46 protein-coding genes (2 of these 46 cut by a window edge) are annotated in these 57671 nt (G+C 65.1%); 15 read left to right on the top strand and 31 right to left on the bottom strand.

Going from position 1 to position 57671, the window contains the following annotated elements; translation table 11 throughout:
* A protein-coding gene (locus GCN75_RS14135; protein ID WP_152283085.1) for a GNAT family N-acetyltransferase crosses the window boundary here: on the bottom strand, positions 1-114 show its start. It extends 417 nt beyond the left edge of the window; 114 of the gene's 531 nt are visible here — the first part of the coding sequence; its start codon is at positions 112-114; its stop codon lies beyond the left edge, outside the window.
* A 400-nt stretch (positions 115-514) separates the two neighbouring features.
* On the opposite strand from GCN75_RS14135, the gene GCN75_RS14130 reads away from it, so the two are divergent.
* Positions 515-1471 carry a sulfate ABC transporter substrate-binding protein gene (locus GCN75_RS14130; protein ID WP_193317514.1) on the top strand — a complete coding sequence of 319 codons (957 nt, stop codon included), beginning with the start codon at positions 515-517 and terminating at the stop codon, positions 1469-1471.
* 57 nt (positions 1472-1528) lie between these two features.
* Here the strand turns inward: GCN75_RS14130 and GCN75_RS14125 are convergent, their stop codons facing one another.
* The gene (locus GCN75_RS14125; protein WP_152283083.1) at positions 1529-2020 is read right to left on the bottom strand and encodes a hypothetical protein; all 492 of its coding nucleotides are present in this window, start codon (positions 2018-2020) and stop codon (positions 1529-1531) included.
* A 174-nt stretch (positions 2021-2194) separates the two neighbouring features.
* Here GCN75_RS14125 and GCN75_RS14120 point away from each other — a divergent pair, with 174 nt between their 5' ends.
* Positions 2195-2413, top strand: a complete 219-nt coding sequence (locus GCN75_RS14120) for a TOBE domain-containing protein (protein WP_034757699.1) — start codon at positions 2195-2197, stop codon at positions 2411-2413.
* Positions 2414-2469: 56 nt separating this feature from the next.
* Here GCN75_RS14120 and GCN75_RS14115 read toward each other — a convergent pair whose 3' ends face one another.
* Genes GCN75_RS14115 through GCN75_RS14105 form a run of 3 tightly spaced genes read right to left on the bottom strand, consistent with a single transcriptional unit; the run spans position 2470 to position 4937 of the window.
* Positions 2470-2898 carry a DsrE family protein gene (locus GCN75_RS14115; protein WP_152283082.1) on the bottom strand — a complete coding sequence of 143 codons (429 nt, stop codon included), beginning with the start codon at positions 2896-2898 and terminating at the stop codon, positions 2470-2472.
* A 42-nt stretch (positions 2899-2940) separates the two neighbouring features.
* Positions 2941-3690, bottom strand: coding sequence for a LytR/AlgR family response regulator transcription factor (locus GCN75_RS14110; protein ID WP_152283081.1), 750 nt, complete (start codon positions 3688-3690; stop codon positions 2941-2943).
* The gene (locus GCN75_RS14105; RefSeq protein WP_152283080.1) at positions 3687-4937 is read right to left on the bottom strand and encodes a sensor histidine kinase; all 1251 of its coding nucleotides are present in this window, start codon (positions 4935-4937) and stop codon (positions 3687-3689) included. The genes GCN75_RS14110 and GCN75_RS14105 overlap by 4 nt, the downstream gene beginning before the upstream one ends.
* Positions 4938-5353: 416 nt before the next feature.
* On the opposite strand from GCN75_RS14105, the gene GCN75_RS14100 reads away from it, so the two are divergent.
* Complete coding sequence (locus tag GCN75_RS14100) at positions 5354-6232, top strand: serine hydrolase (RefSeq protein ID WP_152255233.1); 879 nt, start codon at positions 5354-5356, stop codon at positions 6230-6232.
* On the opposite strand, the gene GCN75_RS14095 is transcribed toward GCN75_RS14100, so the two are convergent.
* The gene (locus GCN75_RS14095; protein ID WP_152283079.1) at positions 6233-7165 is read right to left on the bottom strand and encodes a DMT family transporter; all 933 of its coding nucleotides are present in this window, start codon (positions 7163-7165) and stop codon (positions 6233-6235) included.
* Positions 7166-7285: 120 nt separating this feature from the next.
* Between GCN75_RS14095 and GCN75_RS14090 the strand changes: the two genes are divergently transcribed.
* Complete coding sequence (locus GCN75_RS14090; RefSeq protein ID WP_152255231.1) at positions 7286-8185, top strand: LysR family transcriptional regulator; 900 nt, start codon at positions 7286-7288, stop codon at positions 8183-8185.
* A gap of 7 nt (positions 8186-8192) precedes the next feature.
* Here the strand turns inward: GCN75_RS14090 and GCN75_RS14085 are convergent, their stop codons facing one another.
* On the bottom strand, positions 8193-10115 hold the full coding sequence (locus GCN75_RS14085) for a methyl-accepting chemotaxis protein (RefSeq protein ID WP_152283078.1): 1923 nt from the start codon (positions 10113-10115) through the stop codon (positions 8193-8195).
* Between the two features lie 252 nt (positions 10116-10367).
* Between GCN75_RS14085 and GCN75_RS14080 the strand changes: the two genes are divergently transcribed.
* Positions 10368-10763, top strand: a complete 396-nt coding sequence (locus GCN75_RS14080) for a DoxX family protein (RefSeq protein ID WP_226941386.1) — start codon at positions 10368-10370, stop codon at positions 10761-10763.
* Between the two features lie 4 nt (positions 10764-10767).
* Here the strand turns inward: GCN75_RS14080 and recD are convergent, their stop codons facing one another.
* The 5 genes from recD to GCN75_RS14055 form a co-directional block, all read right to left on the bottom strand.
* Positions 10768-12738: an exodeoxyribonuclease V subunit alpha gene (gene recD / locus GCN75_RS14075; RefSeq protein ID WP_152283076.1), complete on the bottom strand. Its 1971-nt coding sequence runs from the start codon at positions 12736-12738 to the stop codon at positions 10768-10770.
* On the bottom strand, positions 12728-16399 hold the full coding sequence (recB, locus tag GCN75_RS14070; protein WP_152283075.1) for an exodeoxyribonuclease V subunit beta: 3672 nt from the start codon (positions 16397-16399) through the stop codon (positions 12728-12730). Before recB ends, recD begins: the two co-directional genes overlap by 11 nt.
* Positions 16396-19818: an exodeoxyribonuclease V subunit gamma gene (gene recC / locus GCN75_RS14065; RefSeq protein ID WP_152283074.1), complete on the bottom strand. Its 3423-nt coding sequence runs from the start codon at positions 19816-19818 to the stop codon at positions 16396-16398. Before recC ends, recB begins: the two co-directional genes overlap by 4 nt.
* A 75-nt stretch (positions 19819-19893) precedes the next feature.
* Entirely contained in the window at positions 19894-22932 is a 3039-nt protein-coding gene (locus GCN75_RS14060; protein ID WP_152283073.1) for a CHASE domain-containing protein, read from the bottom strand.
* 141 nt (positions 22933-23073) lie between these two features.
* Complete coding sequence (locus GCN75_RS14055; RefSeq protein ID WP_152283072.1) at positions 23074-23964, bottom strand: LysR family transcriptional regulator; 891 nt, start codon at positions 23962-23964, stop codon at positions 23074-23076.
* Between the two features lie 108 nt (positions 23965-24072).
* On the opposite strand from GCN75_RS14055, the gene GCN75_RS14050 reads away from it, so the two are divergent.
* The gene (locus GCN75_RS14050; protein ID WP_152283071.1) at positions 24073-25068 is read left to right on the top strand and encodes a cyclase family protein; all 996 of its coding nucleotides are present in this window, start codon (positions 24073-24075) and stop codon (positions 25066-25068) included.
* A 2-nt stretch (positions 25069-25070) separates the two neighbouring features.
* On the opposite strand, the gene cobA is transcribed toward GCN75_RS14050, so the two are convergent.
* The 11 genes from cobA to GCN75_RS13995 all read right to left on the bottom strand — a co-directional run bounded on the left by cobA (position 25071) and on the right by GCN75_RS13995 (position 38101).
* The gene (gene cobA / locus GCN75_RS14045) at positions 25071-25841 is read right to left on the bottom strand and encodes a uroporphyrinogen-III C-methyltransferase (protein ID WP_152283070.1); all 771 of its coding nucleotides are present in this window, start codon (positions 25839-25841) and stop codon (positions 25071-25073) included.
* A 14-nt stretch (positions 25842-25855) separates the two neighbouring features.
* Positions 25856-27046, bottom strand: coding sequence for a CmpA/NrtA family ABC transporter substrate-binding protein (locus GCN75_RS14040; protein WP_152283069.1), 1191 nt, complete (start codon positions 27044-27046; stop codon positions 25856-25858).
* 157 nt (positions 27047-27203) lie between these two features.
* Complete coding sequence (locus GCN75_RS14035; RefSeq protein WP_152255220.1) at positions 27204-27857, bottom strand: ANTAR domain-containing response regulator; 654 nt, start codon at positions 27855-27857, stop codon at positions 27204-27206.
* A gap of 77 nt (positions 27858-27934) precedes the next feature.
* Complete coding sequence (locus GCN75_RS14030) at positions 27935-29434, bottom strand: CoA-acylating methylmalonate-semialdehyde dehydrogenase (protein WP_152283068.1); 1500 nt, start codon at positions 29432-29434, stop codon at positions 27935-27937.
* A gap of 14 nt (positions 29435-29448) precedes the next feature.
* The gene (gene iolB, locus GCN75_RS14025) at positions 29449-30243 is read right to left on the bottom strand and encodes a 5-deoxy-glucuronate isomerase (RefSeq protein ID WP_152283067.1); all 795 of its coding nucleotides are present in this window, start codon (positions 30241-30243) and stop codon (positions 29449-29451) included.
* On the bottom strand, positions 30240-31154 hold the full coding sequence (iolE, locus tag GCN75_RS14020) for a myo-inosose-2 dehydratase (RefSeq protein ID WP_152283066.1): 915 nt from the start codon (positions 31152-31154) through the stop codon (positions 30240-30242). Before iolE ends, iolB begins: the two co-directional genes overlap by 4 nt.
* Positions 31151-32995, bottom strand: a complete 1845-nt coding sequence (gene iolD / locus GCN75_RS14015) for a 3D-(3,5/4)-trihydroxycyclohexane-1,2-dione acylhydrolase (decyclizing) (RefSeq protein WP_152283065.1) — start codon at positions 32993-32995, stop codon at positions 31151-31153. The genes iolE and iolD overlap by 4 nt, the downstream gene beginning before the upstream one ends.
* Positions 32992-34938 (bottom strand): bifunctional 5-dehydro-2-deoxygluconokinase/5-dehydro-2-deoxyphosphogluconate aldolase, encoded by a 1947-nt coding sequence (locus GCN75_RS14010; RefSeq protein ID WP_152283064.1) that lies wholly within the window; start codon positions 34936-34938, stop codon positions 32992-32994. Before GCN75_RS14010 ends, iolD begins: the two co-directional genes overlap by 4 nt.
* An 8-nt stretch (positions 34939-34946) precedes the next feature.
* Positions 34947-35732 (bottom strand): ATP-binding cassette domain-containing protein, encoded by a 786-nt coding sequence (locus GCN75_RS14005; RefSeq protein ID WP_152255214.1) that lies wholly within the window; start codon positions 35730-35732, stop codon positions 34947-34949.
* Between the two features lie 3 nt (positions 35733-35735).
* Positions 35736-36866: an ABC transporter permease gene (locus GCN75_RS14000; RefSeq protein ID WP_193317513.1), complete on the bottom strand. Its 1131-nt coding sequence runs from the start codon at positions 36864-36866 to the stop codon at positions 35736-35738.
* A gap of 185 nt (positions 36867-37051) precedes the next feature.
* The gene (locus tag GCN75_RS13995; protein ID WP_152283062.1) at positions 37052-38101 is read right to left on the bottom strand and encodes a sugar ABC transporter substrate-binding protein; all 1050 of its coding nucleotides are present in this window, start codon (positions 38099-38101) and stop codon (positions 37052-37054) included.
* A gap of 247 nt (positions 38102-38348) precedes the next feature.
* Between GCN75_RS13995 and GCN75_RS13990 the strand changes: the two genes are divergently transcribed.
* Genes GCN75_RS13990 through GCN75_RS13980 form a run of 3 tightly spaced genes read left to right on the top strand, consistent with a single transcriptional unit; the run spans position 38349 to position 41245 of the window.
* Positions 38349-39215 (top strand): MurR/RpiR family transcriptional regulator, encoded by an 867-nt coding sequence (locus GCN75_RS13990; protein ID WP_152283061.1) that lies wholly within the window; start codon positions 38349-38351, stop codon positions 39213-39215.
* Positions 39208-40194 carry an inositol 2-dehydrogenase gene (gene iolG, locus GCN75_RS13985; protein WP_152283104.1) on the top strand — a complete coding sequence of 329 codons (987 nt, stop codon included), beginning with the start codon at positions 39208-39210 and terminating at the stop codon, positions 40192-40194. The genes GCN75_RS13990 and iolG overlap by 8 nt, the downstream gene beginning before the upstream one ends.
* Before the next feature lie 28 nt (positions 40195-40222).
* Entirely contained in the window at positions 40223-41245 is a 1023-nt protein-coding gene (locus GCN75_RS13980) for a Gfo/Idh/MocA family oxidoreductase (protein WP_152283060.1), read from the top strand.
* A gap of 13 nt (positions 41246-41258) precedes the next feature.
* On the opposite strand, the gene GCN75_RS13975 is transcribed toward GCN75_RS13980, so the two are convergent.
* Positions 41259-41606 (bottom strand): helix-turn-helix domain-containing transcriptional regulator, encoded by a 348-nt coding sequence (locus GCN75_RS13975; RefSeq protein WP_152283059.1) that lies wholly within the window; start codon positions 41604-41606, stop codon positions 41259-41261.
* Between the two features lie 325 nt (positions 41607-41931).
* On the opposite strand from GCN75_RS13975, the gene GCN75_RS13970 reads away from it, so the two are divergent.
* On the top strand, positions 41932-43167 hold the full coding sequence (locus GCN75_RS13970) for a hypothetical protein (RefSeq protein ID WP_193317511.1): 1236 nt from the start codon (positions 41932-41934) through the stop codon (positions 43165-43167).
* A gap of 3 nt (positions 43168-43170) precedes the next feature.
* Here GCN75_RS13970 and GCN75_RS13965 read toward each other — a convergent pair whose 3' ends face one another.
* Positions 43171-44547 carry an MFS transporter gene (locus tag GCN75_RS13965; protein WP_152283058.1) on the bottom strand — a complete coding sequence of 459 codons (1377 nt, stop codon included), beginning with the start codon at positions 44545-44547 and terminating at the stop codon, positions 43171-43173.
* Between the two features lie 123 nt (positions 44548-44670).
* Between GCN75_RS13965 and GCN75_RS13960 the strand changes: the two genes are divergently transcribed.
* From GCN75_RS13960 to GCN75_RS13950, 3 genes are all read left to right on the top strand, one after another.
* Positions 44671-45315 (top strand): TetR/AcrR family transcriptional regulator, encoded by a 645-nt coding sequence (locus GCN75_RS13960; RefSeq protein WP_152283057.1) that lies wholly within the window; start codon positions 44671-44673, stop codon positions 45313-45315.
* A gap of 88 nt (positions 45316-45403) precedes the next feature.
* Positions 45404-46444 carry a ParB/Srx family N-terminal domain-containing protein gene (locus tag GCN75_RS13955; protein WP_152283056.1) on the top strand — a complete coding sequence of 347 codons (1041 nt, stop codon included), beginning with the start codon at positions 45404-45406 and terminating at the stop codon, positions 46442-46444.
* A 56-nt stretch (positions 46445-46500) separates the two neighbouring features.
* On the top strand, positions 46501-48180 hold the full coding sequence (locus GCN75_RS13950; protein ID WP_193317510.1) for a ParB-like protein: 1680 nt from the start codon (positions 46501-46503) through the stop codon (positions 48178-48180).
* Positions 48181-48248: 68 nt separating this feature from the next.
* Here the strand turns inward: GCN75_RS13950 and GCN75_RS13945 are convergent, their stop codons facing one another.
* From GCN75_RS13945 to GCN75_RS13925, 5 genes are all read right to left on the bottom strand, one after another.
* Positions 48249-49358: an ABC transporter ATP-binding protein gene (locus GCN75_RS13945; protein WP_152255204.1), complete on the bottom strand. Its 1110-nt coding sequence runs from the start codon at positions 49356-49358 to the stop codon at positions 48249-48251.
* Positions 49359-49367: 9 nt separating this feature from the next.
* Positions 49368-50237, bottom strand: coding sequence for a carbohydrate ABC transporter permease (locus tag GCN75_RS13940; RefSeq protein ID WP_034777933.1), 870 nt, complete (start codon positions 50235-50237; stop codon positions 49368-49370).
* Positions 50234-51118, bottom strand: coding sequence for a carbohydrate ABC transporter permease (locus GCN75_RS13935; protein ID WP_010397323.1), 885 nt, complete (start codon positions 51116-51118; stop codon positions 50234-50236). Before GCN75_RS13935 ends, GCN75_RS13940 begins: the two co-directional genes overlap by 4 nt.
* A 115-nt stretch (positions 51119-51233) precedes the next feature.
* The gene (locus GCN75_RS13930; RefSeq protein WP_086143001.1) at positions 51234-52487 is read right to left on the bottom strand and encodes an ABC transporter substrate-binding protein; all 1254 of its coding nucleotides are present in this window, start codon (positions 52485-52487) and stop codon (positions 51234-51236) included.
* A gap of 355 nt (positions 52488-52842) precedes the next feature.
* Complete coding sequence (locus GCN75_RS13925; protein ID WP_152283054.1) at positions 52843-54129, bottom strand: maltoporin; 1287 nt, start codon at positions 54127-54129, stop codon at positions 52843-52845.
* Positions 54130-54475: 346 nt separating this feature from the next.
* Between GCN75_RS13925 and GCN75_RS13920 the strand changes: the two genes are divergently transcribed.
* Together GCN75_RS13920 and GCN75_RS13915 are read left to right on the top strand one after the other, a co-directional pair.
* A complete protein-coding gene (locus tag GCN75_RS13920; RefSeq protein WP_152255201.1) occupies positions 54476-56389 on the top strand; it encodes a glucokinase in 1914 nt (637 codons plus the stop codon).
* Entirely contained in the window at positions 56373-57437 is a 1065-nt protein-coding gene (locus tag GCN75_RS13915; protein ID WP_152283053.1) for a LacI family DNA-binding transcriptional regulator, read from the top strand. The genes GCN75_RS13920 and GCN75_RS13915 overlap by 17 nt, the downstream gene beginning before the upstream one ends.
* 39 nt (positions 57438-57476) lie before the next feature.
* Here the strand turns inward: GCN75_RS13915 and GCN75_RS13910 are convergent, their stop codons facing one another.
* Positions 57477-57671: the end of a carbohydrate kinase family protein gene (locus tag GCN75_RS13910; RefSeq protein WP_152283052.1), read on the bottom strand. Its footprint extends 732 nt past the window's final position; only the last 195 of its 927 coding nucleotides appear in the window; its start codon lies off the right edge, out of view — the gene reads right to left on this strand; it ends in the stop codon at positions 57477-57479.

Genomic DNA, 57671 nt, shown 5'->3' with positions numbered 1-57671 from the left:
GATGGCCGGATCGTCCCGATGATCGAGGCTGCAGCATTCGACGATGGAGCGTCGTAATACGTTGCACGCCTCGAAAGCGTCGGTCGATGTTGCAATACGAATTTCAAGACTCATGTACGCTCACAAAATATTCCAGTTGCCGATGCAGGCGGTTCTACCCCTGTATCGTGCGATTCGACTATACACCAAGCGGCGCAATCCGGTTTTTTGCCGCGCGCCACGGGCTCGTTTTGCCTATGACGCAATGCTTGCAGACTAAGTGCTGATGCACACCTTGCCCACGAATGTTTCCAAAAATCGATATATGTTTTTTAGCGCAAACGGGAATCGGATCTAAGCATATTACGAAAAATTCGTTTCTTTTCCGGCCGGAATTTTAGACTATGTCTATCTATTCTCACAACAAGAGTTCAACATGACCAATTCCAACGCCGTATCGACTACCGCAACGACGCTCGCCCAACGCTCGCGCCGCTGGTTCCTGGCCAGCGCCCTGGCCGCTTCCGCTGCCGCCATGAGCCTGCCCATGAGCGTGTCCGCCGCCGAACCCGTGGTCTTGCTGAACGCCTCGTACGACGTGATGCGCGAATTGTTCAAGGATGTGAATCCCGCTTTTATTGCTGACTGGAAAGCCAAAACTGGCGAAACCATCACCATCAAGCAATCGCACGGCGGCTCGAGCAAGCAGGCGCGCTCCGTGGCCGATGGCCTGGAAGCGTCCGTTGTGACCATGAACCAGGCCAACGACATCGATATCCTCGTCGACCGCGGCCTCGTGGTGGCCGACTGGGCCAAGAAATTCCCGAACAATGCGGCGCCGTTCTATTCCACCATGGTATATCTGGTGCGCAAAGGCAACCCGAAACAGATCAAGGATTGGGACGATCTGGCCAAGCCCGGCATCAAGGTCATCGTGCCGAACCCGAAAACTTCGGGCAATGGCCGCTACACCTACCTGGCAGCCTGGGGCTATGCCGTGAAAAAAGGCGGCAGCGAAGCGCAGGCGCGCGAGCTGGTGACCAAGCTGTTCAAGAACGTACCCGTGCTGGACGGCGGCGGCCGCGGCGCCACCACCACCTTCACGCAGCGTGAAATCGGCGACGTGCTGGTGACGTTTGAAAACGAAGTGCAACTGGTGCGCGCCGAATTCGGCGACAACTTTGAAGTGGTGTACCCAAGCATCTCCATCCTGGCCGAGTCGCCCGTGGCCGTCGTCGACAAGGTGGTCGACCGCCGCGGCATCCGCAAGGAAGCCACGGCCTACCTGCAATACCTGTACTCGGAACCGGGCCAGGAACTGGTCGCCAAGCACTACCTGCGTCCCCGTTCGGCCGCGGTCGCCAAGAAATACGCTGCCAGCTTCAAGCCGATCACCCTGTTCACGATCGACGACGTGTTTGGCGGCTGGAAACAGGCGCAAAAGAAACACTTTGACGATGGCGGCGAGTTCGACAAGATTTATCAGAAGTAAGCACGCCACGCTTGAAAAAAACCGGGACATGTCCCGGTTTTTTTATGGCCTCGCACGTCACTGCTTCTTCAGCAACAGCTTGAATTGCGGCAGCCAGCGCTCGCCAGACTGGATTTCGCTGTGCGCCTCGTAGGCGCCGTCCGATGGCGTCCAGCGCACGCGGTAGGTCAGCGCCTTGCCGCTGGCGCCCACGTACTGCGTGGCGGGAAAGTCGAGGCCACCGTCCGCCGGACGCATCGTGCCGCGGCTGTAGCCGCCGCTGTTTTCCACATACAGGAAGGCGACCGTGCCGGCGGCGGCGTCGTGGTAGTACGTGGTTTCGCCCACGTAATCGGGCTTGCCGGGGCTGCGCACCGTGTGCACGTCGCGCAGCATCTGGCCGCCATACAGCCACTGGAAACAGTGCTCATCCGTTTGTGTTCCGCCCGGAAACTCGCCCTTCCAGCAATGCCCGGCCAGGAAAGCCATCGGCTGCAGGGCAGCGACCGGTTGCGCCAGCGCGGCAGAGGTGGGCGACAACAGCAGGAACGACAGCAGACATGGACGCATGGCAAACCTCCCGTGGATGTACAGACGAGTATAGGCGAATAATATGCTTGCGGCAGCATCCGCGCGCCATTTCCGCATATCGATATGCGCATCGATTCGTGGTCAAAACCGCGCGCGCGCCGTACTCTGGCCATATCGCGCCGCACGGCGTATCACGGGCATAAAGGAAACATCATGGCTATCTCGGAAGTGAATGTACGCAACCAGTTTCGCGGCAAGATCAAGGAAATCATCTTTGGCCCCGTGGTGTCGGAAGTGGACGTGGAAACGCCGCACGGCATCGTCACCTCGGTGATCACGTCGCGCTCGATCAAGGACCTGGACCTGAAAGTGGGCAGCGAAGTCATCGCGCTGGTCAAGTCGACGGAAGTGTCGATCGCCAAGATCCAGTAGGCAGCGCCTGCCCATGCGCCGCGCCCTTGCCATCTGGCAACGGCGCGGCGTTTGCATCAGGGCTTGATGTACACATAGCCTTCCTGCGCCTGCAGGCGGCTCAGTTCGGCCACGCCCGACGGCACGATGACGGCTTCGGGCAGCACGCGCTGGCGGTCGATATTGCGGCCTTGCAAGGTGTTATTGCAGACGCGAAAGCTCACGCCCCGCTTGACCAGTTCGCGCACCACCACGTCATACGGATAGCCCTGCTTGTCGATGGCGCCGTCGAGCAGGAAGTCGATGCCGGGGCCGTGGGCGACCAGCACGATGGTGGCCTGCGGGCTGGCATCGAGGTGGTTGCGGATATTCCGCAGCGCAGCCGTGGCATTGCTGGCGTCATTGACGTGATACACGACCTTTTCCTCCTTTTGCGCCCCGTGGGCGGCAGTGCAGGAGAGCAAGGAAAGAAGGATGGCGGCAAACCAGCGGCGTAGAATTGTCATGAGAAGTCCATAAGGTGGCAGATTAAAAACATTGCCATCATATCAATCCCTGAACAAATGGGTAAACGTGCGGCTGACGGGCAGCTTTTCCGTGCTGCCCCGCAGCAGCACCTGCATGCGCTCGGCGTCGATGCGCTCGGCCGCCTCGATGGCTTTCACGTTGACCATCGTGCCCCGGTGGATTTGCCAGAACTGTGCGGGATCTAGCCCGCCCAGCAAATCCTTCAGCGGCGTGCGCACCAGCGCTTCCGAGCCGGCCAGCACCACGCGCGTGTACTTGGTGTCGGCCTGGAAAAACAGCACTTCATTGACATCGATCAAACGAATTTGCTTGCCCACGCTGGCCTTGATCCATTTTAGTTTTTCACGCGGGGGCTCCGGCAGCGCCGCGCGCAGCGACTGCAGCAAGTGGGCCATGTCGGCCGGCTGCGCGCCCAGCTTGTCGCGCAGGCGGACCAGCGCCCGCTGCAGGCGCTCGGCCTGCACGGGTTTCAACAGGTAGTCGACGGCGCCCGCGTCGAATGCATCGACGGCATACTGGTCGTAGGCCGTGACGAACACCACGTGGGCGCGCTTGCCGATGCGCTCGGCCACTTCCAGGCCCGACAGGCCAGGCATGCGGATGTCGAGAAACACCACATCCGGTTCATGCTCGAGGAAACCGTCCCAGGCATCGTTGCCGTTTTCCGCCACCAGCACGATGCGCGCCTCGGGCCAGGCCAGCGCCAGCATCGTCTGCAGGCGCTCGCGCATCAGCGGTTCGTCTTCCGCGATCAGGATGGTGGTGTTCATGCGGCAGGTTCTTTCAGGCTGGATGCAATTTTAATGGGAAGCAATATCTCGGCGATCACACCGCCCTCTTCGCCGTCGCGCACGCTCAGGCTGGCGGACGGATCGGACAGCAACAGCCGGCTGCGCACGTTTTCCAGGCCCAGGCCGCCGCCCTGCCCGCTGCCCGTGCCGCCTTCCGGCAAGCCCATGCCCGTATCCTGCACGCGCAGGCACAGCATGCCGTCCATCCGCAGCGCCGACACGCTGATCTGGCCGCCACGCAGGGACGGTTCGATACCGTGCTTGATGGCATTTTCCGCCAGGGTCAGCAAGATCATGCTGGGTATCATCGCGTGCGCACACCCGGCCGGCAAGTCGATACCAAAGGACAGGCGCGCGCCCATGCGCGCCTGCATCACGCGCAAATACGCGGCCACCATGTCGAACTCGCTTTGCAACGGCACTTGTTCGCTGCGCATCTCGGCCAGGCTGGCGCGCAGGAAGGCGATCAGGTCGGACGTCAGCGCCGCGGCCCTGGGCGCTCCCTGCTCGGCCAGCTGCTGCACGGCGCCCAGGGTATTGAACAGGAAATGCGGCTCGATCTGCGCGCGCAGCAGGCGCAGCTGCGATTCGCTCAGTTCGCGCGCCAGGCGGTCGCGCTCGGCATCCTGCTGCAGCTGCAAAGTCAGCGCTTCGTACTGCCGGTTGCGCCAGGCAGTCACGATCGCCAGCGGCACCAGGTAAAACAAGCCCGCCACCAGCAAGGCAACGCCGCCCACGCGCAGCAGGCGCTCGAAGGCCATGCCCATGGAACCGGTATCGCTCAGACCGGCCAGCAGCACGCCGGCCGAGACTCCTGCCGCGCAGGTCGACACGATCAGCAAGAGTTTCTTGAACTTGTAGCGCACGGAACTGCGGTAATTGAACCAGACGCCCACCAGGCCCCACGCCAGCGCAAAACCCAGGCCGTTGCTGAAGATTATGGCCTTGAGCAATTCGAACCTGGCCGGCAGCAGCAGGTGCAGGACGGCGCCGATAGCGCTGAACAACAGCATCAGCTTGAATGCGGCGATATAGAAACCGGCGCCCCGATACTTGAGCAGGAAATCGTGCAGCTGCTGGCGCTCGATCGGCGTCAGCCTGGCCAGCTTCATGGCGACGTAGCGGCGGCCCCGTCCCTGGACTTGCTCTGCCATCTCGGGATGTTTCAATACGCGCAGCGATTCGTCGTCGATGCTGCGGTACCAGTCCGTACATTTTTTTAACACGATGCGTTCTCCGTGGTCTGTGATTCAGGCATGAACGCAGTCTACGGCGCCCCTGTTGCGGGGCATAGCGCGGGGCGACGAAGCACGAAGCGGCAGGCATCAACGACGACGCGCGCGCTGTCTGCCAGACCATGGCTGCCAATATTGCTGAAATAATACGAAGTTTCCATAACGAAATCAATAATTGCGGAACAATTTTCACTACGGCAAGAATAGCCCCGTTTATTTGCCAAATTGGCCGCTACACAGCCTGTGGCGCCCTTATCCCGTAGACATCGCTTGATCTTTAATGGTATTGTTTAAGCTTGGCAAATATTGCCTCCGAGACACACGCCGCGTCCCCGCGCAGGCCTGTCCCGATTTTGCGCGCAGCGCCCTCGATGGCGCCCCAAAACTGCTTTCCCACATACAATCCCATGCTCAAAAAAATGTTCGCCGCAGTGCTGATGACGCTTTCCACAGCGGCCATCGCCGTGCCCTTCGGTTCCCAGTCGATACTGGTGGTCGAAGATGGCACAGGCAAAGTCTTGCTTGAAAAAAATTCCAACGTGGTGGTGCCCATCGCCTCGCTGACCAAACTCATGACGGCCATGGTCGTGCTCGACTCCAAGGCGAATATGCAGGAAGAGATCAGCATCGACCGCGAAGACGTCGACACCCTGAAGCACAGCACCTCGCGCGTGCCCGTGGGCGCCACCCTGAGCCGCCACGACGTGCTGCAACTGGCGCTGATGTCGTCCGACAACCGCGCCGCCGCCTCGCTGGCGCGCACCTTCCCCGGCGGCCCCACCGCCTTTGCCGTGGCCGTCAACGCCAAGATCAAGGCCCTGGGCATGCACCAGACCGTGATCGAGGAACCGACGGGCTTGTCGCCGAACAACCAGTCGACGGCAGCGGACCTCGTCAAGATGGCCGTGGCCGCCTCGCGCTACCCGGAAATCAGCCGCATCACCACCGATTCGAAGGACGTGATCCAGATCAAGGGCCGCGATGTGGAATACCACAACACGAACCGCCTGGTGGGCGCCAAGGGCTGGGATATCGGCCTGTCGAAGACGGGCTACACGAATGAAGCGGGCCGCTGCCTGATCATGCGCATCAAGTCGGCCGGCAAGTTCGCCACCATGATTCTGCTCAACGCGCGCGCCAATTCCGTGCGCGCCATGGATGCCGTCAACATCCGCCGCATGCTGGCGGCCGAAAACGGCATCGAAGAGCCGAAGGTGATGCGCGCTTCCGTCAGCCGGCACAAGAAGGCGCCGGCGAAGCCATCGAAGCGTCGCCGCGCCAAATAATTATTTCGCTTGCCGGTTGGTCATCACCACGCCGGCAATCGTCACCGCGCCGCCCACCAGCATCGAGACGAGCACGGGCTCGCCCAGCAGCGCCGCCGCCAGCACGATGCCGAACACGGGCACGAGGTTGTTGAACACGGCCGTGCGCGACGGCCCCAGCGCTTTCACGCCTTCGTAATACCAGACAAAGCCGATCACCGTGCCGAATACGCCCAGGTAGCCGATGGCGGCCCACACTTGCCAGCCGAAGCTGTGCCACGGCACTGTGGGAAATTCCACGGCCGCCCCAACCAGCAGGAAAGCCAGGCCCCACATAGCCGCATACGTGGTGGCCGCTATCGGCGACAAGCCCTTCAGCGCGACCCGGCCGATCAGGGTATAGGCGGCCCAGCTGGAAATACCGCAGAACATGAAGATCTCGCCGGCGCCGATGCCGCCGCCCGTGCCGTGCAGCACGCCGGCGATATCGCCGCGCGTGATGACGATGGCCGTGCCGCAAAACGCCAGCATGATGCCCAGCCACTTGAAGGAACCGAGCCGTTCGCGGAACAGCATGGCCGACGCCATCGCCGTGACGATGGGGTTCAGGGCCACGAACAGGGCCGTGCGCCCGGCCGGCATGCGCGACAGGGCCGCCAGGAAGCACAGGTTATATAAGAAGATGCCCGTCAGGCCCAAGGCCGCCGTCGTCGCCAGCTGCTTGCGGTCCAGGCGGGGCAAGCCCCCTTCCAGTTTCCAGGCCAGCACGACGAGCAGCAGCACGGCCACGCCGAAGCGTCCGCTGGCGGCCGTCATGGGCGGCATCTGCTGCGCCAGCACGCGTCCGGCAATAAAAGTGCCGCCCCAGAACAGGGCGACGAAAATCAGTTTGATGTAGACGAGCGGCGACTGCACGGCGAGCAGCGGGGCCTGGGGTACGGCGGAAGAAGACATGGGATATCCTAGGGTGCATCCTGAAGGCCGCTTGTGTGGCGGGTGATATGCATATATATTAATACTAATATCAACTCATGAAATAATGAGTAAATACTCATAACTCAACAAAACCACACCATGACCTTCACGCAACTGGAAATTTTTACCCTGGTGGCCGAACTGCACGGCTTTTCCGCCGCCGCCGCGCAGCTGGGCATCAGCCAGTCGGCCGTCTCGCATGCATTGAAGGCACTGGAAAAGGAGATGGGCGTGGACCTCATCGTGCGCCACCAGGCCTCGGCCGAGCTGACGGACGTGGGCCGCCAGCTGCTCGTGCGCGCGCGCGAAATCCTCGGCCTGTCGGAAGCCATGCGCCAGGAAGCGGCCGACGTGCTGGGCCAGCGCCAGGGCACCCTGCGCATCGGCTCCTTCGGTCCCACGTCGTCGCTGAACCTGCTGCCGGCCATCACGGCGCAATTTCGCCTGCGCTATCCGGGCATCGACCTGCGCATCGACGAAGGGGCCGACCATGAAGTGGTGCAATGGATACGCGAGCGCAGGGTCGATGTCGGCTTCGTCGTGCTGCCCGACGAGCGTTTCGACACGGCGCCGCTGGTGGAAGACCAGATGATGGCGCTGGTGCCGCGCAGCCACCCGCTGGCGCAGCTCAAGACCATCACCCTGGCGCAGCTGTGCGAGGGGCCGTTCATCATGTCCGAGGCGGGCTGCGCCTGCCTGATCGAACCGCTGTTCGCCAATGCGGGCTTGCAGCCGCACGTGCCCTACCGCATCAGCCAGGTGATCACCATCCTCGACATGGTCAGCCGCGGCGACGGCCTGTCCATCGTGGCCGAACTGGCCTTGCCGCAGCGCCTGCGCGAGCAGTATCCGGAGCTGGTCGCCCTGCCCTTGAACCCGCCCGTCAGCCGCAAGGTGGGCCTGGCCGTGCGCGACCGGCGCCAGAACACGCCGGCCACCAACGCCTTCTTCGACGTGGCGAAGCAGATGGCGCCGACCCTGGCGCCCCGGCGCGCCTGAGCGCTGCCTAGAAAGTCTCCCACTCCTCCGACGGTTCCGTCTTGCGGGCCGCCGCTTGGGCGGCAGGACGGCTGGCGATGCGCTGCACGACTGCCGGGCGCGCCGCCGGTTTGAGCGGCGCCGGCGCCTGTCCGTCATCGAGCTTGAACACGCCCACCACCTGCGACAAGGTGCTGGCCTGGTCCTGCAGGCTTTCCGCCGCGGCGGCCGCCTCTTCCACCAGGGCCGCATTCTGCTGCGTCACCTGGTCCATTTGCGCGATCGCCTGGTTCACCTGTTCGATGCCCGAGCTTTGCTCGGCGCTGGCGGCCGTAATCTCGCCCATGATGTCGGTAACGCGGCGCACGCTGTCGACGATTTCCTGCATCGTCGCGCCGGCCTCGTCGACCAGGCGGGCGCCCGAATCGACCTTGCCCACCGAATCGTCGATCAGCAGCTTGATTTCCTTGGCCGCCTGGCTCGACCTCTGCGCCAGGCTGCGCACTTCCGTGGCCACCACGGCAAAGCCCCGTCCCTGCTCGCCCGCGCGCGCCGCTTCCACGGCCGCATTGAGCGCGAGGATGTTCGTCTGGAAGGCGATGCCGTCGATGACGCTGATGATGTCGACGATCTTCTTCGACGAGTCGTTGATCGACGCCATGGTATCGACCACCTGCGCCACCACTTGCCCGCCCTTGCTGGCCACGCCGGACGCCGACTGCGCCATCTGGTTGGCCTGGCGCGCATTGTCCGCGTTCTGTTTCACCGTGCTGGTCAGCTCCTCCATCGAGGCGGCCGTTTCCTCCAGCGAGCTGGCTTGCTGTTCCGTGCGCGACGACAGGTCCTGGTTGCCGGCGGCGATTTCCGTCGACGACACCTTCACCGATTCGCTGGCCGTGCGGATTTTTACCAGCACGGCGGCGATCTTGTCGATGAACCGGTTGAAGGCGCCCGCGATCTGCGCCAGTTCATCCACGCCGGAAGCGTCGAGGCGGCGCGTCAGGTCGCCTTCGCCCGAGGCGATATCGTCAAGCGCATCGCGCACCAGTTCCAGGCGCTTGAGCATTTTGAAGACCAGCAGCGACAGCAGCAGCGCCGCCAAGCCGGTCAGCATCGCCGCCGTGATGGTGGCCGTCGTCAGCATCGTCTGCAAGGCCTGCATGGCTTCCTGCTGGTCCAGCACCACGGCCAGCAGCCAGTCGGTACCGGCCACGCGCGTGACGTACAGCATGCCGTCGCGCTCGTTCAAGCGCACGGCCTCGCTCGTGCGCGTGCTTTCCAGGCGGTTGACCTGCGCGGCCGACAGCGCGGCATCGAGCTTCGTCACCGGCTGCAGGCTCAGGTCCTTGTTGGCATGGGCGATGATGGTGCCGCTCTGGTCGACCAGGAAGGCAAAGCTGTGCGGCGTCGGCTTGATCGCCACCACGTTGGCGATCACCGTATCGAGCAGCACGTCCGCGCCCGCCACGCCGCTCGGCGCCTCCTTCGGCCCGACGGGCGCCGTGAACGACACCACCAGCTTGTGGCTGGCCGCGTCCACATACGGCGGCGTCAGCATCGGCACGCCCGCCTTGACGGTATCCGTGTACCAGGCGCGCGCGGTGGGATCGAAATCGGCCGGGCGGCCCGGATGGGTAAACACGGAGCGCTTGTCCGCGTAGCCGATGAACACTTCCGCAAAATCGCCGGCCTTTTCCGCGATCTGGAAGGCGCGCAGCGGATCGGGCGTCTCGGCCGACATGACGACGGACGCCATGACCTTTTTCTTGCCATCGACCCATTGCGCCAGCACGGCCGACTGGCTTTGCAGCAGTTGCTGCATCTGCTGGTCCGAGGACGCCAGCATGCTGCTGCGCGTGGTGACGTAATTAGCGACCGACAAGGCCAGCATGGACAGCACGACGATGGCGACACAGATGAGGACCAAGCGCGTGCGAAGGGAAGACAACATGATGGACTCCTGGTTTCGATGTTGATGGTATCGACACGCGGCGCTTGCGCCGGCAAGCGGGAGCTGCCGAAAATTGCTACGTGTCAATATTTTACATTTCGCAGTTTTACACAAAAATCGGAACAGGAGGATGAAATATTTGGAATATTCAATGAAGAAACCACAGGGGAAGCGCCGCGATGCGCATTGACAACACGCGATAATTGCTAGATATTTAACTTTTAAATGAACAGCGAGCGATTGCGCCCCCACATGCCCACCCCGCACCGGCAGCACCGATTGCCCCTGTCTCGCTGTGCGCTGGCACTCTTTTTCAGCGTGGCCGGCCTGCTGCATTTCATGTTCCCCGCCGCCTACGCGGGCATCATGCCGCCGTGGCTGCCTGCGCCGCTGCTGCTCGTGTATGTCAGCGGCGCCTGCGAGCTGGCCGGCGGCATGGGCCTGCTGCCCGTGCGCACGCGGCGTCTGGCCGGCATCGGCCTGATCGCACTGTCGCTGGCCGTGCTGCCGGCGAACGTACAGATGTTGCTGAATGCGCGCGCGGCGGGCGATCCCGCCTGGCAGCAAGCCTTGCTGCTGGCGCGCCTGCCCCTGCAGGCGGCGCTGATCTGGTGGATCTGGACGGTCAGCCGGCAAGCGGGCCGCTAGCCGGTCAGGCCCCGATCAGCCCTCGCAAGCCGCTGGCCCGCTGCGTGCGGCGCAGGATCGCGTCGAACAGCACGGCCTGCGTGGGCGAGACGAGGGTGAAGAAATCGCGCGCCCGCGTGATGCCCGTGTAGACCAGTTCGCGCGCCAGCATGGCGCCGCCTTCCTGCGGCAGCACCAGCACCGTGTGGCGGAATTCCGAGCCCTGCGATTTATGCACCGTCATGGCGAACGCCGTCTCCACGTGGCGCAAGCGCGTGGCCAGCACGCTGCGCACGTTTTCGCCTTCCAAAAAGTACACGCGCAGGGAACCGGGCCGCGCAGGGTCGCGCAAGGTCAAGCCGATGTCGCCATTGAACACGCCCGTGCCGTAGTCGTTGCGCGTGATCATCACGGGGCGGCCCACATACCACTCGCTGCGGCGTATCAGGCCTTCCTTTTCCAGCCGCAGTTCGATGGCCGTGTTCACGCCCGCCACGCCCCACTCGCCTTCGCGCACGGCGCACAGGATGCGGAACGACTCGAACGCGTGCAGCACGGCGCGCACCCAGTCGTCGTGCTGCGCATGGCCCTCCCCGCCCGCATTCACCAGCGCCAGGTAGGGCTGGTAGCCGCCCGGTGCATCTGCGCGGCCGCGCAAGGCCAGGCGCAGCACGTCTTCCTGCTGCGCCGGCACGCTCCACGCCAGCTGGCCGCCGCTGTCGCCGGCGAAGCACGCCTTGGCCAGGTCGGGCCTGCCGCCATTCACGGCCAGCGCCAGTTCGCCAATGGGGCCGCTGAAACGGTGGCTGTGACGCAGCATCACCGTCTGCTGCGCGAGCGCGCCGGCCGCTCCCGCAAAGCCGGGGGGAATGGCCACGCCGCTGGCCGCCTGCGCATACGCGATGGTGTCGTCCGTGTAGCCGCCCGCCTGCGCATCGTGGCACAAGTCGCCCAGCACGGCGCCCGCTTCCACGGACGCCAATTGATCCTTGTCGCCCAGGAGGATCAGGACCGCCGTGGACGGCAAGGCGTCGAGCACCGACGCCATCATCTCCAGGTGCACCATCGACGCTTCATCGACGATCAGCACGTCGACCTCGAGCGGATTGCCCGCGTGGTGGGCAAAGGCGCGCGTATCGGGCCGCGCACCCAGCAAACTATGCAGGGTGCGCGCCGCGCCCATGCGCCGCGCCAGTTCCAGCAGGGGCAAGCCTTGATCGCCGCGCGCCGCCTTGGCCGCCAGCCCTTCGAGCGCCTTGTCGATCGATTGCTTCAGCCGCGCGGCCGCCTTGCCCGTGGGCGCGGCCAGCGCGATGCGCAGCTGCTCCGGCTGCGGCGAGACGGCAAACAGCAGGGTCAACAGGCTGGCCACCGTGTACGTCTTACCCGTTCCAGGTCCGCCCGTGATGATGACCACCTTGCCCCGCAGCGCGATGGCGCACGCCACCTTTTGCCAGTCCGGGCCGCCGTCCCGGGTTGGCTGGTCGAACAGGATGTCGAGCCATTGCCGCACCTGCGCCAGCGGCGGCGTGCCCAGATCCTGCGCGCGGGCGGCGATTTTTCCGCCCACCAGGCGCTCGTCGCGCCAGTAGCGGCGCAAATACAGGCGCGCCCCATCGAGCACCAGCGGCTGGCGCACGTCCGGCGCATCCACTTGCCACACTTGCGGCGCGCGGGCCAGCAGCGCGCGCCAGCCATCCACGCTGTCGGGCAGCGGGCCGGAAACGGCCAGCACGCCATGCCACAGTTCCTCGCTCCAGCCCAGCAGCTGCGACGGTTCGCTGGCCAGGTCCGCCAGCATCAAACAGCTGTGGCCACGCCCTTCCAGCTCGGACAGCACCACGCATGCGACGGCCACGGCGGGCGCATCCGGCGCCTGCTCGTCCAGGCTGGCGATGAAGCGGGCAAAGGCGGCGCTCAGGCGGCGCAGATGGCCATCCTCGGCGACGCCGTCAACATGGGCAAACAAGGCGTTCATCTGTGCGTCATGCTGCATGGTGTTCCGTTTCTTCTAACAGTTGATCGAGGCCGTCCAGCAGTTCCAGCTGGGGCGCCAGCCAGTAGCAGCCATGCGTGTCCCCATTCGCTATGCCGCGCAGGAACAGGAAGATGGCGCCGCCCAGGTGTTCCGCCGGGTCATACGCGTCGCCGAGGCGGCTTTTCAGCAGCCGGTGCAGGGCCAGCATGTAGATGGCGCCCTGGATATCGTAGCGGTGCTGCGCCATGCCCGCCGCCAGTGCGGCCGTGTGGTAGGCGGCGTCGTTGGCGCCCAGCGCATTCGACTTGTAGTCGAGCACCCAATAGCGGCCATCCTGTTCGATCACCAGGTCGGCAAAGCCTTTCAGCATGCCGTGCAGCTGGCGCCGCGGCAGCACGGGACGGGGCGCGCCGTCGAGCAGCAGGCGCGTGCACAGCTGGTCAAGCGCGCCCGTGGACAGGTGCTCGCTGGGGAACCAGAACTCCATCTCGGACAGGGTGCTGTCCAGCTGCGACAGCGACGCATCGAGCAGCGGCAGCGGCGTGACGGCGACTTCCCTGAGCCAGGCGATGGCGTCTTCCTGGCGGTGGCCCCAGCCCGCCCGCTCGCAGCGCGCGGCCAGGCGCGCGTCGAAGTGCGCTTCGTGGACGCTGTCAAAGCCTTCGCTCCCCATCCATTCGAGCTGCTCGTGCAGGAAATTGCCGGGCACGGAGCCGCGCGGGAAGCGGTGCCAGGGCGCGTCGCCCGTCTGCAGCGGCGAGGCAGCTGGCACGCCCGTGCCGTCTTCCAGCAGGGTTTCTTCCAGCGCCCGCTGCGGCACGTGCGGGGCCGCCACGGCGCCGATCTGGCGCGTCAGCGACGTAAAGCTGCCCACCGACCAGTCGCGCTCGAATTCGCCCGCGAACACGGGCGCGGGGCGCAGCCCGGGGCGCCGCTCGATCCGGTCCAGCACCGTGCAGGCGTCGGGCTGCGCCAGGGAAGCCACGTAGATGGCGTCGCAGCTGCCCGCCACCTGCTGCCAGCGCAGCAGCAATTGCTCCGCCGGCAGCTTGTCGCCGCCCGTCAGCAGGTAGCCGAGCGCCGATTCGTGCAAGGTATTCTCGCCCGCCTTGCGCGCCGCCTGGGCGGCCACGCCCAGCCACAGGAAGTGGCGCGCGCGCGTCAGGGCCACGTACAGCAGGCGCAGGTCTTCCTCGATGCGCGCTTCCTCGACCGCCGCCATCGCCTCGTCGGACAGCGACAGGTCGAGGCGGCGCTCGCCATCCTCGCCCGCATAGTCGAAGAAGCTGCGGTTGCGCTTGTCCACCTTGCGCGCCGTGACGGCAAACGGCAGATACACGAGCGGGTATTCGAGGCCCTTGGATTTGTGCACGGTGATGACTTTCACCAGCTCCGCATCGCTTTCCAGGCGCAGCACGCGCTCGTCGCCGCCCTCGCCTTCGCCCGCGATCTGCTCGGCCAGCCAGCGTATCAGCGCCTGTTCGCCATCGAGCTGGCGGCTGGCCGATTGCAGCAGTTCGGCCAAGTGCAGCAGATTCGTCAGCCGCCGCTCGCCGCCCGTCTGCTGCAGCAGCATGGCCGGCAGCTGCAGTTCGTGGATGAAGCGGCGCAGCATGGCCAGCACGCCCTGGCGCTGCCAGATCAGGTGCAGGGCCTTCAGTTGCTCGACCCGGCGCTCCCATTCCAGCTCGTCGCTGGACAGGCGCGCCAGCTCGCCCAGCGACAGGCCGATGGTGCGCGTGGCAAACGCGGCGCGCGCCAGTCCCCCGTCGAGGGGATTGGCCAGCGCCGCCAGCCAGCGCAGCACGTCGGCCGCCTCTTCGCTGTCGACGACGGAATCCTTGTCGGACAGGTACACGCTGGCGACCCGGCGGCGTGCCAGCGCGCGGCGGATGGCCGCCGCTTCCTTGCGGTCGCGCACCAGCACGGCCACGTCGGCCGGCTGCAGCCGCACGAAGCCGTCCGGGCCATCGAAGCCCGCCTGCGGATCGCCCAGCATGGCGACGATGTGTTCCGCGCAGTGCTGCGCGAAATACTCGCGGTAGCTGTCGCCGCGCAATCCTTCATCGCTGGCGCAGGCGGCCAGCAGCGCCGGCATGGCGCCATCCTTCGTGACCAGGTATTCGGCGCGGCCCTTGGCATCGACGGCTTCGAACGGCAGCGGATTGTCATCGCCCTTGCGGTAGCGGAAGGCGCCGGCCGGCACTTCGGCGCGCTCCGCATGCAGGAACAACTGGTTGACGGCCGCCACCAGGGGCGCTGTGGAACGGTAGTTGGTGCCCAGCTGGTAGTGGCGCCCTGCCGTGGCGCGCCGCGCCGCCAGGTAGCTCTGGATGTCCGCGCCGCGAAAGCCGTAGATCGACTGTTTCGGGTCGCCGATCAGGAACAGTCCCAGCGCCGGGTCGTTGTCGGCAATGCGGTACAGCAGGTTGAAGATCTGGTACTGGGCCGGCGCCGTATCCTGGAATTCGTCGACCATGGCCAGCGGATACTGGTCGATGATGCGCTGGCGCAGGGCCGCGCCATTCTCGCCGGCCAGCGCGTCGTGCAGCCGCTGCAGCATGTCGGCAAAGCCGAACTGGCGCGACTGGCGCTTCAACTGGTCCATGCGCCGCGCGATGGCCGCCGCCGCATGCAGGTGCAGCTTGTGCGGCAGCGGCGTGATGGCGGCCAGCGCCCGTCCCAGTTCTTCCGTATGGTCGAAGCACTCGGGTACTTGCGCCGTAAAACTCTTGGCAAACGCATCTTCGATGCCGAACGGCGTCAGACGCTCCCACGCCTTGGCCGTGATGGCCGGCTGCAGCAACAGCGGATCTTGCGCCCAGCGGCGCAAGCCGTCGAACCACTTCGCCAGGTTCTCCGGCTTCATCTTGACGCCGTTAAAACACTTGGGATTGACGGCGCGGTGGTCGTTGATCCACGCGGCCATGCCGTCCACGCGCTCGACCCAGCCCGCCTTCAGGCTGGCCAGCTGCGCGGCCAGCGCCCGCTGTTCGCGCGCGATCAGCGCGGACAACGGTTCGTCCTGGGCCATGGCCATGATGTCCGCGCGGCGCGCCAGCTCGCGCGCGCCTTTCTTCAGCGCGCCCACATCGGGCCAGCAGGCCAGCAGTACGTCCAGCGCCTGCGGCGGCAACGGGTACACCTGCTGGCGCCAGTAATCGTGGGCCGCATCCTCGAACAGGGCTTGCTCGTCGCTGACCAGCTCTTCGTCGAACAGGCTGCCGCTGTCGAACGCGTGCTCGCGCAGCATGCGCTGGCACCAGGCGTCGATGGTGAAAATGGCCGCTTCATCCATCGTCTCGGCGGCCAGCATCAGCCGGTGCGCGGCCTTCTGCCGCTCGCTCTCGTCCGGATACGCCACCAGCAAGGCGTCGAGGAAGGGGTCGCTGCCGCCCGATTCCATGCCAACTTCGCGGCGAAAATAGGCGGCCGCCTCGATCAGGCGCTCGCGCACGCGGTTCGACAGTTCGCGCGTGGCGGCGCGGGTAAACGTCATCACCAGGATATCGGCCGGCAGCAGCGGCCGCGCGTAGCGGCTGTCGTCGTCGCCGTGGCCCAGCACGAGGCGCACGTACAGCGCGGCGATGGTCCAGGTCTTGCCCGTGCCGGCCGAGGCTTCGATCAGGCGCGAGCCGTGCAGCGGGAACGCCAGGGGGTTGAGCAGATGGCTCGTCATTGTTCTTCTCCGGCGCCGTCATCGGGCGCGCTGATCGGGTCGATGGTGATGTATTGCTGCAGCCAGTCGGCCAGCGGGCCATACAGCTCGCGCGTGCAGTCCTGCCACGCTTCCTCGGCGGCCAGCGCGGAAAACTCGGGCCACAGGCGCGCCAGGCACAGCTCATCGCGCTCGCCGGAAACTTCAAAGCCCCCATCGTAGACGGCGCGCGGGTCGCCCTGCTGCACCAGCGCCAGGCCCGTCTTGCACGCCGTGGGCAGCGGATGGTTCATGCCTTCGCGCCACAGCGCCAGCAAGGTTGCCAGCGCGGCGCGCGAAGCGGCCGGGTCGAGCGGCGCCATGCAGACGATGGCGTCGCGCGCCACCAGGTAGCCGGTGACGGGGAAGTCCAGCGCGGCGGCGGCCAGCTGGCGCAGCCACATCAGCATCAGCTTGTCGCCGCGCGCCTGGCCCGCCTTGTCCGTCACCTTCGAGGAAATCTGCATCAGCCAGGCCGTGTCGCGCCCGTTGCTGCACAATCTGTCGAGCCAGTCGTCGATCTGCAGCTCGCCAAACGGCAGGTTGATGGCCCGCTTGTCGGCCGCGTACGGAAACGAGGCGCGCAGGGACAGCCACGCGCTGCGCACGGGCACCAGCGCCTCGACCAGCTGCGCCTGCACCTGCTGGCCGATCAGGCCGATGGGCAGCACGCCTTCGCGCGCCAGCTTCGCTGCGCGCGCTTCCAGGCTGGCGCGCACGTCGTCAATGTCTTCCACGGCGCCGCCGTCGTCCAGCATCGTGTCTTCCAGCAGAAAGCGCTCGAGCGCATTGAGACCGAACGGTTCTTCATCCTCGCCCAGCATGGCCGCATCGGCAAAATACACGCTGAGGCGGCGGCGGAAAAAGTATTTGACGGGCTGGCGCAGAAAGCTGGCCAGCTCGCCCAGCTTCAAGCGCGTGCCGGGATCGAGTTCGTAAGGCCCCAGCGCCAGCGCCTCCGCATGGGCCGCATCGGCATCGGCATGCGCCACGCGCCATTCGCGCGCGTAGGTCAGCAAGCCACCGGCCTCGAAATAGCGGCGGCTGAACGGCTGCAGCGCATGTTCGGTGGTGAGCGATGCCAGATGCCGGTCCAGCGACCAGCCGGCGGCCAGGTAATCGCGCAGCTGCGACACCAGCACGGACGGCGGCTGCTCGGAATTGTCGCGCACATTGCGCCCCACCCAGCTCACGTACAGTTTGTCGCGCGCGGCCAGCAAGGCTTCGAGCATCAGGTAGCGGTCGTCGTCGCGGCGCGAGCGGTCGCCCGGACGCGCCATGCCGGGCAGCGCCAGCAAGTCGAAATCGGCCTTCTGCGCGCGGCGGGGAAAATCGCCATCGTTCATGCCCAGCAGGCAGACCACGCGGAACGGCACGGCGCGCATCGGCATCAGCGTGCAGAACGTGACGCCGCCGGAGACAAACTGGTGGTTCAGGGTGGGCTCGTCCAGCGCGCCCAGCCACGCCACGCGCAGCACGGACAGCGGCACCTGCTCGACGAAGCCCGCATGCTCGCAGGTTTCCAGCCAGCCCTGCAAGGCGCCTTCCAGCTGCGCCAGGGTCAGGCGGTCGCCCTCGTCGTCGGCGTCGAAAAAAGCGGCCAGCAGCGCGCGCGCCTGCTCGCCCCACTCGGCTGGCGTGCGCGCGCCGGCCAGCACCGTGCGCCAGTGCAGCAGCGCCTCGACCAGTTGCGCCAGCGAGCCCGCCAGCGCCGCATCGAGGCCGCCCACCTCCCCATACGGCTCGATGCCGCCAAAGCTGGCGCCACTGCCGCTGGCATAGCCGAGCAGCATGCGCCGCACGCCGAAGATCCACGCATTCTGCTCGCCCGCCGCGCCCAAACCCAGGCCGGCGCGGTGCGCCTGGTCCAGGCCCCAGCGCACGCCCGCCCCTTCGATCCAGGCGCCCAGGGTGGCCAGGTCGTCCGGCTGCAGGCCAAAGCGGGCCGCCAGCGCGGGCACGTCGAGCAGGTCGCGCACTTCGCTCTGGCGGCAGCGCTGCTGCGGCAGCTGCAGCAGCCACTCGAGCGCGACGAGCAGCGGGTTGACGCTGCGGTCCTTCACGTCGCCGATCTCGAACGGAATGAAACGCTCGTCGTTGCGCCGGTACTGGCCGAAGACGGCGTGGATGGCGGCCGTGAAGGTGTCGATGTCGGGCACCATCACCACCACGTCGCGCGGACGCAAGCCCGTCACACTGCTGTGCGCAAACATGGCCAGCAGCTGGTCGTGCAGCACTTCCACTTCGCGCTGCACGCTGTGCGCGACGTGGAATTCGATCGAGCGGTCAGCCGCGTCGGGCGGCGTCTGTTCGTGTTCGGCCAGCGGGCGCAGTTCGCGGATGGCCACCTGCACCTGCTGCAGCAGGGTCTCGCCCGTTTCCTCGCCAAACAGGTCGATGCGCAGGCTGTCGTCGCGCCCTTCGGCTTGCGCGTGTTCGTCGAACTCGTCGAGCATGCGGATGAAATCGCGCCCCTGCCTGCCCCAGCTGGCCAGCAGCGGATGGCTGTGCGCGTGCAGCGCTTCGAGGGGAATCTGCGCCAGGTCGGTGCCGTTGCGCTGGCGCTGGCGCTTGTTTTGCGCGCGCAGCAAGTCGCGCCCGTCGATGATGTCGCCCCAGTAGAACTGGCAGGGATTGGGCACGGCCAGCACCACCTGCGTGTGGCGCGCCAGTGCGGCCAGCGCCTGCAAGGTCTGGTACGGCAGGGCCGACACGCCGAACAGCACCACGCGGCGCGGCAGCTTGCCGGCCGGCGCCTCGCCGGCGGCAATCGCCGCCAGGAAGGCGTCGTGGATGTCGGCGCGGCCCGTATCGCGCTCGAATTCGTCGACGTCGGCCGCCACGGTGCGCCACAACTGCGCCTGCCAGCGCTGGTCTTGCTTCAGTGCGATGGCTTCGTTGCGGGCCGTGCGCAGCTGATCGCGCCCCGCGGCCCAATCGGCCAGCCAGTCGGCGCGGTAGACCTGGTACTGGTCGAACAAGTCGGCCAGGCGCTCGGCCAGCTGCAGCCGGCGTTCGCTATCGCCGTCGGCAAGGAAGTAGCGCAGCGGCGCAAACACGGGGTCGGCCAGCAGCGACGGCAGCAATCGCATCAGACACCACGTCAGCGGGGATTTGTCGAACGGCGACACGCGCGGCACGCGCTCGCGCCCCAGCATGCCACGGTAGCTTTCCCACAGCAGGCGCGCCGGCAGCGCGATGCGCGTGGCGGCGCACACCCCCATCTCCTCGGCCAGGGCGATCTTCAGCCATTCGGCCACGCCGTTCGACTGCACCAGGAAGATATCCGTTTCCAGGGGTGCCAGCGGATGCTGGCGCAGCCACTGGAAGACGGCGGCGCGCAGCTGTTCCAGCTGGTTGCCATGCAGGATGAGGAGGCCGGGCGTGACGGGAGTATGCATGCTGATCCGATGAGTTGCCGCGCCTCCGGCCCGGTGGCCGGAGGCGTTAAACGCGTATTATCGCCGCTGCCTGCGTCAGGGGGCGTCGCTGGCGGCAAATTCCAGCGAAATTTGTTCTGCCACCTGCGCCAGCGCGGGGGCCAGCGCCGCCAGCAGGACGCGCGCCTGCTGCAGGTCGCCGCCCCGGCGCAAGCCCTCGATCGACGTGCACAGGCCCGCAAACGCATGCGCGCCCACGGCCAGCGCCGACGATTTGCTGCGGTGTCCCAGGTCCGCCAGGCGTCCCAGGTCTTCCAGCGCCATGGCCTGCTCCATTTCGGCGATGCCGTCGCGCGCCGTGTCCAGGAACAGCTGGGTATATTTGCGCATCTTCACGGTGTCGTTGCTGAACGTGAGCGCCAGGGTGGCCAGGTCGAGGATGGCCGTGTCGCGCAACTCCAGCGCGGCATCCGACGGCGCCGCTTTTGGCGCCGCCACCAGCCTGTCGCCCGGGCGCGCGCGGCCCACGCTGCCGATGCCGCCCCGCAGGCGGAACCATTTCGCCAGCAGGTGGAACAGCAGATTGGGCGCGATCGGCTTGGTCAGGAATTCATCCATGCCTGCCGCCAGGCAGCGGGCACGGTCTTCGCTGCCCGCATTGGCCGTCATGGCGATCACCAGCAGGCCGCTGAGCTGCGGGTCGGCGCGGATGCGGCGCGTCGCCTCGAAGCCGTCCATCTCCGGCATCTGCACGTCCATCAGCACGCAGTCGTAGCGCTGGTGGGCCAGCAATTCCAGCGCCTCGCGGCCATTGCAGGCCACGCAGACGGTGGCGCCCGCGTCTTCCAGCAATTCGCAGCCCACCTGCTGGCTGAAGACGTTATCTTCCACCAGCAGGATGGAGGCGCCGCGGATCACGCCCAGCACTTCCGGTTCCACTTCGGCGATGCGCTCGTCGCCCGCCTGCGCGCTTTTCTCCAGGCGCGCCGTGAACCAGAAGGTGCTGCCCAGGCCCGGCTGGCTGTACACGCCCACCTTGCCGCCCATGAGTTCAACCAGCTGCTTGCTGATCACCAGCCCCAGGCCGCTGCCGCCATACTTGCGCGTGGTCGACGGGTCGGCCTGGTGGAAGGAGCGGAACAGCTGCGCCACCTCTTCCTGCTTCATGCCGATGCCCCGGTCCTGCACCTCGAAGCGCAGCATGCCGTGGCTGCCGCGCTCCTCGGACTGGCGCACGCGCACGAAGATGCTGCCGTTGTCGGAAAACTTGATGGCGTTGCTGGCCAGGTTCAGCAGGACCTGCTCCAGGCGCAGCGGGTCGCCGCGCCAGCGCTGCGACAGCTCGGGCGCGATATCGAACTGCAGCGCCAGTCCCTTGACGGCGGCCGCATCCCCGAGCTGGCTGGCGATGTTCGCCAGCAAGGTGTCGAGCCGGAAGTCCAGCACTTCCAGTTCCAGCTTGCCCGCCTCGATCTTGGAAAAATCGAGGATGTCGTTGATCAGGCCCAGCAGATGCTGGCCCGAATGGAAGATTTTTTGCAGATAATCGCGCTGGCGCGCATCGGCCACCGATTTCAGCGCCAGGTGCGCCATGCCGATGATGCTGTTCATCGGCGTGCGGATTTCATGGCTCATGTTCGACAGGAAGTCGCTCTTGGCCTGGCTGGCCGCGTCGGCCTGCTCTTTCAGACGGTGCAGTTCCGTCACATCGGTGGACAGGCCGATGAGCCCCGTGACGGGACCGGGCAAGCCCAGCGGCACCTTCACGCTCCACAGGTGGTGCACCTGGCCCTGCGCATCGACGAAGCGCTCTTCGCCAACGAACTTGCTGCCGCTGTCGAAGACCTGGCGTTCCGTCAGCTGCACCGAAGCCGCCGCATCGCCGAGCATCAACTCGCCATCCTGGCGGCCGATCAGCTGCTCCGCCGAGCGGCCCAGGATCTTCGCCGTGCGCGCATTCACGTAGCGGTAGCGCAGGTCGGCATCCTTCATGTAGACGTAGGCGTCGACGCTGTCGAGCACCGTATCGAGCAGGGTGCGCTGCGCCACCGCATTGCGGCGCGAACGGTACAGGGTAAAGATATAGCCATAACCGAGCAGGGTGCCGGCCACGCCGACGGCCAGCGCCAGCCACGGGAAATAGCGGTCGAAACCGCTATACAGCTCTGTCTTGCGCACGCGGAAATGGGCTTTCCAGACGCCGCCCTGGTAAGCCACGGGCAGTACCTGGTCGAAATAGGCGGCATCGCTGCCCGGCTGCGGCGGCACCGCCGCCAGGTCGCCATCATCGTTGAACAGCAGGCGGTCGCGCGGCGTGATGGACAGGACCCCGCTGGCCGGCAAGGGGTCGGCCGCGCTGTACAGGGTCAGGTGCAGCGGTTCCAGGGCGCTGCGTTCGAGCGCGCTGTGCACGAGCTGCGCCACGCCGAAGCCGATGCCCACGGACCCCTGATAGGCGGCCCGGCGCTCGTCCACGCTGCCTTGCGGCATGCCATTGCGGTACACGGGCAGGCGCATGCCCAGGCCCACATGCGCGGGCGGCCCCTTGATCATGATGACCTGTCCCGACGCGCTGACTTCGCCGCTGTCGCGCGCCTGCGCCAGGGCCTGCGCCACCAGCGGGCTGGCGCCGATGTCGACGCCCATGCGTTCGGCCAGCAGGGAATCGGGCTCCAGGTAGGTGAGCACCGCGTATTCCGGCCGTTCGCCGGGCGGGCGGATGGTGAAATCGGGATAGCCGCGCGGCGCCAGGCTGGTGTCCTTGCGCACGGCCTCGATGAAGGCGGCGCGCTGCGCCGACGGGACGGCCACCGCGTAGTTGACCGATTCGATGGCAGGGAACTGGCGCGCGATGTCGAGGCCGGCCACGTAGTCGTGGAACTGGCGGCGCGTCAGCTGGTCGCTGGTGCGGAACAGAGCTTCGAGCCCGCGCAGCAGGTCGGAATAGCTTTTTACGCGCGTGACCAGGCTATGCTGGGCGCCATGCGTGAGATTGTCGAAACGCTGTTCGGCATCGTCGTTGACCGTGCGCGCTGCGCCCGCATACAGGGCGCCGCCCACCGCCAATGCCAGCAGCAGCCCGCCCGCCCAGATCCTGCTACCCGCTGCCGTCCCGCCCTTGCTCAAAGTGTGCATTGTCGATCGCTTATTCCGGTTCCTCAAATGTGCGGCGCCCCGCCGCCCAGCAAGTACGAGGATACTATCAAAGCCCCTGCGCGACGCATCCGTGCATGAAAAAAAGCACGCGCGATGGTTGCCCTGGAAAACACCTGGCGCCTATGCGGGCTGCAGCGCCCCCGCCAGGAAGTCGCAGAAGGCGCGCACTTTTTCCTGCACATGGCGCCCATCGGGCGTCAAGGCATACACGCCGCGCCTGGCCATGCCGTGCGATGGCAGCACGCGCACCAGGGCGCCGCTGGCCAGCAGGGGCGCGGCGACGAAGGACGGCAGCGCGCCCACGCCGATGCCCGCCACCAGCATATCGGCCAGCAGCAGGCTGCTGTCGGCGGAAAAACGCACGGGCAGGACGATGCTGCTCGCCCCTTCCGGGCCGTCCAGCTGCCAGACGCCGGGACTGTCGGCCAGGCGGTAGGCCAGGCAATCGTGGCCGTGCAGGTCCTGCGCCAGCCGGGGCGTGCCGCGCCGCGCCAGGTAGGCGGGCGCCGCGCAGATCATCTGTTCGACGTCGCCCAGGCGGCGCGCCACCAGGGTCGAATCGGCCAGCGCGGCGCGGATGCGCAGCGACACGTCATACCCCTCGCCCACCACGTCGCGCAGGCGGTCGTCCAGGGTCATCTCGATCCTGACGTCCGGGTAGCGGGCCATGAAGACGGGCAGCAGCGGCGACAGCACTTTCAGGCCGAACGACAGCGGCGCATTCACGCGCAGCCGCCCCGCCACCTTGCCCGCGCAGCCGCGCGTGGCCAGTTCCAGCGCATCGACCTCGTCGAGCAGGCGGCAGCATTCAAGATAGTAGGCACGGCCGCCATCCGACAGGCTCATGCGCCGCGTGGTGCGCACCAGCAGCACGGTGCCCAGGCGTTCCTCGAGCTGGCGCACCTGCTTGCTGATGGCGGCCGCCGACTGGTTCAGGTCCTGCGCCGCCTTGCTGAAGCTGTCGCGCTCGACCACCTTGCGAAACACGCGCATATGCGCCAGGACATCCATGATTCTTTCCTTGCAGTTGAATATCTTATTATTTTATCGCTGATTATCATGCAAATGAAAAATAATATGATGGCGGCTTCTTTCCTCACCTGACACAAGGAGCACCCCATGTTCACACCAACGACCGCCCTGAGCGCCCTGCTGCTGGCCCTGCTGGCAAGTACGGCGCACGCCGCAGCGCCCGCTGCCGCCCTGCCCGAAGTGGGTATCAGCCCCTGGGGCCCGCAAGATGAAATCGGCCGCCTGAACCTGATGACGCCAGCCTCGCGCGCCGCCATCCTGGCCCGCATCGACGGCGGCAAGAGCTATGACCTGGCCGTCGATTTCTATATCGGCATGCCCAGCTGGCAGGCGGCAGGCGATCCGCCCTACCAGATGTGGATGACGCACACGCCCAAGGGCAATGTGGTGGCCGATTCCATGCACGTGGGCGAAGCCATGAACCGCCACGTCAGCTACACGGGCTCGGCCGTGTCCATGTATGCGCACATGGGCACGCATATCGATGCGCTCAACCACTTCGGCCTGAACGGCAAGATCTGGAACGGCTTTACGGAAGAGCGCTACCTGGGCGACCGGGGCTGGACGGTGACAGGCGCGGAAAAGCTGCCGCCCATCGTGGCGCGCGGCGTGCTGATCGACGTGGCCGTGGCCAAGGGTTTATCGCAACTGCCCGACAATTACCGGGTCACGCGGCAGGATTTGCGCGCCGCGCTGGCGCACCAGCAGATCACGCTGGAAAAGGGCGACGTGGTGCTGATACGCACGGGCCGCATGCAGCACTATGAGCAGGCGCAAGCGTACATGGCGAATCCGCCCGGCCTGTCGCTCGATGCGGCGAAATTCCTCGTGGAAGACGGCGGCGCCATGGTGGTGGGCGCGGACAACCTCAGTTTCGAAGCGTTTCCATCCGAAGTGGCGGGCAACTACCTGCCCGTGCACACCTATCTGCTGGCGCAGCAGGGCACGCCCATCCTGGAACTGGTCGACCTCGAAGCGCTGTCGCGCGACAAGGTCTACCAGTTTGCCTTCATCGGCGCCTCGCTGAAATTCCGCGGCGGCGACGCGGCACCCATCCGTCCCGTGGCCCTGCCGATCCGCTGAGTTCAAGCGGAAACGGACCGCTGCGCCCCCGCGCCATGGTCATCCCAGGCGTCGGCGCAGCGCACCACGTCGCCCACGACGATGATGCTGGGACTGCCCAGGCCGCTGGCCAGCAAGTCGGCGGGCAAAGCCTGCAAAGTGCTCAGCAACTGTCGCTGCGCCGACAAGCTGGCCGACTGCACCACGGCCACGGGCGTGCCGGGCGCCATGCCGCCAGCCAGCAAGCCCGCCTGGATGGCTGCCACCCGGGCCACGCCCATGTAGATGACGAGGGTGAGCTTGCTTTGCGCCAATGCCGCCCAGTTCGGTTCGGAGGCGCTGTCCTTGCCGTGGCCCGTGACGAAGATGGCGCCCTGGCTCCAGGCCCGGTGCGTGAGCGGCACGCCGATGCCAGCCGGCGCGGCCAGGCCGCTGCTGATGCCGGGTATCACTTCGACGGCCACGCCGTGGCTGCGCAGATAGGCGCGCTCCTCGCCGCCCCGTCCGAACAGATAGGGGTCGCCGCCTTTCAGCCGCACCACATGCAAGCCGGCGCGGGCTTCGGCCAGCATCAGGCGTTCGATGAAGGCTTGCGGCGTGGAAGCGCAGCCGCCCCGCTTGCCCACTTCGACCACGCGCACGCCGGGCGCCGCATGGGCCAGCATGGCCGGGTTGACGAGGTCGTCGATCAGCACCACGTCGGCCCGCGCGATGGCGTTTACAGCCTTTATTGTGAGCAGGTCCGGGTCGCCGGGACCGGCGCCCACCAGCGTCACGCTTCCAAGTTGCGCCATGATGAACTCTCCCATTAAAAAAAGTGGCCGATGGCAAACGATGCCGCATACGCTTCCGGCGCGCTGCCGTCCCACACCACGCCGTCGCACAGGGTCGACCTGCGCATCGGCGACGCGGGCAAGGGCGTGCCCGTCATTTCCGCCGCCTGGCGGTACAGGTCGATGCGGCTGACTTGCCGGGCCACGGCCAGATAATCGGGTTCGTCGCGCAGCAAGCCCCAGCGCCGGTGCTGGGTCATGAACCACATGCCGTCGGACAGATATGGAAAATTCACGGCGCCGCCCTGGTAGAACTGCAGGCGCTGCGCCTCGTCCCAGGTCCTGCCCAGACCATCCTGGTAGTGGCCGAGCATGCGCGGCGCCAGCATTTCCTGCGGCGTATTCAGATAGGCCGGCGCGGCCACGGTGGCCGCCATGGCCAGCCGGTTGGCGTCGCTGGCGTCGATCCAGCGCCCCGCCTCGAGCACGGCGGCAATCAGGGCGCGGCAGCTGTTCGGATGCTGGCGCGCAAACGCGGCGCTGGTGCCCAGCACCTTGCCCGGATGGTCGGGCCAGATGGCGCCGCTGGTGGTGGCCGTCACGCCCACGCCATCGACGATGGCCTTGTAGCCCCACGGTTCGCCCGCGCAAAAGCCATCCATCTGGCCCGCGCGCAAGGCCGCCACCATCTGCGACGGCGGCACCGTCATCACGCGCGCGTCGCGCAGCGGATCGATGCCATGCGCGGCCAGCCAGTATTGCAGCAGCATCGCATGGTTGCCGGTCGGAAAAGTATGTGCAAACGCAAACGGCCGCGCCGCGGCGCGCATGTGCCGCGCCAGGGTGGGACCATCGTGGGCGCCCTCGCGCGCCAGCGCCGCCGACACGGTGACGGCCTGGCCGCTGCGGTTGAGGTTCATCAGTACGGCCATGTCGTGCTGTTGCCCGCCGACGCCCATCTGCACGCCATACACGAGACCGTACAGCACGTGGGCCGCATCGAGTTCGCCATTGTGCAATTTGTCGCGCACGCCGGCCCACGACATCTCCCGGCTCAGTTCGATCTTGATGCCGTGCCGTTCATCGAAACCCAGTTCCGCGGCCATGATCAGCGAGGCGCAATCGCTGAGCGGCAGGTAGCCGATGCGTATCGTCTGTTTTTCCGGCTGCAGGGTGCGCATCGCCTGGGCGCCATATTCTTCCTGCTTGTCCGCTTGCTCTGTCATACCATTCCTTGCTGATAAATACTGTTTTTCCGCGCCGCCATGGGCACGGTTCTCCCCGTCCAGCAGCAAGGACCGTGCCTGTGCTCACCTTGTGCCGGACGGCTGGAAATGCACCGCGATGGTGCACTGCACCAGCATGTGTCAGGAAATGAACGCTTCATCCCAGCAAGTCCTCCACGTCGAGGATGCGCTGGGCGATCTCGGCCAGTTTCAATTTCTTGTTCATGGCCATGCTGCGCAGGCGCTGGTAAGCCTGGTCTTCCGTCAAGCCGTGATGCGTCATCAGCAAGCCCTTGGCCCGCTCGATCACCTTGCGTTCAAGCAATTTGTGCCGCGTGTCGAGCAATTCGGCGCGCAACTTTTCTTCCTGGCGAAAGCGCGCCAGCGCCACGTTCAGCACGGGTTGAATGCGTTCGGCTTGCAAGCCGGCCACGATATAGGCGGACACGCCGGCCGCCATGGCCGCGTCGATGCTGGCCATGGCGCCGTCTTCCGTAAACAGCACGATGGGGCGGCGCTCGTCGCGCGTGGCGATGACGATGTGCTCGAGCACGTCGCGCGCGTCCGATTCGGCGTCGATGATGATGAGGTCAGGCTGGAGTTGCGCGATGCGCTCGGGAAGATAGAGGTCGGCTGGCAGCGAGGCGACGATGTCGAAGCCCGATTCCAGCAAGCCGATGCGCAAGGCATTGCCGCGCTGCACTTGGGCAGCCAGCGCCGCATCCGCGTGCACGCCGTGCTCGACGATGGTATTGACGACGACAATGCGCAGGGGGCGGTCTGGCGCTGGCTGGGTACGGCTGGACGTCATGGGAGCGATCTGCAATGGCTAAACAATTAGCCATTGCAGTAAGCAAGAAGCGAACCAGCCGGTTTTACGGCGGAGTATTACTTCAGGGTCGGCATGGCAAACTCGGCGCCCGCCGCCGTGGAAGCGGGCCAGCGCTGCGTGACGGCCTTCTGCTTCGTATAGAAGCGCACCGATTCCGGGCCATGCGCATGGTGGTCGCCGAACAGGCTGCGCTTCCAGCCGCCGAAGCTGTGGAACGCCATCGGCACGGGGATCGGCACGTTGACGCCCACCATCCCCACCTGCACGCGGTGCGTGTATTCGCGCGCCGTGTTGCCGTCGCGCGTATAGATCGCCGTGCCATTGCCGTATTCATGCGCATTGACGAGGTCCAGCGCCGTGGCAAAGTCGGGCACGCGCACGATGCACAGCACGGGGCCGAAGATTTCCTCTTTATAGATCGTCATCTCCGGCGTCACATGGTCGAACAGGCTGCCGCCAAGGAAAAAGCCCTGTTCGTGGCCGGGCAAGACGAAGCCGCGCCCGTCACTGACCAGCTTGGCGCCTTCCTTGACGCCCGTGGCGATGTAGCCCGCGATCTTGTCCTTGTGCACTTGCGTGACGACAGGCCCCATCTCGGCCGACAGGTCCATGCCCTGCGTGATCTTCAGGGCCGCAATGCGGGGCACCAGCGCCTCGACCAGCTGATCGCCCACATTGCCCACCGCCACCACCACGGAAATGGCCATGCAGCGCTCGCCCGCCGAACCGAAGGCGGCGCCCATCAGCGCATCGACCGTCTGCGCAATATCCGCGTCCGGCATGACCACCATATGGTTCTTGGCGCCGCCCAAGGCTTGCACGCGCTTGCCCTGGGCGCAGCCCGTGGCGTAGATGTATTCGGCAATCGGCGTGGAACCGACAAAGCTGACGGCGCGCACGTCCGGATGGTGCAACAGCCCGTCCACGGCTTCCTTGTCGCCCTGCACCACGTTGAAGACGCCGTCGGGCAAGCCCGCATCCGTCAGCAGCTGCGCCAGCAGCAGGCTGGCCGACGGGTCGCGCTCCGACGGTTTGAGCACGAAGGTATTGCCACAGGCGATCGCCATCGGGAACATCCACATGGGCACCATCACGGGAAAGTTGAACGGCGTGATGCCCACGCAGACGCCCAATGCCTGGCGGATCGACCAGGCGTCGATGCCGCCGGCCACTTGCTCCGAATACTCGCCCTTCATCATTTGCGGGATGCCGCAGGCAAACTCCACCACTTCGATGCCGCGCGTCACTTCCCCCTTGGCATCCGTGAACACCTTGCCGTGCTCGGCCGTGATCAGGGCGGCCAACTGGTCCGAGTGCTCTTCCAGCAATTCCTTGAACTTGAACATCACCCGCGCGCGGCGCAAGGGCGACGTTTGCGACCAGGCGGGAAACGCCGCATGGGCGGCGGCCACGGCCGCGTTCAGTTCGCTCGGCGTGGCCAGCGACACCTTGGCCGTCACGGCACCCGTGGCGGGATTGAACACGTCGCTCGTGCGCTCGGAACGCGAGGCCATGGGGTTGCCACCAATAAAGTGGCCGATCTGTTGCGTTGTCATCTTCTTGTCCTCGTTTATTTCGTCATCAGCCACTCGTGGGCCGGGTCGTTTTTAAAATGCCATACGCGTTTCGGGCCGGCCATCACGTTCAGGTAATAGCCGTCATAGCCATACGGCACGGTGACGGGGTGGTAGCCGCGCGGCACCATCACCACGTCGTGGTTTTCCACGGCCATCGCTTCATCGATGGAACGGTCATCCGTATAGACGCGTTGGTACGCAAAGCCCTGCTCCGGGTTCAGGCGGTGGTAATACGTTTCTTCCAGCGAGCTTTCGGTGGGAATATTGTCGTCGTCATGCTTGTGCGGCGGATAGCTGGACGAATGGCCGGACGGCGTCACCACCTCCACCACCAGCAAACCATCGGCCTCGGCCGTTTGCGGCAGGATGTCGCACACATAGCGCGTGTTCGCGCCCTTGCCGCGCACGGAGCGCGTCATCGACTGCGGGTCGATCAGGCGCGCCGGACGGCGGGTCGTGGCGGGCGCGCTGCACAGCGCCACTTCCGCGCCGCTCACGGCTGTGATGCACACTGCGGTTTCCAGCGGCACGTACACGGCATACGGCGAGCGCTCCTCGAAAACGCTGGCGCGCCCGCCGATGGCTTCCCAGGTCTGCCCGCCCGCCTGCACGGTGACCGTGCCCGTCAGCACGACGATGCACAGTTCGCGGCTGCCCGTGTCCAGGTTCAACTGTTCGCCGGCCGCCAGCCGGTGCGCGGCAAAGCCCACGTGCGTCCAGCCGGCCGATGCCGGCGTCACCTCGACGATGGCAGAACCAGGCCGGGCCTTGACCAGCAGCGGGCTCATGCCGCCTCCCGGCCCAGGCGGGGAATGGCGTCGACCAGCCGGGCCAGGTAATCGTGGCCCATCTTCGCATATTCATAGCTGGGCGCGACGGCCGGGTCTTGCTCCGCCTCCACCACCAGCCAGCCTTCGTAGCCGTGCAGATACAAGCGCGTGAGGATGGCGGGGAAATCGATGCTGCCGTCGCCGGGCACGCTGAACGCGCCATTGATGACGGCCTGCAAAAAACTCCAGTGGCCGTTGCGGGCCAGCTTCACCACGTTGGGACGCACATCCTTGCAATGCACATGGCAAATCCGGTCGATGTGCTTGTTCAGCACGGCCAGCGCATCGCCGCCGGCAAACGTGATGTGGCCCGTGTCGAACAGCAAGCCCACTTCCGGCCCCGTCAAGGCCATCAACTGGTCCACGTCGGCCGGGGTTTCCACGTAGGCGCCCATGTGGTGGTGGTAGGCCAGGCGCACGCCGTGGTCCAGCAAGTGTTGCGCAAACGCCGTCAGCTTGTCCGCATACTCCTGCCATTGCTGCTGCGTCTGGAAGCGGGGGCGCTTATATAAAGGGCGCGGCTCGCCCTGGATGGCATCGGCCACTTCGCCGTACACCATGACCGTGGCGCCGCTGCCGGCCAGCAGCCGCAGATGAGGCCCCACGGCAGCGATTTCCTCTTCCACGGACCGGTGCGCCAAGCGCCCCGAATACCAGCCGGAGACACACGCCAGGCCATACTTGCCCAGCACGGCGTTCAGGGCGGGGGCATCCTTGGGAAACTTGTTACCCAGTTCAAAGCCCACGTAGCCGATCTCGGCGCCCTCTTTCAAGGCCGTCTCCAGCGGCGTCTCGCCGCCCAGGCTGGGCAAATCGTCGTTCATCCACGAGATCGGGTTGATGCCGATCTTCACATTCCATGTAGTCATTTTTGTTGTCCTTGGCGGTCAAGTTCATAACGGGCGCGCGCAGCTTGCACGCCGGCTTGCGTCGAGACTTCGGGCACGGCCACTTCCCACCAGCAACCGCCCTCCTCCGTCGTGCGCGTGTCGTCCGTATTGATGCAGATCAGATACGTGCGCGGTGCAGCGCGGGCCCGCTGCATGGCAGCGTCCAGCTCGGCAATCGACCCCGCATGTTCGCTCAGGGCGCCCAGGGACCGCGCATGCAGGGCGAAGTCGATGCGCGGTGCGCTGTCGGGCAGCATATTGTTGAACGACGCATTGCCGCAGGCCTGCTGCAGGCGGTTGATGCAGCCGTAGCCCCGGTTGTCGAGCACCACGATGATGAGTTTTTTATCCAGCATGACGGAGGTGGCGATTTCCGAATTCATCATCAGATAGCTGCCATCGCCCACCATGACGATCACCTCGGCATCCGGCTTCGCCATCTTGACGCCCAGGCCGCCGGCAATTTCATAGCCCATGCACGAGTAGCCGTATTCCATGTGATAGCCGCCGGGCGTGCTGGTGCGCCACAGCTTGTGCAGCTCGGCCGGCAAGGTGCCCGCCGCGCAGACGACGATGTCGCGGGTGGTCGAGTCGCTCGATGAGCGCTGCACGGCGCCGATGACTTCGCCGTCATAGGGCAAGCCGGCCACCTCGCGCCTGCCCGTAATCGCGGCCACCGTCGCGCGCCAGGCGTGGCCCGCCTGCTGTGCGCGGTCCAGCCACTGGCCCGCGCTGTTCCAGCTGCCCAGATGGCGGGACAAACCTTGCAGCCCGAGGGTTGCATCCGCCTGCACAGCGAAGCCACGGCGTTTCAGGGCGTCAAAACTGTTGACGTTCAGGCTCACCAGTTGCGCCTGCGCAAACAGCGAGTTCGATCCCGTCGTGAAATCCTGCAAGCGCGTGCCCACGGCCAGCACCACGTCCGCCTCGGCCGCCAGACTGTTCGCGGCAGGCGAACCCGTCACGCCGATGGCGCCCAGCTGCAGCGGATGGTCCCACGGCAGGCTGCTCTTGCCCGCCTGCGTTTCCGCCACGGGAATGCCGTGGCGCTCGGCAAACGCCTGCAAGGCGGCGCCGGCCTTGCCGTACAGCACGCCGCCGCCGGCCACGATCAAGGGCTGCCTCGCAGCCGTCAACAAGGCTGCCGCTTCTTCCAGCTCCTGCTCCACGGGGGGCACGGCGCGGAAACGCACGGTGCGGGGCGTGAAGAATTCCTCGGGGTAGTCATACGCCATCGTCTGCACGTCTTGCGGCAGCGACAAGGTGACGGGGCCACAGGCAGCCGGGTCCGTCAAGGCGGCAATGGCGCGCGGCAAGGCCGTCAGCAACTGTTCCGGATAGACGATGCGGTCAAAGTAACGCGACAGCGGCTTGAACGCGTCATTCACCGACACGCTGCCGTCCGTGCCGTCTTCCAGCTGCTGCAGCACCGGGTCCGGTGCGCGCGAGACGAACACGTCGCCGGGCAGCAGGAGCACGGGCAGGCGGTTGACGTGGGCCAGGGCCGCCGCCGTGAGCAAGTTCGTGGCGCCAGGACCGATGGAACTGGTGACGGCCAGCATGCGCCGGCGCATGTGCGCTTTCGCATACGCAATGGCAGCGTGCGCCATCGCCTGCTCGTTGTGCGCCCGAAACGTGGGGAAGACTTCCTTGTACTGGTACAGCGCTTCGCCCAGGCCCGCCACGTTGCCGTGGCCAAAGATGGCGAAGGCGCCGCCGAACAGGGGAACCAGGGTCCCATCGCCCTCGTCCGTGCGCAAGGCGGCCAGATAGCGGACCAGCGCTTGCGCCATGGTCAAACGGATGGTGGTGGCGCTCATGCTGCACGCTCCAGGCGGTTGCGCGTGCGCTGCCACAGGGAAATCAACTGTTCGAAGTTGGCGCGCACGGCGGCGATCAGGCCCGCATCGTCGATGTCGCCGGCCAGCCAGCGGCGGCTCGGTTCCTGGAAGATGGTGCGTCCCACCATGAAGCCGCGGCACGTGCTGCTGGCACTGGCCTGTTCGAAACTGGCGGCCAGCGCATCGATGGGCGCGTTCAAGCCCAGCAAGACGACGCCACGGCAATACGGATCGCGCTCATGCACGAGGGCATCGATCGCTTGCCATTGCTGGGCCGACATGCTTTCCAGCTTCCACCATTCCGGATAAATGCCCAGGTTGTACAGGCGCTTGACGGCGCGCAAGACGGTGTCATGGCCCTTCGGCAAGGCATCCGACGGTATGACTTCCAACAACAATTCGTGACCGCTCACTTGCGCCGCGTCGTACAGGGCCTTGATCTGCGCTTCCTGTTCCAGGCGGTTTTCCACGGCATCGTCCGGGTGCAGCTGCACCAGGCATTTGATCACGTGTTCCTTCGGCCAGCTGAGCAAATGCGAACCGATGGAACGGCCCCAGTCGAATTGCAGCGGGTTCGATCCCGGCAATTCCACGGGACGGCCTATCCACCAGCCCCGCCCCGTCGCATCGTTGAGCGCGTCGACGCCGTAGCGGCCATCGATCAGCACGCCCGTCTTGCCCGCCAGTTTCAATGCCGTTTCCGTCTGCGCCACGGCTTGCACCATCAGCTGCTTCAAGGCCGCAATGCGCGACTCGGATGCGCCCGTCTGTTGCGCCATCTCGAAGAATTGCGTGCGGTGGTCGAAGGCAAACACGCACAGTTCATCCCACTGCGGGCGCGCCACCGTCGTACGGTGCAGGCGGGACAAGGTGGCGTCCTGGTCCGGTTGCGTGAGCTTCGCCGCGTTGGCCAGGAAATAGTCGAGTTCCACGGGCGACGGCATGGCCGGCGCGCAGCCGTGGCGCGACACGACCAGGGCGCCGCAGCCATTTGCGTAGCGGCAGCACGCCTCGTAATCCTCGCCCCGCAGCCAGCCTTTCAGGAAGCCCGACAGGAAGGCGTCGCCCGCGCCCAGCACGTTCAGCACTTCCACGCGCACGCCCCGGTAGTTGTATGCGTCGTCGAGGCTGGCCGGCACCACATTGTCGATGACGGCGCTGCCCAGCGGGCCCCGCTTGACGACCAGGGTGGCCAGGGTGGCGGCCCGCACGGCGCGCAGGGACGCCATGATGTCGGCGCCGCCGCCGGCAATCATGAATTCCTCTTCCGTACCGACGATCAAATCGAACTGCGGCAAGATCGCCTGCAGGTGGCGCGTCACGCCGTCGTTCGAGACGAAACGCGTTTCGCCGTCCGCCTTGCCGGACAAGCCCCACAGCACGGGCCGGTAATCGATGTCGAGCACGGTACGCACATTATTCGCACGGGCCAGCTTCAAGGCTTGCATGCTGACGGCGTGCATGGCAGCCGTGGAAAAGTGCGTGCCGGTGATTAACAGCGCCTTGCTCGACGCAATGAAGGCCGCATCCACCGACGCCGGGTCGATGGCCATGTCGGCGCAATTGTCGCGGTAGAAAATCAGGGGGAACGTGTTTTTATCCTTGATGCCCAGCATCACCAACGCCGTCAAACGGTCGCGGTCGATGCCCACATGGCTGACGTCGCAGCCTTCTTTCGACAAGGTGTCCGTCAAAAAACGGCCCATGTGGTCGTCGCCCACTGTCGACAGCATGGCGGACTTCAAGCCCAGGCGGGCCGTGCCGAAGGCGATATTCGCCGACGAGCCGCCCAGATACTTGGCAAAGCTGGTCGCGTCTTCCAGCGGGCTGCCGATCTGCTGCGCATACAGGTCCACCGCCAGGCGGCCCAGGCAGATCACGTCCAGCGCGCGTCCCTGGGCAAATTGTGTCGGGTTATTCATGGTTATCCTTAAATCGTGACACCGTCGAGTTCAGCCATCAGCGTTTGCATTTCCGCACCGCCCGCCATCATGTCCAGCAAGGCGTCCTTGGTCACCGTATCCTTGGTGAACGTGCCCAGCGACTTGCCCCGGTTCAGCAAAGTGAACGAATCGCCCACCGGATACGCATGGTGCACATTATGCGTAATGAAGATCACGGAAATGCCCCGTTCGCGCGCCTTGTAGATCAGTTTCAGCACATTGAACGATTGTTTCACGCCCAGGGCCGCCGTGGGCTCGTCGAGGATCAGCACGCGGGCGCCGAAGTGGATGGCGCGGGCAATGGCCAGGCACTGCTTTTCGCCGCCCGACATGGTGCCGATGGCCTGGTGCGGGTCGCGCACCATGATGCCCATCTCGGCCAGCTTGGCGCGCGCCGTTTCTGCCGCGTAGTCGATATCCATCACGGGTACCAGGCCCAGCAGCTTTTTCATCGGCTCGCGGCCCATGAAGAAATTGCGCGCCACGGACAACAGCGGCACCAGCGCCAGATCCTGGTAGACGGTGGCCACGCCCATATCCAGCGCCTCGCTGGGCGAATTGAAGACGACGGGCTTGCCATCGACCAGGTATTGACCGTCGGTCGGCTTGTGCACGCCGGCCAGGGTCTTGATCAGGGTGGACTTGCCGGCACCATTGTCGCCCAGCAAACAATGCACTTCGCCCTCTTTCAGCCGCATGGTGATGTTCTGCAGCGCCAGCACGGAGCCGAAACGCTTGCTGACGTTTTCCAGGGCAAGAATATGTTCGCTCATGATTTATCTCGCTTCCGTGACGCGTGAGCGTACAAAGTTATTGAACAGCACCGCGATCAGCAGCATGACGCCGAGGAAGACGCGGAACCAGTCCGAATTGATGTTCGTATAAGTGATACCGATCTGCACCACGCCGAAGATCAGTGCGCCGAAGCAGGCGCCGACGACGGAACCGTAGCCGCCCGTCAGCAAGGCGCCGCCGATGACGGCCGCGATGATGGCTTCGAATTCCTTTTGCATGCCGCGGTCGGCGGCGGCCGAACCGATATCGCACACTTGCAAGGTGGCAAACAGGCAGGCGCAGAAGGCCGTGAAGACAAACAGGGAAATCTTGACCTTGCGCACCGGCACGCCCACATTCTTGGCCGCGTTCGCATCGCCGCCCACCGCAAACATCCAGTTGCCGAAACGGGTGCGCGACAGGACAAACGCGGCGCCGGCGGCCAGCACCAGCCACCAGGCGATCACTTTCGGTATGCCTTTCACCAGGGGCGAGCCATCGTCGAGCACGGCGATCCAGCCATGCGCGCCCATCCAGTGAAACAAGCCTGTGGCGACATTGCCGTGGAACAGCAGACTGGCCAGCCAGTCGTTGGCGGCCAGGTCGCCCACGCCGCTGACGATCGTGCGGTTGGCAAACATGATCGACAAGGCCAGGGTCAGGCCACGCAGGATGAACAGAAAAGCCAGGGTGACGATGAACGAGGGCAAGCGCGTCTTGATGACGATGTAGCCGTTCAGCCAGCCCAGCGCCATCGAGCCGGCGAAGGCAAACAGGATGGCGGCCCACAAGGGCCAGTGGAAATAGATGGTCGGGATGGCGATCATCATGCCGGCAAAGCCGATCATGGAGCCGATCGACAGGTCGAATTCACCGGCGATCATCAGCAGGCAGGCGCCGATGGCGATGATGCCCAGGTAGGATGCCACTTGCATCCAGTTGACGACGCCATCGAGGTTGAACATGCCGGAATCGCCGGCCGTGATGACGAAGAAGGCAAACACGAGCACCGCGCCGGAAATCGAGGCGAACTCGGGGCGGCCGAAAAACCGTTTGACCCAGCTGGTCGTGCCTACGCGCTCATCGGCGGCGACTGGCTTGCTGGCGGCGCCGGAAGGCGGGGGAGGATTCATGCCGGGGCTAGCCAGGCTGGATTTAAGCGCAGTCATACGAATTCCTTTCAGTAATACTTGCAACAATTCCTGCTACCAATACCAATTACTTTCCTGCCAGCATCGCTGGCGCCAGGCGTGGCGGTCCCGTACGCCGCCTGCCCGAAGGCAGCGCGGCGTGGTGCACACTCTGGCAATTGAGAAGATCAGCGGTATTGGCCCGCGTATTTTTCGACCTTGGCGATGTTTTCCTTGGTCACGAAACCGGGGCCGGAGCTGATGTGGCGCGGGCCATAGATCGGTGTCAGGCCGTATTCCGCCAGGCGCGCCTGGTATTTCGGATTGGCAATCAGGATTTCCTTGACCTTGGCCAGGTCCGTGATCTTCTGCTGTTTCATGATGGCCATCACGGCGACAGGAATATAGCCTTGCAGGTAGGGCTGCTGGTCGATGGCGAACTGGATGCTGCCATCCTTGATGCCCTTGGCAATTTCTTCCGACAAGTCGAAGCTGGCGAAATACATCTTGCCCTTCAAGCCCATTTTCTCGACGGCGCGCATGGCGGGCGGCGCCGAGTCCGGTCCCAGCGCCAGCACGGCCTGGGTCTTCGGATTGCTGCGCAGATAGGCACTGACCTTGCTCTCGATCACGCCGGGGTCGACGCCATTCGTGTCGAGCGTGGAAGATTTGAAATCGACGCCCAGCGCATCGGCAAAACCGCGGCAGCGTTCGAACGACGAGGCATTCATCGCATAGTGATTCACGCACACGAACGATTTGATGCCCGCTTCCTTGGCCCGCTTGCCCGCGCCCAGGCCCGCGTCATACTCGGGCTGGCCCACGTGCATGATGGCCTTGAGCTGCTCGCTTTGCGCGAGGGTGCCTGAGTTGATGGTCACGAGCATGATTTTCTTGGCGACCACCGTGCCCAGCGGTTTTTGCAGCACGCTGAAGTCGGCGATGTCGGCGATCAAGCCGTCATAGTTGCGCGCCGCCGACTGCTCGATCAGGCGCGCCATGTCGGCCAGGTCGCCATTCGGCGGATTGCGGTAGTCGACGGTAACGTTGAAGTCCTCGCCAGCCTGCTTGATGGCGTTCTTGATGGTGTTCCACCAGGAATCGGAGTCCGGCGCATGGCTGACCATGACGAATTTCTCGCCGGCCGCATGGCTGGTGGCCGTGCTCAATCCCAGGCTCAGACCCAGGCTGGCGATGGCCAGACACTTCAACAAACCCTTGCTTTTATTGCTATGCATGAATGTCTCCTAGACGGATTATTTTTTATAGTTGCGAGCTTTTATGAAGGGTGTCACCGGCCTGGCCTTGCGGCACGCAAACCGATGCACTGCGCACAGCTTAGGCCACAAAAAAGACAAATGCAATAAAATTTTCAAAATAAATTTAAATAGAAAATCATTTCTATTTTCTGGATTCACTCCTATAATTCTCGCCAGAACCAGCCGCAATAATCCTGCGGCCCAGCAAGCAACCGAGGAAAAAAACATGGCAGCCACCGCCCCCATCGAAAAGCTGATGCAGCACATTGCCGCCGAGTACGACAATCTGTCGCGCCAGCTGAAAGTCATTGCCCAATACATCGAAAAACACCGGGCCAGCCTGATGCTCGAGCGCATCAGCGACATTGCCACCGCCTGCGACGTGCAGCCATCGGCCATCGTGCGCTTCGCGCAGCGCTTCGGCTATACGGGCTTCAGTGAAATGCAGGACGTGTTCCGCCAGGCTTACACGGACCAGGCCGGCGCCACGCCCGATTACCAGCAGCGCATCCGCAAGCTCATTTCCACGCGCGATGCGGCCCTGAGCGCGGGCGACCTGACGCGCGAATTCGTCGGCGCCAGCCGCGCGGGCCTCGACGACCTGGCCGCGGGACTCGACGACGCGCAGCTGGAAGCGGCCGTCAATCTGCTGCTGAAAGCGGACAACATCTATGTGATCGGCGTGCGCCGGTCCTTTCCGATCGCCTCCTACATCGCCTACGCGCTCGAACACACGGACAAGCGCGTGCACCTGATTAGCGGACTGGGCGGCATGCACCGCGAACAGATGCGCAGCGTGCGCGAACGCGATGTGGCGATCGCCATCAGTTTCTCGCCTTACGGCAAGGAAACCCAGCAGTGCATCAAGGCGGCGCAGGACAAGGGTGCCAAGGTCCTCGTGATTACCGACAGCAAGCTGGCCCCGCTCGCGCGGGCCGCCGACGCGCTGCTCACCGTCACCGAGGGCAGCGCCTTTGCCTTCCGCTCGCTGACCAGCACCATCTGCCTGTGCCAGGCGCTGTTCATCGCGCTGGCATACAAATTAGAGCTCGACATCGAAGAAATCCACACCCCAGGAGAACATGATGATTGAAGTAGCATTGTTTGGCGCCGGACGCATCGGCAAGATCCACGCGGCCAACCTGGCCGCGCAACCCGGCGTGCAGTTCAAGTACGTGGTCGACGTCAACCAGGAAGCGGCCGCCGCGCTGGCCGGCCTGCATGGCGGCAGCAGCGCCACGGTGGAAACGGCGCTGGCGGACCCGGCCATCAAGGCCGTCGTCATCGCCTCCAGCACGGACACGCATGCGGACCTGATCCTGCGCTCGGCCGCCGCCGGCAAGGCCATCTTCTGCGAAAAACCCGTCGACCTGACTATCGACCGGGCGCGCGCCTGCGCCGCCGCCGTGAAGGAAGCCAAGGTGCTGTGCATGCTGGGCTTCCAGCGCCGCTACGACCCCACCTTCAACGCCGTCAAGACGCGCCTGGAAGCGGGCGAAATCGGCACGCCGGAATTGCTGGTCGTCACCAGCCGCGATCCTGGTCCGCCGCCCGTCAGCTACATCAAGGTATCGGGCGGCATCTTCAAGGATATGCTGATCCACGATTTCGACATCTTCCGCTGGATACTCGACGATGAAGCCGTCAGCGTGCACGCCACGGGCAGCTGCCTGGTCGACCCCGCCATCGGCGAGGCGGGCGACCTGGACACGGCCGTCGTCACCATCCGCACGGCCAAGGGACGCTTGTGCCAGATCAATGCCTCGCGCCGCGCCGCCTATGGCTACGACCAGCGCTTCGAAGTGCTGGGCAGCGCCGGCATGCTGCAGGCAGGCAACCACAAGCCGACGGAAGTGACAGCCTATGGCTCGGCGAACGTCAGCGTGGACAAGCCGGAAGATTTTTTCCTCGAACGTTATCGCGTGGCCTACGCGCAGGAAATGGCGCATTTCTTTGACGCCCTCAGCCACGGCACGCCGCTGCGCACCACCGTCCACGATGGCTTGAAGGCACTGGAACTGGCCGAGGCAGCCACCCTGTCGTGGCGCGAGCAGCGCGTGGTCACTTTATAACTCAACAATAAAAATATCTGGAGACAAGATGTCATCCCCAACATTAAAAGTCGGCATCGTCGGCCTGGGCCGGCTGGGCCAGCGCCATGCCATCAACCTGGCGCAGCGCGTGCCCAACGCCGAAGTCGTGGCCGCCTGCAGCCCCGTGCCAGCGGAACTGGACTGGGCCGCCAGCACGCTCGGCATCGCCACCGGCTATGCGGACTACGACGCCCTGCTGGCCCACCCTGGCCTGGACGCCGTGTTCCTCGTCACGCCCACGTCGCTGCATGCGGACCAGATCATCGCCGCCCTGCGCGCCGGCAAGCACGTGTTTTGCGAAAAACCGCTGTCGCTGGACCTGGCCGACTGCCTGAAGGTGGAAGCGGAAGCGGCGCGCCACCCGCAGCTGACCGTCATGATCGGCTTCGTGCGCCGTTTCGACGCCAGCTACCATGACGCGCAGCAAAAGATCGCGCAAGGCCTGATCGGCAAACCCTACCTGGTGCGTTCGCAGACGTGCGACCAGAACGATCCCAGCGGCGCCTTCATGCGCTTCGCCCCCACCAGCGGCGGCATCTTCCTCGATTGCAGCGTGCACGATATCGACCTGGCGCGCTGGCTGCTGGGCAATCCCGTACCCAAGCGCGTGTATGCGAGCGGCACCAACGCCATCCACACAGGTTTGCAGGCGTTCGGCGACGTTGACAATGGCCTGGCAACGGTGGAATTTGCCGACGGTAGCATGGCCAGCTTCATGGCTTCGCGCACCATGGCGCATGGCCATGAAACCCTGACGGAAGTGTTCGGCACGGGCGGCCGCCTGGCCGTGGGCAGCAATCCGCGCCTGAACCGGGTGGAAATCTCGGATGCGCATGGCGTGCGCAATGAATGCACGCCGGATTTCTATGCCCGCTTCGCCGACGCCTTCCTGATCGAGGCGCAGGAATTCACGGATGCGGCACTGGGCCGGCGCACCCTGTCATTGACCTTGCACGACGCGACGGAAGCGACGCGCATCGGCCTGGCCATGACGCAAGCGATGCGCGAAGCGCGGCCCGTGGCGTTTTAAGCCGCCAGGGGATTCAGGCAGCCGGCGCGGGAAATGGACGTTCGGGCTGCCTGGGTTCCACGGCCAGGCGCAAGCCCATGGCGTCGAGGATGGCCGTCAAGGTGGCGAGCGAGGGATTGCCTTCGGGCGACAAGGTCCGGTACAGCTGGGTAGGATTGAGCTTGGCCACCTGCGCCACGGCGGGCACGCCGCCAAAGGCGCGCGTCAGCTGGCGCAGCACGGCCAGCAGTTCGCCATGGTCGCCGTCGGCGAGGATATTGTTGATCAGTTCCAGGGCGAAGGCGGGATCGTCGCGGTACAGTTCGGCCATCGCCTCGTCATGCGAGCGGTCTCTCGGTGGTTTGCGGATGTCCTCGCTCATGTCCCCTCTCCTTCCAGTCGTGCCAGCAGGCACAGGCGTATTCGATGTCTTTCGGCTGCGTGCGCTTGCGCCACCGCACAGCAATAAAATGATCTGTCGTAGGTCATGCTCGTCCATAAACGAAGGAAGTTCAAGGAGGAAATCACGCCTGCACCTAAAAAAGACGATCTCCCATCTTGCCGTCAAAGCGCGCAGCGCAGGCCATGAACACCGGGTTCACTGAGCCATATCAAGATGCATTTTTCTAATGGTCATACGGAAATGAGGTCGCCACCGTCCACCTCACGCCTGCACCAATGCGCTATACAATAAGCGCCTGCCAACCGTGAACAACCTTGCCGCCATGACCAATAACGACAGCAACACTCCCCTCCTTGCCGACGTGGCCGAACGCTACGTCAAGCTGGTCCTGGCCATGGGCCAGCACGACGCCTCGTATGTGGACGCCTACTACGGCCCGCCCGCCTGGCAGCAGCAGGCGAACGCCCAGCCGCAGAGTCTGAGCGATATCCAGGCTGCCGCGGAAACCGCGCTGGCCCTGTTGGCCGGCGATGCCTCCTTGCGCGCCCTCAACCTGCGCAAGCAGCTGCAAGCCGTGCTGGCCAAGGCGGACATGCTGCAGGGATCGCGCCTCGATTTCGACACGGAGAGCGCGCGCCTGTACGACGCCGTCTCGCCCCATCACAGCCGCGCCTGGTACGAACAGCTGGTGGCGGAGATCGACACCCTGCTGCCCGGCGACGGCACGGTCAGCGAACGCGTGAACGCCTTGCGCGCGCAACTCGTCATTCCCGCCGACAAGCTGCGCGCCGTCATGGATGCGGCCATCCGCGCGGGCCGCGAACGCACCTTGCAATACATCGCCCTGCCCGAAGGCGAAGATTTCGTGCTGGAATTTGTCACCGACAAGCCGTGGAGCGGCTACAACTGGTACAAGGGCAATTATCAAAGCGTGATCCAGATCAATACTGACTTGCCCGTGTATATAGACCGCGCGGTCGACCTCGGCTGCCACGAAGCGTATCCGGGCCACCACGTGTACAACGTGCTGCTCGAACGCGACCTGGTGCGCGGCAAGGGCTGGATGGAATACTGCATCTATCCGCTGTATTCGCCGCAGTCGTTGATCGCCGAAGGCACGGCCAACTACGGCATCGAACTGAGTTTCACGGATGCAGAGCGGCTGGCATTCGAACAGCAGGTGCTGTACCCGCTGGCCGGCCTCGATCCCGCGCTGGCGCCCCGCTACGCGCAGCTGAACCGCCTGCTGGCCAAGCTCGGCTATGCCGACAACGACATCGCGCGCCAGTACCTCGAAGGCAGCCTGACCCGCGAAGAAGCGCTGGAATGGCTGGTCAACGTGCGCCTGTATCCGGCCGAAAAGTCCGCGCAGCGCCTGCAGTTCTACGATGCCATGGGTGCCTATGTGATCAATTACAACCTGGGCCAGGACATGGCGAAAGCCTATGTGGAACGCCAGGGCGCGACGCGTGCCGAACACTGGGCCGCCTTCCGCGACCTGATGTCCTCGCCCCGCGTGCCCAGCGATCTGCTTGCCTGAACCTTACTCCGGCGGCAGCCAGTACAGCGGCAAGGCCACGGCCAGGCACGCCAGCCCCGCCAGCAGCATGGCCAGCTGGAAGCCGGCAGCCAGCGCCGCAACCTGCCCCGCCCGCTCCAGCAGCGCGGCGGCGCGCACGTTCATCACGCTACCCAGCACGGCCACGCCCAGGGTCATGCCCGCCTGCCGCAAGGCATTCAGGATGGCCGACGCCAGCGCGGCACGCCCGCCGTCCACGCTGGCCATCGCCAGCAGGCCGGTGGCGGGCACGGCCAGTCCCATGGCCACGCCCAGCAGCAGGAACACGGCCGCGACGATGGCGTATGGTGTCTGCGGCGCCAGGGCCGCCGCGGCCAGCAGTACCAGTCCCGCCAGCACATAGCCCCCCAGCATCAGGCGCCGCAACGGCACGTGACGGCTGAGCCGGCCGAAGCACAGGGAAACGATGGCCATGGCCGCGAACTGCGGCAACATGCGCCAGCCGCTGGCGCCGGCCACCCAGCCCTGGATCTGCTGTAGGTAAAGCGAAAAGAAGAACAGGCTGCTGTAGCAGGCAAAGCCCAGCACCAGCGAAGCCAGGTTGACCAGCGCAAAGGTCCGGTCGCGGAACAGCCGCAGCGGCAGCAAGGGGCGCGGCGCGCGCGCTTCCACGGCCAGGAAGGCGGCGAAGGCCAGCAGCGCCACGGCCAGCGCCGGCCACGCGTACCCTCGGCCGTGCCCGGACTCGCCCAGCGCGATCAAGCCATAGGTGAGCGCGCCCAGCCAGACGATGCTGAGCACCTGCCCCGTCCGGTCCAGCGCCGCCTGCCCGTGGTAGCGGCGCTCGGGGATGCCCCAGGCGCCCAGCAGCAGGGCCAGCAAGCCCAGCGGCAGGTTGATCAGGAAAATGCTTTGCCAGCCCGTGGCTTCCAGCAGCATGCCGCCCAGCAGCGGCCCCAGGATCAGCGCCAGCGCGCTGAAGGCGGACCAGCCGCCGATCACGTGCGCCCGTTCGCGCGGGTCAGGAAAGGCATGGCTGAGGATGGGCATGGCGCCCGGGATCAGCAGGGCCCCCGCCACGCCCTGCACGGCGCGCCCCGCCAGCAGCAGCGGCAGGCTGGCGGCCAGCGCGCACAGCAGTGACCCGGCCGTAAACAGGGCCACGCCCAGCAGCCAGATAAGCTTGTGGCCATGCCGGTCGCCCAGCGGCCCGGCCGACAGCATGCAGGCCGACAGGCACAGCGCATACGCATTGACCACCCACTGCAAGCCCGCCATGTCCGTCGCCAGCGCCGTCTGCAGGGTGGGCAGGGCCACGTTGACGATGCTGATGTCGAGCGAGGCTAGAAAGGTGCCCAGGTAGGCGGCAGCCACCAGGGCCGCACGGCGATAACGCTGCATGGAGTCGCTCCTATGTATGAGTTCGCTTTCATCATAAACATCGACTGACCGTCGGTCAATTAAAAATCAACCGTGTGTACGCGGACGCTTGGGCGGCGCCTGCGCTTCACTTATACTGGGCGCATGACCACGACACGCCCCGCCCAGACCGTCTTGCCCGATGCCGCCCCGCCGGCACCCGCCCGCCCCCGCACCAAGCCGGCCGAAGTACGCCTCGATGAATTGATGGCCGCCGCCGAGCGGCTATTCCTGGACCAGGGCGTGGAAGCGACCACCGTCAGCGACATCACGGCGCTGGCCGGCGTGGCGAAAGGCACCTTCTATCACTACTTCCCATCCAAGCACGAAATGCTGGCGGCGCTGGCCGCACGCTACACGGCCCGTGTCCTGACCAGCCTGGAAACGGCAGTCGGCCTGTGCATGCCGCACGACTGGGAGGGCCGGCTGCGCGCGTGGGTGCAGGCGAATGTGGCCACTTACCTGGCCACCTGGCGCCTGCACGACATCGTCTACACGCAGCACCGCCGCAGCATCGGCATCGATTCCGCTGACAATCCCGACAAGAACGCCATCCTGGCACAGCTGGGCGCCATCCTGGCAGGCGGCGCGGCAGCGGGCGCATGGCCGCCCCAGCCGCGCCTGGCAGCGCTGATGATTTACTCGGCCGTGCATGGCGTGACGGACGACGCCATCGCCGCGCAACTGGACGATAGCAGCGCCTTTGCCGCCGATGTGGCCGACGCCTGCCTGCGCATGCTGGGCCGCTGACGGCGCGCGGCCATTGTGGGCAGCGCCTGCGCGGCATCAAGCGGCGGCGCCGCGCGCCGCCCATACTGTGATTTTGGAGACTATGGCCATGCACCGCACTTTCCCCCACCTCCCCGCCCTGCTGCTGACCCTGGCCTGCCAGGCGGCCTTCCTGCCGCCGGCCCTGGCCCGCGATGCCGCCACGTTGCCCGCCCTGAGCGCGCGCCAGCAGGCGCTGATGGCGACCGTCGTGGGCAGCGCCGCCCAGCCGCGCATCGTGCAGGTGAGCCTCGATGAACTGCATCCTACCCAGCCGGCCATCGGCTACGACCAGGTGTATTACAAGCTGGGGCGCTATGCGGCCGAAGAAAAGCGCATCGCCGACATCGCCAAGCCGAAAAAATTTGCCGACCTGTGCGAAGCCAATGGCCAGGGCGACGTCGTGCCCGGCACGGCCAATGCGGCCGGCGCCACCCTGAGCGCGCCGCCGGCCGGCTACCGCTGCAAGGCAGCCGTGGGCAGCCGTCCCGACGACATGAAGACCGTCGTCATCGGCCCGCGCGGCACCTTGTACCTGACCGATGGCCACCACACGCTGACCACCTTCTGGGATGCCGATGGCGGGCGCAACCACCAACTGAAGGTGTGGGTCAAGGTCAGCGACAATTTCAGCGCGCTGGACGAAACGGCGTTCTGGATGCGCATGCGCGCGGAAAACAAGGTGTGGCTGAAAAACGGCCAGAACCAGGCCATCACGCCGCAGCAGCTGCCGGCCGCCATCGGCCTCACATCGCTGGGCGACGACCGCTACCGCTCCCTCGTCTACTTCACGCGCGAAATCGGCTACGAGCCGCCCGGACACGCCACGGAATTTCTCGAGTTTTACTGGGCCGACTGGCTGCGCAGCAAACCCGTGCTGGACCTGGCGCGCGTCGACCTGCTCGACCCCGCCGCGTATGCCGGTGCGATCCTGCTGGCCGCGCAAGCGATGGTGGCGCTGAAGCCAACGGATATCGTCAGCGGCGGCAAGCGCGCGGCGGACCTGGGGGCGCTGGACGAAGTCGACCGCGAGACACTCGATGAATTGACGCAGGACAAAGGCAAACTGCGCTACGCCATCGGCTACCGGAAGTCGCTGCCGCGCCAGTAACATGCGGGCGTGTCATCATCCTGACATCTGCGCCCGCTAGCATGTCGGCACTTTTTATGCCGACATCACTGGATACCATGTACAAGAACAGCCTTCGCCGCACAACCCTATCCCTCGCCATCGCCGTGACGCTGGGCGCCAGCCTGGCCGCCTGCGGCGGCCACGACTACCGCGACGATGCCACGACGCCCGTCGCCCCCGTCGATCCTGTCACTCCCGCGCGCGTGCTGAACGTGGTGGCCGCCACCGGCAAGGCCGTGGCGAACGCTTCCGTCTCCGTGCTCGACGCCGGCAAGAATGTCGTCGGCAGCGCCACCACGGACGCGAACGGCAAAGCGGCCATCACCCTGGTTGCCACGGCGAAGGCGCCCTTCCTCGTCTCCGTCACGCCGGCAGGCGGCACCACGCTGTACGCGCTGTCGCTGAAGGAAAGCGCCGTCAACCTGACGCCGCTCACCTCCGTCATCGCCATGCAGCTGCTGGGCAGCACCCCGTCGAGCGCGTCCCCCGCCAGCCTGGCCGCCGTCGATGCGGCCAGACTGCAAACGGCGCAGACGCAGCTGGGCAAGGCCCTGGCGGCACCCCTGCAAACCCTGGGCATGGCGGCCAGCTACGACTTCGTCAACGGCGCCCTGACGCCGAACAGCAAAGACCCGGCCGACGTCCTGCTCGACAACCTGCAGGTAAAACAGAGCGGCACCGATATCGACATCGTCAATGCCAGCGGCAGCATCGTCGCGCAGATCATCGATGGCGGCGCGCCCATGGCGACCGGCAAGAGCGTGCTGGAAACGCCGCCCGTGCTCAGCGCGCGCCAGCAAGTGCTGGCCGCCACGGCCGCCGGCACCGATGCGGCGCCCGTCTTCCTGCAAGTGTCGCTCGACGAACTGCGCCCCACGCAGCCAGCCGTCGGCTACGACCAGATCTACTACAAGCTGGGCCGCTACGGCGCGGAAGACCAGATCATGGCCAAGACCAACAAGCCGAAGAAATTCGCCGAACTGTGCGAAGCCAACGGCCAGGACGACGTGCTGACGAAAACGGCCAACGTGGCCGGCGCCACCCTGAGCAACCCGCCCTCCACCTTCCAGTGCAAGTCCGCCGTGGGCACCAAGCCGGGCGACATGAAGACCGTCGTCATCGGCCCGAACGGCACCCTGTACCTGACGGACGGCCACCACACGTTCAGCGCCTTCTGGGATGCGGACAATGGCCAGAACCATCAGCTCAAAGTGTGGGTCAAGGTGACGGACAATTTCAGCAAGCTCAATGAATACGATTTCTGGGCGCAGATGAAAAAGGTCAACAAGGTCTGGCTGAAGGATGGCGGCAACAAGGCCATCGCCACCAGCCAGCTGCCGGCGTCCATCGGCCTCAAATCGCTGGGCAACGATCCCTACCGCGCCCTCGTGTACTTCACGCGCGACGCGGGCTACGTAGTGCCATCGACGGCCACGGAGTTCCTCGAATTCTATTGGGCCGACTGGCTGCGCAAGCAGGCCGGCGTCGATCTGGCCAAGACGGATACGAGCGACGCCACCGGCTACATGGCCACCATCAAGACGGCTTCGCTGGCGATGGCGGGCCTGAAGGCGGGCGACATCGTCAGCGGCGGCGCGACGGCGCAGGCGCTGGGCTGGACGGGCGTCTTCAGCCAGGCGGCGCTGGACGACCTGGTCACGCCGACGGGCAAGCTGAGCTACGCCATCGCGTATAAAAAATCGCTGGCCAAGTAAGCGCGGCGCAAACGACAACGGCCCGCCTGTCAGTTGACAGGCGGGCCGTTTTTTATCGCAGTTGCTGCTTACGCGATGCGCTCGCCGTTGGCCGGATCGAACAGGGCCGCTTTCGACAGGTTGAACGACAGCTGCATGGTCTGCCCCGGCAGCACGGCTTCGCGCGGGTGCGTGCGGCAGGTCACGGCGGCGCCGTTCAAACGCGTCGTCAGCAGGGTGTCGGGACCGGTCGGCTCGACGAGGTCGATCAGGCAGCCCAGTTCCTGGCCCACGTCGCCGTGCGCGCTGCTCATGTCCGTGATCTGTTCCGGGCGCACGCCCAGGATCACGTCGCGGCCCGCATGGCTGCGCAGCTTGTCGGCCGGGAATGGCAAGACCAGGCGCATGCTCTTGCCCGCGTTGTCGATGACGGCAAATACCTCGTTGCCCTCGATGACAGGCTTGACGGTAATGAAGTTCATCGACGGCGAGCCGATGAAGCCGGCCACGAACAGGTTCGCCGGATTGTCGTAGATTTCCTGCGGCGTGCCCAGTTGCTGCACCACCCCATCCTTCATGACGGCGATCAGATCGCCCATGGTCATCGCCTCGATCTGGTCATGCGTGACGTAGACGATGGTGGCTTTCAGGCGCTGGTGCAGCAGCTTGATCTCGGCGCGCATTTCCACGCGCAGCTTGGCGTCCAGGTTCGACAGCGGTTCGTCGAACAGGAACAGCGACGGCTTGCGCGAGATGGCGCGGCCCATGGCCACGCGCTGGCGCTGGCCGCCCGACAGCTGCGCCGGACGGCGGTCCAGCAAGTGCGTGATCTGCAGCGTTTCAGCCACGCGGGCGACGATTTCTTCCTGCTCCGCCTTCGGCACTTTTTTCACGTTCAAGCCGAACGCGATGTTTTCGCGCACTGTCATCGACGGGTACAGCGCATACGACTGGAACACCATGGCGATGTCGCGGTCCTTCGGCGGCAAGTCGTTGACCACCTTGCCGTCGATGAGGATCTCTCCCGAGGTGACGCTTTCCAGGCCGGCCACCATGTTGAGCAAGGTCGACTTGCCGGAGCCGGAGCCGCCGACGAGGATCAGGAACTGGCCATCCTTGATTTCGATGTCGATGCCCTTGAGGACTTCGACGCCGTTCGTGTACACCTTGCGGATGCTGCGTATCGATAAACTGGACATATTCTTTCCTTAACCTTTGACTGCGCCTGCGGTCAGACCGCGCACAAAATAACGGCCTGCGACCAGATAGACCAGCAGGGTCGGCAGCGCGGCAATCACCGCGGCAGCCATGTTGACGTTGTATTCCTTCACGCCCGTGGACGTGTTGACCAGGTTGTTCAAGCCCACCGTGATCGGCTGCGAATCGCCGCTGGCGAACACGATGCCGAACAGGAAGTCGTTCCAGATCTGCGTGAATTGCCAGATGATGCAGACGACGAAAATCGGACCCGAAATCGGCAGCACGATCTTGCGGAAGATCAGGAAGAAGCCGGCGCCGTCGATGCGCGCCGCCTTGATCAGCTCTTCCGGCACGCCGATATAGTAGTTGCGGAAGAACAGGGTCGTGAAGGCCGTGCCATACACCACGTGCACGAAGACGAGGCCCGTGGTGGTATTGGCCAGGCCGAATTCGCCCAGCAGGCGCGCCATCGGCAGGATCACCACCTGGAATGGAATGAAGCAGCCCACCAGCAAGGCGGCAAACAGGATTTCCGAACCGCGGAAGCGCCAGTGCGCGAACACATAGCCGTTGAAGGCGCCCAGGAAGGTCGAGATCAGCACGGCGGGAATCACCATCTTGATCGAGTTCCAGAAGAACGGCTGCATGCCGTCGCAGGTGACGCCCGTGCAGGCCGAGGACCAGGCCTTGGACCAGGAATCGAACTGCCACACGTGCGGCAGTGCCAGCAGGTTGCCGCTGCGGATCTCGTCGAGCGACTTGAACGACGTCGACAGGGTCACGTACAGGGGCACGATGTAGTACACCGCAAACAGGATCAGCAGCAGGTATACAACCACCCGTCCGAGGGTGAGGCGATTATTGCGTGTAGGTGTCATCTCATCGCCTTTGCGCTGCGCGTTTCCAGGTACATCAGCGGCACGAGCACGGCCACGATGGTGGCCAGCATCATCATTGCCGATGCCGAGCCCAGGCCCAGTTGGCCGCGGGTGAAGGAAAACTGGTACATGAAGATGGCCGGCACGGACGACGAGTTGCCAGGTCCGCCAGCCGTCAGTGCGATGACCAGGTCGAAGCTCTTGATGGCGATATGCGCGAGGATCAGCAGCACGCTGAAGAACACGGGCCGCATGGCGGGAATCACGATGCGCCAGTAAATCGTCGGCAAGGATGCGCCATCGACTTGCGCCGCCTTGATGATTTCATCATCGATGCCGCGCAGGCCCGCCAGGAACAGGGCCATGACGAAGCCAGACGATTGCCAGACGCCGGCGATCACCACCGTGTAGATGGCCATGTCGGAGTTCACCAGCCAGTCGAAGGTAAACGAGGTCCAGCCCCAGTCGTGCATGACCTTTTCCAGGCCCAGGCTGGGATTGAGCATCCATTTCCAGGCCGTGCCGGTGACGATGAAGGACAGCGCCATCGGATACAGGTAGATGGCGCGCAGCGCGCCTTCGGCGCGGATTTTCTGGTCCAGCAGGATGGCCAGGAACAGGCCGATGGCGATGCTGCAACCGATGAACAGGACACCGAAGATGCCGAGGTTCTTGAGCGAGGTCCACCAGCGCTCATTGTCGAACAGCTCGACGTATTGCACCAGGCCGGCGAACTCGTAGTTCGGCATCAGCCGCGATTCGGTCAGCGACAGCCAACCGGTCAAAAAGATAAAACCATAGACGAATACCAAGCTGGCGATGAGCGTGGGGCCCAGCACCATCTGCGGTATCCATCGGTCGAATTGCTTGCGTATGGACATAGGACAGCCGTAGAAGTAGAACTGCGTGTGGCGCCGGCCTGGACGAGCGCCAGGGCGGGCGCCTGCGATGCATGCGATGCAGAGGGCGCCGGCGGGAGTGCCGGCGCCGTCGTGATTACTTCACTTTTGCCGCTTTGGCCAATGCGGCAACCGCGTCTTTCGAGCTCATGTTGGTGTTCATGAACTTGGCGATGACGTCGGTCACGGCGCCTTGCGTGGCCGATGGCAGCGCCATGCCGTGGGCGAACGATGGCACCAGGCCGCCGTTCTTGTTGGTGGCGTCCATGTCTTCCATCGATTTCAGGGCGCAAGCGTCAAACTTGTCCTTGGAAACGCCGGAACGCACGGGGATGGAACCCTTGTTCAGGTTGAAGATCGACTGGAACTTCGGATTCATGATGGCGTTGGCCAGGGCGATCTGCCCTTTCTTCGCATTCGCATCCTTTTGCGTGAACATGGCAAACGAATCGATGTTGAAGGTGTAGGCCTTGTCCGTGCCAGGCGCGGCCACGCACAGGTAGTCCTTGCCCGGTACCTTGCCGGCAGCCGTGAACTCGCCCTTGGCCCAGTCGCCCATGAACTGGAAGCCGGCCTTGTTGTTGATGACCATGGCGGTGGCCAGGTTCCAGTCGCGGCCTGCCGCATCCTTGTCGATGTAGGTCTTCACCTTGCCCAGGGTGTCGAACACCTTGAGCATGGTCGGGCCCGTCAATTCCTTCTGGTCCAGCTTGAGGATGGCCTTTTTGTAGAATTCCGTGCCGCCCACGCCCAGCGCGACGGATTCAAACACGGTGGCGTCCTGCCATGGCTGGCCGCCGTGGGCAATCGCGATGCCGCCCGATTTCTTGATTTTCTCGGCCGCGTCGAAGAACGCATCCCAGGTGGTCGGGGTGGTGGCCACGCCGGCTTTTTTCAGCACTTCCGGATTGACCCACATCCAGTTGACGCGGTGGACGTTGACGGGAGCGGCGACGTAGTGGCCCTTGTATTTCATGATGTCGGCGACGACTTTCGGCAGCACGGCATCCCATTTGCCTGGAATGGCGGCATCATCGATATTGGCCAGCACGCCTTCCGCGCCCCACTCCTGGATCGACGGGCCCTTGATCTGGGCGGCCGTTGGCGGATTGCCGGAAATGACGCGGGTTTTCAGCGCGGTCGCGGCGTTTTCGCCAGCGCCGCCAGCCACGGCGAAGTCTTTCCAGCCGAAGCCGCTTTCTTTCACGATTTGCTGCAACTGGCCCACGGACTTCGCTTCACCGCCGGAGGTCCAGTAGTGCAACACTTCCACGTCGGTCGCAAAGGCGCTGCCAGCAAATGCCAGGGTGGTCAATGCGGCCAGTTGGGTAATCTTGAATTTCAGTTTCATCTCCACATTCCTTTTTTGATCAAGCTTTTAGGGGGCTTCGGCATACGGGGGCCGAAAAAGGTGAAATCTGCGCCTGTACCGGCGCTCTTGTGCTCAGACCCGCTTGCAAACGGGCATCATCTTGGTATAAAGACGGCGCCGTGATCCATGAAATGACTACATTGCATTTATATCACGGGACGGCGCCAAAAACGCATCCGCGAAGGATGCGCCAGGTTGATCTGCATTACAAACATCAACACTGAACAAACCGTCGCGAGCGGCAGCGATTTGTGGCCGGGAAGCGCAACCGTGCTGGAGCACGGTGAGCATCGCAGGCCGCAAAGCGCGCCGTGCAGCAGGTTTGGTTCGGTGTTTAGAACCAGGTTTCCACTTGGAAGCCGTAGGACGTGCCGCTGGTATTGTTGTTGTAGATCGGGCCGCCGTTGTTCGACGCGTTGACCGAGGCGGTGGCCGCATCGTTCCATTTGCCGTAGGTGACAAAGGCGCGCAGTTCAGGACGCGACCACAGGCCAGGACCGGCCGAGATCGTCGGCGCGATGGTCAGCTTGGTCAGGCGCTTGGCCGGCAGGCCGCCCGCTTGCGTCACGCGGTCCGTGCCCAGTTCGCCCACCAGCTTGAAGTTGTTGGTGAATGCGTACACAGGGCGCACGCCGACCGAGGTCCAGGTCGAGGAACCGTTGGCATTGGACTCGTCTTTTTGCCACAGGGCGACGAATTCCATGCCGAAGTTGGCCAGGGGCTGGATCGCCATGTCATTGAAGATGCGCGTGCGCTTGACGTCGGAACCGAAATTGGTGTCGCCCGAGGCGCCGAACTGCGCGCCCTTGCCCGTGCCAGGGCCGACGCCGTACTGCACGCCGAAGGTATTGCCGCCGCCAAAGACTTTGGCTTGACGGTGGAATGCCGACAGCTGCCAGCCATTGTGCTTCTGGCCAAAAGCGTCGTTGTCCTTGCCTTCGCCGATGATGTAGGTGGCGGCCAGGTCCAGGGTGCCGTTTTCATTCACGGGAATTTCGCCGTAGATGAAGTTCTGGCGCACGGCGGACTTGGTGCTGACGACGCCGGTCGGCGACACGGTGTTGATGTCGTTGTCCTTGAAGAAGGCGTACGAGAATTTACCCGGGCCCGCTGGAATGCGGTCCAGGCCGGCGCCCGTGCCGTTCATGTTGATGTATTGCAAGTCCAGCATGTGGATGTCAGGACGGTAGTAGAAACGTTTACCGATCCAGGCCGTGCCGCCGTTCAGGAAATCGAGTCCCTGCGCTTCGACATAGGCCTTGACGATGCCCAGCTTGTTGTCGCCGAAATCCGAGTTTGGCGCGTAAGCGTTGACCCAGATGGTGGCCAGGTAGTTCACGCCGCCGGAATTGGCGATGGACTTGGTGTAGCCGAATTCCGTGTAGGCGTCGCACTCATTGCCCAGACGGTATTTCATGGTATTGCCGCCCAGGCCGAAGCAGCCTTGCGAACCGCCGTCGCCCGACGTATTGCTGCCGGCGCCAGCGCGCAGGTAGCCATGGAAGCCTTCGGAATCGGATGGATACATTGGATCGGCGGCAGCGGAACCGCTGGCGATGGCTAAGACGATGGCAGCTGGCAGTGCTTTCAACACGGCCTTCAACATGGTGCGATGCAGCATGGTAAGTCTCCTCAGTAATTTGTTTTTATCTAGTCATTCGTGGCCGAATGTACTGGCCAGAATTCTTTCCAGCAGGGACATAGTAACTATACTACGAACAAATATCAACATATTATGTTGTAATCCTACGACTACTCTGCGACACTTTATTTGCGTACCGAGATGCGCGTTGACTGCCCCGTTTTTTCCCGCTGACGCCACCCTTTCTGGCACGCTGGACAAGCAATTGCGCAGGCATCCCGCATTTTTCGGCACGCGGCACGTATACGAATTAAAATCCTTGGTTTTTGCCCATAACGACAGTGCGCCGCCACGACAGCGCACGCAGACGAGACTAAGCACCGCCATGAAAATTGATGAAAAAATGGAAGTAGCAGGCAGCGATCCGGCGGAGCGTTTCAGTGATGGGCCGCGCCTGCTGGCAGACATCGGCGGCACCAATGCCCGCTTCGTGCTCGAAACGCGCCAGGGCCACCTGGAAGCGGTGGCCGTGCTGCCCTGCGACGACTACGCTTCGCTGCTCGACGCCATCACCGCCTATATCGATAGCAGCGAGGCGCGCGCCGCCGGTTCGGCACGCGTGCGCCATGCCGCCATCGCCATCGCCAATCCCATCGACGACGACAATATCCGCATGATGAACCATCACTGGTTCTTCTCGATCGAAGCGATGCGCGAAGCGCTGGGCCTCGATACCTTGCTCGTCGTGAACGACTTCACGGCGCTGGCCATGGCCCTGCCCTACCTGCGGCCCGACCAGCGCCTGCAGATCGGCGGCGGCATGGCGCGCGCCGACAGCGTCATCGGCCTGCTCGGCTCGGGCACGGGCCTGGGCGTGTCGGGCATGATCCCCGCGGAAGACCGCTGGATCGCGCTGGGCAGCGAAGGGGGCCACGTCAGCTTCGCCCCGTGCGACCAGCGCGAGATGGACGTGCTGTCCTTCGCCTGGCGCGAACTGTCGCACGTCTCGGCCGAACGACTCGCCTCCGGACGCGGGCTGGAACTGATCTACCGCGCCCTGTCCGAACGCGCCGGCAAACCCGATGCGCTGCCGCTGCTGGCGGCCGAAATCACCAGCCGCGCGCTGAACAACGAATGCGACGTGTGCATCGAAGCGGTGGACTGCTTCTGCGCCATTCTCGGCTCCATCGCCGGCAACGTGGCCATGACCCTGGGCGCGCTGGGCGGCATCTATATAGGCGGCGGCATCGTGCCGCGCCTGGGCCCCCTGTTCGAACAGTCGCAGTTCCGCGCCCGCTTCGAGCAGAAAGGCCGCCTGAACGAATACCTGGCGCAGATCCCCACTTTCCTGATCACGGCCGAACTGCCCACGTTCCTGGGCATCGCCGCCATCCTGGCGCAAAAGCTCAAGCGCGCCCATTCCGGCGCGCCCGTGCTCGAATCCGTGCGCCAGGCGCGCGGACGCATGAGCCCTTCGGAATGCAAGGTGGCCGACTGGGTCCTGAAGGAGCCGAACGCCATGCTGACCCTGCCGATCGCCGAAATCGCCCAGCGGGTGGGCGTGAGCCAGCCGACCGTGATGCGCTTTTGCCGCTCGATCGGCGTGCAGGGCCTGGCCGATTTCAAGCTGAAGCTGGCCTCCGGCCTGACGGGCGGCGCCATCACGGTGGCGCACTGCCATGTGGAGATTTCGGACTCCGACGCGGAACTGGCGCGCAAGGTACTGGGCAACAACGCCTCGGCCGCGCTGGCCATGCGCGACATGCTCGACGTGAAGGCGCTGACGGCCGCCATCGAACTGCTGCGCGGCGCGCAGCGCGTGGAATTGCTGGCCGTGGGCAGCGCCCGCGTGGTGGCCGACGACATGCAGCACAAGCTGCTCAACCTGGGCATCGTCAGCAGCTTCTTTGCCGATCCGCAGGCGCAGGAAATGAGCGCCGCCATGCTCAAGCCGGGCGACGTGGCGCTGGTCATTTCCCGCTCGGGCGCCCTGCCCGAGCTGCTGCGCACCGTCAAGGTGGCGCAGGGCTGCGGCGCGCGCGTGCTGGCGATTACGGCCAGCGGTTCGCCGCTGGCCAAGCTGGCCGACGTGCTGCTGACCCTGAACCACCCGGAAGGCAACCTCAATTTCGTGCCCATGATCGTGCGCCTGCTGCAGCTGATGATGCTCGATATCCTGTCGGTGGGCCTGGCGCGGCGCGACACGGCGCAGCGCACCAGCGCCGCCGAACTGGAAGAAGGACAACTGCACGGCATGCGCATCAGCGGCAAGCTGAAATTCGGTGGCCACCTCGAATAAGGCGGCCCAGGCCGCATTGGACGCCGCCAGCGGCGCCACCGTGCACGACGTGGCGCGCATGGCCGGCGTATCGGCCATGACGGTGTCGCGCGTGATCAACGGGCGCGCCAGCGTCAGCACGGCCACGCGCGACAAGGTCGAGGCGGCGATTGCCGCCCTGCGCTACCAGCCCAACCTGGCGGCCCGCGCCGCCCGCACGGGCACCCTGCGCATCGGCCTGCTGTACAGCAACCCCAGCGCGGCCTTCCTCAGCGAATTTTTAGTTGGCGCCATGGACCAGTGCCGCCAGGGCGGCGGCCAGCTGCTGCTCGAGCGCTGCGGCGACCTGGCCAGCCAGCGCACCGCCATCGACTGCCTGGTGGCGGCCGGCGTGGACGGCATTCTCGTGCCGCCGCCCCTGTGCGATTCGCCGGAAGTGCTGGCCCAGCTGAATGGCATGGGCATCCCCGCCATCGCCGTGGCCACGGCGCGCCCCTCGCCCGGCGTCTCGGCCGTGCGCATCGACGATTACGAAGGCGCGCTGGCCATGACGCGCCATCTGCTCGCGCTGGGCCACCGCGACATCGGCTTCATCGAAGGCGACCCGGAACACACGCCCGCCCTGCTGCGCCGCCAGGCCTTCGAGGACGGCATGCGGGAAACGGGCCTGCAGGTGCCGCCGCACCGGGTGGTGCAAGGCTACTTCACCTACCGTTCGGGGCTCGATGCGGCGCGCCAGCTGCTGGCGCAGGCACCGCGCCCCAGCGCCATTTTCGCCAGCAACGACGACATGGCCGCCGCCACCCTGGCCGTGGCGCACGGCATGGGCTTGCAGGTGCCGCAGGACGTCAGCGTGTGCGGCTTCGACGACACGCCCGTGGCCACCACCGTGTGGCCCGAGCTGACCACGATCCACCAGCCCATCGCCGACATGGCGCGCGCTGCCGTCAATCTCGTCATCGACGAGATCCGCCAGCGCCGCAGCGGGGAAACGGCGCCCGCCACGCATCACCTGATGGCGTTCACCCTGATGGCGCGGGCATCAACGGGGCCCGTTGCGCGGGGATAGGCCGGCCGGGTCTGACCCCCGGCATTGATCGCAGAACTGCTACTGCTGGCGCACCACCGTGCGCGCCGCCAGCGACTCCACCAGTTCCACCGATGGGGGTGAACCGCCGGCCGCCAGGCAGGCGCCCGCCCCGGCCGCGACGGCAAAGCGCAAGTGCTGGCCGCCGCCCGCATCGGGCCGGTACATCAGGCTGTACAGCAGGCCGCCGATGCTGGCGTCGCCCGCGCCCACCGA

It is taken from the genome of Janthinobacterium violaceinigrum (genome assembly GCF_009208555.1).
GTDB classification, from domain to species: domain Bacteria; phylum Pseudomonadota; class Gammaproteobacteria; order Burkholderiales; family Burkholderiaceae_D; genus Janthinobacterium; species Janthinobacterium violaceinigrum.
This window is presented reverse-complemented; position numbering and strand designations above follow the sequence as displayed.

Coding starts and splice junctions, on each gene's coding strand:
- GCN75_RS14130 (WP_193317514.1), top strand. CDS start 515: ATGAGCCTGCCCATGAGCGTGTCCGCCGCCGAACCCGTGGTCTTGCTG.
- GCN75_RS14125 (WP_152283083.1), bottom strand. CDS start 2,020: ATGCGTCCATGTCTGCTGTCGTTCCTGCTGTTGTCGCCCACCTCTGCC.
- GCN75_RS14120 (WP_034757699.1), top strand. CDS start 2,195: ATGGCTATCTCGGAAGTGAATGTACGCAACCAGTTTCGCGGCAAGATC.
- GCN75_RS14115 (WP_152283082.1), bottom strand. CDS start 2,898: ATGACAATTCTACGCCGCTGGTTTGCCGCCATCCTTCTTTCCTTGCTC.
- GCN75_RS14110 (WP_152283081.1), bottom strand. CDS start 3,690: ATGAACACCACCATCCTGATCGCGGAAGACGAACCGCTGATGCGCGAG.
- GCN75_RS14100 (WP_152255233.1), top strand. CDS start 5,354: ATGCTCAAAAAAATGTTCGCCGCAGTGCTGATGACGCTTTCCACAGCG.
- GCN75_RS14095 (WP_152283079.1), bottom strand. CDS start 7,165: ATGTCTTCTTCCGCCGTACCCCAGGCCCCGCTGCTCGCCGTGCAGTCG.
- GCN75_RS14090 (WP_152255231.1), top strand. CDS start 7,286: ATGACCTTCACGCAACTGGAAATTTTTACCCTGGTGGCCGAACTGCAC.
- GCN75_RS14085 (WP_152283078.1), bottom strand. CDS start 10,115: ATGTTGTCTTCCCTTCGCACGCGCTTGGTCCTCATCTGTGTCGCCATC.
- GCN75_RS14080 (WP_226941386.1), top strand. CDS start 10,368: ATGCCCACCCCGCACCGGCAGCACCGATTGCCCCTGTCTCGCTGTGCG.
- recD (WP_152283076.1), bottom strand. CDS start 12,738: ATGCAGCATGACGCACAGATGAACGCCTTGTTTGCCCATGTTGACGGC.
- recB (WP_152283075.1), bottom strand. CDS start 16,399: ATGACGAGCCATCTGCTCAACCCCCTGGCGTTCCCGCTGCACGGCTCG.
- recC (WP_152283074.1), bottom strand. CDS start 19,818: ATGCATACTCCCGTCACGCCCGGCCTCCTCATCCTGCATGGCAACCAG.
- GCN75_RS14060 (WP_152283073.1), bottom strand. CDS start 22,932: ATGCACACTTTGAGCAAGGGCGGGACGGCAGCGGGTAGCAGGATCTGG.
- GCN75_RS14055 (WP_152283072.1), bottom strand. CDS start 23,964: ATGGATGTCCTGGCGCATATGCGCGTGTTTCGCAAGGTGGTCGAGCGC.
- GCN75_RS14050 (WP_152283071.1), top strand. CDS start 24,073: ATGTTCACACCAACGACCGCCCTGAGCGCCCTGCTGCTGGCCCTGCTG.
- cobA (WP_152283070.1), bottom strand. CDS start 25,841: ATGGCGCAACTTGGAAGCGTGACGCTGGTGGGCGCCGGTCCCGGCGAC.
- GCN75_RS14040 (WP_152283069.1), bottom strand. CDS start 27,046: ATGACAGAGCAAGCGGACAAGCAGGAAGAATATGGCGCCCAGGCGATG.
- GCN75_RS14035 (WP_152255220.1), bottom strand. CDS start 27,857: ATGACGTCCAGCCGTACCCAGCCAGCGCCAGACCGCCCCCTGCGCATT.
- GCN75_RS14030 (WP_152283068.1), bottom strand. CDS start 29,434: ATGACAACGCAACAGATCGGCCACTTTATTGGTGGCAACCCCATGGCC.
- iolB (WP_152283067.1), bottom strand. CDS start 30,243: ATGAGCCCGCTGCTGGTCAAGGCCCGGCCTGGTTCTGCCATCGTCGAG.
- iolE (WP_152283066.1), bottom strand. CDS start 31,154: ATGACTACATGGAATGTGAAGATCGGCATCAACCCGATCTCGTGGATG.
- iolD (WP_152283065.1), bottom strand. CDS start 32,995: ATGAGCGCCACCACCATCCGTTTGACCATGGCGCAAGCGCTGGTCCGC.
- GCN75_RS14010 (WP_152283064.1), bottom strand. CDS start 34,938: ATGAATAACCCGACACAATTTGCCCAGGGACGCGCGCTGGACGTGATC.
- GCN75_RS14005 (WP_152255214.1), bottom strand. CDS start 35,732: ATGAGCGAACATATTCTTGCCCTGGAAAACGTCAGCAAGCGTTTCGGC.
- GCN75_RS14000 (WP_193317513.1), bottom strand. CDS start 36,866: ATGAATCCTCCCCCGCCTTCCGGCGCCGCCAGCAAGCCAGTCGCCGCC.
- GCN75_RS13995 (WP_152283062.1), bottom strand. CDS start 38,101: ATGCATAGCAATAAAAGCAAGGGTTTGTTGAAGTGTCTGGCCATCGCC.
- GCN75_RS13990 (WP_152283061.1), top strand. CDS start 38,349: ATGGCAGCCACCGCCCCCATCGAAAAGCTGATGCAGCACATTGCCGCC.
- iolG (WP_152283104.1), top strand. CDS start 39,208: ATGATTGAAGTAGCATTGTTTGGCGCCGGACGCATCGGCAAGATCCAC.
- GCN75_RS13980 (WP_152283060.1), top strand. CDS start 40,223: ATGTCATCCCCAACATTAAAAGTCGGCATCGTCGGCCTGGGCCGGCTG.
- GCN75_RS13975 (WP_152283059.1), bottom strand. CDS start 41,606: ATGAGCGAGGACATCCGCAAACCACCGAGAGACCGCTCGCATGACGAG.
- GCN75_RS13965 (WP_152283058.1), bottom strand. CDS start 44,547: ATGCAGCGTTATCGCCGTGCGGCCCTGGTGGCTGCCGCCTACCTGGGC.
- GCN75_RS13960 (WP_152283057.1), top strand. CDS start 44,671: ATGACCACGACACGCCCCGCCCAGACCGTCTTGCCCGATGCCGCCCCG.
- GCN75_RS13955 (WP_152283056.1), top strand. CDS start 45,404: ATGCACCGCACTTTCCCCCACCTCCCCGCCCTGCTGCTGACCCTGGCC.
- GCN75_RS13950 (WP_193317510.1), top strand. CDS start 46,501: ATGCCGACATCACTGGATACCATGTACAAGAACAGCCTTCGCCGCACA.
- GCN75_RS13945 (WP_152255204.1), bottom strand. CDS start 49,358: ATGTCCAGTTTATCGATACGCAGCATCCGCAAGGTGTACACGAACGGC.
- GCN75_RS13940 (WP_034777933.1), bottom strand. CDS start 50,237: ATGACACCTACACGCAATAATCGCCTCACCCTCGGACGGGTGGTTGTA.
- GCN75_RS13935 (WP_010397323.1), bottom strand. CDS start 51,118: ATGTCCATACGCAAGCAATTCGACCGATGGATACCGCAGATGGTGCTG.
- GCN75_RS13930 (WP_086143001.1), bottom strand. CDS start 52,487: ATGAAACTGAAATTCAAGATTACCCAACTGGCCGCATTGACCACCCTG.
- GCN75_RS13925 (WP_152283054.1), bottom strand. CDS start 54,129: ATGCTGCATCGCACCATGTTGAAGGCCGTGTTGAAAGCACTGCCAGCT.
- GCN75_RS13920 (WP_152255201.1), top strand. CDS start 54,476: ATGAAAATTGATGAAAAAATGGAAGTAGCAGGCAGCGATCCGGCGGAG.